The 57671-nt window shown below is 36.5% G+C and carries 52 protein-coding genes and 2 other annotated features (2 of these 54 only partly in view); of the genes, 47 read left to right on the forward strand and 5 right to left on the reverse strand.

Annotation, left to right across the window (positions count from 1 at the left end; translation table 11 throughout):
- The 4 genes from rexB to rpsU form a co-directional block, all read left to right on the forward strand.
- A protein-coding gene (gene rexB / locus B6D67_RS03410) for an ATP-dependent nuclease subunit B (protein WP_010922126.1) crosses the window boundary here: on the forward strand, positions 1 to 2793 show its 3' portion. 423 nt of this gene lie to the left of the window's left edge; the window shows 2793 of its 3216 coding nt (coding positions 424–3216); the start codon falls outside the window, past its left edge; it ends in the stop codon at positions 2791 to 2793.
- Positions 2790 to 6422: a helicase-exonuclease AddAB subunit AddA gene (addA, locus tag B6D67_RS03415; RefSeq protein WP_032459868.1), complete on the forward strand. Its 3633-nt coding sequence runs from the start codon at positions 2790 to 2792 to the stop codon at positions 6420 to 6422. Before rexB ends, addA begins: the two co-directional genes overlap by 4 nt.
- 139 nt (positions 6423 to 6561) lie before the next feature.
- Entirely contained in the window at positions 6562 to 7374 is an 813-nt protein-coding gene (locus B6D67_RS03420; RefSeq protein WP_002990394.1) for a transporter substrate-binding domain-containing protein, read from the forward strand.
- Between the two features lie 140 nt (positions 7375 to 7514).
- Positions 7515 to 7691, forward strand: a complete 177-nt coding sequence (rpsU, locus tag B6D67_RS03425) for a 30S ribosomal protein S21 (protein WP_000048058.1) — start codon at positions 7515 to 7517, stop codon at positions 7689 to 7691.
- A 127-nt stretch (positions 7692 to 7818) separates the two neighbouring features.
- Here rpsU and mscL read toward each other — a convergent pair whose 3' ends face one another.
- On the reverse strand, positions 7819 to 8181 hold the full coding sequence (gene mscL / locus B6D67_RS03430; RefSeq protein ID WP_002990299.1) for a large conductance mechanosensitive channel protein MscL: 363 nt from the start codon (positions 8179 to 8181) through the stop codon (positions 7819 to 7821).
- Between the two features lie 130 nt (positions 8182 to 8311).
- Between mscL and dnaG the strand changes: the two genes are divergently transcribed.
- The 17 genes from dnaG to B6D67_RS03515 all read left to right on the forward strand — a co-directional run bounded on the left by dnaG (position 8312) and on the right by B6D67_RS03515 (position 28080).
- Complete coding sequence (gene dnaG / locus B6D67_RS03435; RefSeq protein WP_010922128.1) at positions 8312 to 10126, forward strand: DNA primase; 1815 nt, start codon at positions 8312 to 8314, stop codon at positions 10124 to 10126.
- Between the two features lie 8 nt (positions 10127 to 10134).
- The gene (gene rpoD / locus B6D67_RS03440; protein ID WP_002985187.1) at positions 10135 to 11244 is read left to right on the forward strand and encodes an RNA polymerase sigma factor RpoD; all 1110 of its coding nucleotides are present in this window, start codon (positions 10135 to 10137) and stop codon (positions 11242 to 11244) included.
- 235 nt (positions 11245 to 11479) lie between these two features.
- Positions 11480 to 11818, forward strand: a complete 339-nt coding sequence (locus B6D67_RS03445; protein WP_002990295.1) for a metal-sulfur cluster assembly factor — start codon at positions 11480 to 11482, stop codon at positions 11816 to 11818.
- A gap of 137 nt (positions 11819 to 11955) precedes the next feature.
- Positions 11956 to 12810 carry a dTDP-4-dehydrorhamnose reductase gene (gene rfbD / locus B6D67_RS03450; protein ID WP_010922129.1) on the forward strand — a complete coding sequence of 285 codons (855 nt, stop codon included), beginning with the start codon at positions 11956 to 11958 and terminating at the stop codon, positions 12808 to 12810.
- Positions 12811 to 12928: 118 nt separating this feature from the next.
- Entirely contained in the window at positions 12929 to 14083 is a 1155-nt protein-coding gene (gene cps2T / locus B6D67_RS03455; protein ID WP_010922130.1) for a beta 1-4 rhamnosyltransferase Cps2T, read from the forward strand.
- Complete coding sequence (locus B6D67_RS03460) at positions 14073 to 15005, forward strand: glycosyltransferase family 2 protein (protein ID WP_010922131.1); 933 nt, start codon at positions 14073 to 14075, stop codon at positions 15003 to 15005. Before cps2T ends, B6D67_RS03460 begins: the two co-directional genes overlap by 11 nt.
- A gap of 2 nt (positions 15006 to 15007) precedes the next feature.
- Positions 15008 to 15811, forward strand: a complete 804-nt coding sequence (locus B6D67_RS03465; RefSeq protein ID WP_002985178.1) for an ABC transporter permease — start codon at positions 15008 to 15010, stop codon at positions 15809 to 15811.
- A complete protein-coding gene (locus tag B6D67_RS03470; protein ID WP_002985176.1) occupies positions 15811 to 17016 on the forward strand; it encodes an ABC transporter ATP-binding protein in 1206 nt (401 codons plus the stop codon). Before B6D67_RS03465 ends, B6D67_RS03470 begins: the two co-directional genes overlap by 1 nt.
- Positions 17017 to 17040: 24 nt before the next feature.
- A complete protein-coding gene (locus B6D67_RS03475; protein WP_010922133.1) occupies positions 17041 to 18048 on the forward strand; it encodes a glycosyltransferase family 2 protein in 1008 nt (335 codons plus the stop codon).
- Positions 18045 to 19790, forward strand: a complete 1746-nt coding sequence (locus B6D67_RS03480; RefSeq protein WP_010922134.1) for a rhamnan synthesis F family protein — start codon at positions 18045 to 18047, stop codon at positions 19788 to 19790. The genes B6D67_RS03475 and B6D67_RS03480 overlap by 4 nt, the downstream gene beginning before the upstream one ends.
- On the forward strand, positions 19787 to 22261 hold the full coding sequence (locus tag B6D67_RS03485) for an LTA synthase family protein (RefSeq protein WP_011285478.1): 2475 nt from the start codon (positions 19787 to 19789) through the stop codon (positions 22259 to 22261). The genes B6D67_RS03480 and B6D67_RS03485 overlap by 4 nt, the downstream gene beginning before the upstream one ends.
- A gap of 178 nt (positions 22262 to 22439) precedes the next feature.
- Positions 22440 to 23135, forward strand: coding sequence for a glycosyltransferase family 2 protein (locus tag B6D67_RS03490; RefSeq protein WP_002985169.1), 696 nt, complete (start codon positions 22440 to 22442; stop codon positions 23133 to 23135).
- Between the two features lies 1 nt (position 23136).
- Positions 23137 to 23478, forward strand: coding sequence for a DUF2304 domain-containing protein (locus tag B6D67_RS03495; RefSeq protein ID WP_002985167.1), 342 nt, complete (start codon positions 23137 to 23139; stop codon positions 23476 to 23478).
- Positions 23471 to 24757, forward strand: coding sequence for a lipopolysaccharide biosynthesis protein (locus B6D67_RS03500; RefSeq protein ID WP_010922136.1), 1287 nt, complete (start codon positions 23471 to 23473; stop codon positions 24755 to 24757). Before B6D67_RS03495 ends, B6D67_RS03500 begins: the two co-directional genes overlap by 8 nt.
- The gene (locus tag B6D67_RS03505) at positions 24738 to 26234 is read left to right on the forward strand and encodes a DUF2142 domain-containing protein (RefSeq protein ID WP_002990274.1); all 1497 of its coding nucleotides are present in this window, start codon (positions 24738 to 24740) and stop codon (positions 26232 to 26234) included. Before B6D67_RS03500 ends, B6D67_RS03505 begins: the two co-directional genes overlap by 20 nt.
- 93 nt (positions 26235 to 26327) lie before the next feature.
- Positions 26328 to 27551, forward strand: coding sequence for a peptidase T (gene pepT / locus B6D67_RS03510; protein WP_010922137.1), 1224 nt, complete (start codon positions 26328 to 26330; stop codon positions 27549 to 27551).
- 40 nt (positions 27552 to 27591) lie between these two features.
- Positions 27592 to 28080, forward strand: a complete 489-nt coding sequence (locus tag B6D67_RS03515) for an EbsA family protein (RefSeq protein ID WP_002990272.1) — start codon at positions 27592 to 27594, stop codon at positions 28078 to 28080.
- Here B6D67_RS03515 and B6D67_RS03520 read toward each other — a convergent pair.
- Entirely contained in the window at positions 28067 to 28264 is a 198-nt protein-coding gene (locus tag B6D67_RS03520; protein WP_002985158.1) for a ferredoxin, read from the reverse strand. The two genes, B6D67_RS03515 and B6D67_RS03520, sit on opposite strands and share 14 nt — an antisense overlap.
- A gap of 48 nt (positions 28265 to 28312) precedes the next feature.
- On the opposite strand from B6D67_RS03520, the gene B6D67_RS03525 reads away from it, so the two are divergent.
- The 5 genes from B6D67_RS03525 to rplT all read left to right on the forward strand — a co-directional run bounded on the left by B6D67_RS03525 (position 28313) and on the right by rplT (position 30833).
- The gene (locus B6D67_RS03525) at positions 28313 to 28789 is read left to right on the forward strand and encodes an SAG1386/EF1546 family surface-associated protein (RefSeq protein WP_002990270.1); all 477 of its coding nucleotides are present in this window, start codon (positions 28313 to 28315) and stop codon (positions 28787 to 28789) included.
- A 14-nt stretch (positions 28790 to 28803) separates the two neighbouring features.
- Positions 28804 to 29484 carry a (d)CMP kinase gene (gene cmk / locus B6D67_RS03530; RefSeq protein WP_002990268.1) on the forward strand — a complete coding sequence of 227 codons (681 nt, stop codon included), beginning with the start codon at positions 28804 to 28806 and terminating at the stop codon, positions 29482 to 29484.
- A gap of 23 nt (positions 29485 to 29507) precedes the next feature.
- Positions 29508 to 29631, forward strand: a sequence feature (ribosomal protein L20 leader region).
- A gap of 14 nt (positions 29632 to 29645) precedes the next feature.
- Positions 29646 to 30176: a translation initiation factor IF-3 gene (infC, locus tag B6D67_RS03535; protein ID WP_002985152.1), complete on the forward strand. Its 531-nt coding sequence runs from the start codon at positions 29646 to 29648 to the stop codon at positions 30174 to 30176.
- A gap of 41 nt (positions 30177 to 30217) precedes the next feature.
- Positions 30218 to 30415: a 50S ribosomal protein L35 gene (gene rpmI / locus B6D67_RS03540; RefSeq protein WP_002985151.1), complete on the forward strand. Its 198-nt coding sequence runs from the start codon at positions 30218 to 30220 to the stop codon at positions 30413 to 30415.
- Positions 30416 to 30473: 58 nt separating this feature from the next.
- Positions 30474 to 30833, forward strand: coding sequence for a 50S ribosomal protein L20 (gene rplT / locus B6D67_RS03545; protein WP_002985149.1), 360 nt, complete (start codon positions 30474 to 30476; stop codon positions 30831 to 30833).
- 290 nt (positions 30834 to 31123) lie between these two features.
- Here rplT and B6D67_RS03550 read toward each other — a convergent pair whose 3' ends face one another.
- Positions 31124 to 33295 carry an LTA synthase family protein gene (locus tag B6D67_RS03550; protein ID WP_278100870.1) on the reverse strand — a complete coding sequence of 724 codons (2172 nt, stop codon included), beginning with the start codon at positions 33293 to 33295 and terminating at the stop codon, positions 31124 to 31126.
- A 146-nt stretch (positions 33296 to 33441) separates the two neighbouring features.
- On the opposite strand from B6D67_RS03550, the gene B6D67_RS03555 reads away from it, so the two are divergent.
- The 5 genes from B6D67_RS03555 (at position 33442) to gorA (ending at position 38523) form a co-directional block, all read left to right on the forward strand.
- Positions 33442 to 34605 (forward strand): class I SAM-dependent rRNA methyltransferase, encoded by a 1164-nt coding sequence (locus tag B6D67_RS03555; protein ID WP_002985142.1) that lies wholly within the window; start codon positions 33442 to 33444, stop codon positions 34603 to 34605.
- Positions 34602 to 35288 carry a type I 3-dehydroquinate dehydratase gene (aroD, locus tag B6D67_RS03560; protein ID WP_002985140.1) on the forward strand — a complete coding sequence of 229 codons (687 nt, stop codon included), beginning with the start codon at positions 34602 to 34604 and terminating at the stop codon, positions 35286 to 35288. The genes B6D67_RS03555 and aroD overlap by 4 nt, the downstream gene beginning before the upstream one ends.
- Positions 35289 to 35381: 93 nt before the next feature.
- On the forward strand, positions 35382 to 36548 hold the full coding sequence (aroC, locus tag B6D67_RS03565) for a chorismate synthase (protein ID WP_010922139.1): 1167 nt from the start codon (positions 35382 to 35384) through the stop codon (positions 36546 to 36548).
- A gap of 60 nt (positions 36549 to 36608) precedes the next feature.
- Positions 36609 to 36950, forward strand: coding sequence for a YlbF/YmcA family competence regulator (locus B6D67_RS03570; RefSeq protein ID WP_010922140.1), 342 nt, complete (start codon positions 36609 to 36611; stop codon positions 36948 to 36950).
- A 220-nt stretch (positions 36951 to 37170) separates the two neighbouring features.
- Complete coding sequence (gorA, locus tag B6D67_RS03575) at positions 37171 to 38523, forward strand: glutathione-disulfide reductase (RefSeq protein ID WP_010922141.1); 1353 nt, start codon at positions 37171 to 37173, stop codon at positions 38521 to 38523.
- A gap of 87 nt (positions 38524 to 38610) precedes the next feature.
- Here the strand turns inward: gorA and B6D67_RS03580 are convergent, their stop codons facing one another.
- Positions 38611 to 39879 carry a folylpolyglutamate synthase/dihydrofolate synthase family protein gene (locus B6D67_RS03580; protein ID WP_002990257.1) on the reverse strand — a complete coding sequence of 423 codons (1269 nt, stop codon included), beginning with the start codon at positions 39877 to 39879 and terminating at the stop codon, positions 38611 to 38613.
- A gap of 29 nt (positions 39880 to 39908) precedes the next feature.
- Positions 39909 to 40349 carry a DUF6556 family protein gene (locus B6D67_RS03585; RefSeq protein ID WP_010922142.1) on the reverse strand — a complete coding sequence of 147 codons (441 nt, stop codon included), beginning with the start codon at positions 40347 to 40349 and terminating at the stop codon, positions 39909 to 39911.
- 234 nt (positions 40350 to 40583) lie between these two features.
- On the opposite strand from B6D67_RS03585, the gene B6D67_RS03590 reads away from it, so the two are divergent.
- The 16 genes from B6D67_RS03590 to B6D67_RS03670 all read left to right on the forward strand — a co-directional run.
- Complete coding sequence (locus B6D67_RS03590) at positions 40584 to 41726, forward strand: cysteine desulfurase family protein (protein WP_011285480.1); 1143 nt, start codon at positions 40584 to 40586, stop codon at positions 41724 to 41726.
- 11 nt (positions 41727 to 41737) lie between these two features.
- Positions 41738 to 42952, forward strand: coding sequence for a tRNA uracil 4-sulfurtransferase ThiI (thiI, locus tag B6D67_RS03595; protein WP_011106827.1), 1215 nt, complete (start codon positions 41738 to 41740; stop codon positions 42950 to 42952).
- A 136-nt stretch (positions 42953 to 43088) separates the two neighbouring features.
- Complete coding sequence (locus tag B6D67_RS03600; RefSeq protein WP_015446137.1) at positions 43089 to 44282, forward strand: CapA family protein; 1194 nt, start codon at positions 43089 to 43091, stop codon at positions 44280 to 44282.
- 104 nt (positions 44283 to 44386) lie between these two features.
- Positions 44387 to 44461 (forward strand) — a sequence feature (ribosomal protein L21 leader region).
- A gap of 34 nt (positions 44462 to 44495) precedes the next feature.
- A complete protein-coding gene (gene rplU, locus B6D67_RS03605) occupies positions 44496 to 44810 on the forward strand; it encodes a 50S ribosomal protein L21 (protein ID WP_002985116.1) in 315 nt (104 codons plus the stop codon).
- An 11-nt stretch (positions 44811 to 44821) separates the two neighbouring features.
- On the forward strand, positions 44822 to 45148 hold the full coding sequence (locus B6D67_RS03610; protein ID WP_002985112.1) for a ribosomal-processing cysteine protease Prp: 327 nt from the start codon (positions 44822 to 44824) through the stop codon (positions 45146 to 45148).
- Positions 45149 to 45175: 27 nt separating this feature from the next.
- A complete protein-coding gene (gene rpmA / locus B6D67_RS03615) occupies positions 45176 to 45469 on the forward strand; it encodes a 50S ribosomal protein L27 (protein ID WP_002985110.1) in 294 nt (97 codons plus the stop codon).
- 347 nt (positions 45470 to 45816) lie between these two features.
- On the forward strand, positions 45817 to 46731 hold the full coding sequence (locus B6D67_RS03625; protein ID WP_002990246.1) for a LysR family transcriptional regulator: 915 nt from the start codon (positions 45817 to 45819) through the stop codon (positions 46729 to 46731).
- A complete protein-coding gene (gene lspA, locus B6D67_RS03630) occupies positions 46728 to 47186 on the forward strand; it encodes a signal peptidase II (protein WP_010922145.1) in 459 nt (152 codons plus the stop codon). Before B6D67_RS03625 ends, lspA begins: the two co-directional genes overlap by 4 nt.
- Positions 47176 to 48066, forward strand: coding sequence for an RluA family pseudouridine synthase (locus B6D67_RS03635; protein WP_002985094.1), 891 nt, complete (start codon positions 47176 to 47178; stop codon positions 48064 to 48066). The genes lspA and B6D67_RS03635 overlap by 11 nt, the downstream gene beginning before the upstream one ends.
- A 395-nt stretch (positions 48067 to 48461) precedes the next feature.
- On the forward strand, positions 48462 to 48983 hold the full coding sequence (gene pyrR, locus B6D67_RS03640) for a bifunctional pyr operon transcriptional regulator/uracil phosphoribosyltransferase PyrR (protein ID WP_002985093.1): 522 nt from the start codon (positions 48462 to 48464) through the stop codon (positions 48981 to 48983).
- A gap of 15 nt (positions 48984 to 48998) precedes the next feature.
- Complete coding sequence (locus B6D67_RS03645) at positions 48999 to 50258, forward strand: uracil-xanthine permease family protein (protein WP_002990245.1); 1260 nt, start codon at positions 48999 to 49001, stop codon at positions 50256 to 50258.
- A gap of 60 nt (positions 50259 to 50318) precedes the next feature.
- Entirely contained in the window at positions 50319 to 51254 is a 936-nt protein-coding gene (locus B6D67_RS03650) for an aspartate carbamoyltransferase catalytic subunit (RefSeq protein ID WP_004218947.1), read from the forward strand.
- A 43-nt stretch (positions 51255 to 51297) separates the two neighbouring features.
- Positions 51298 to 52380: a carbamoyl phosphate synthase small subunit gene (locus tag B6D67_RS03655; RefSeq protein ID WP_002985087.1), complete on the forward strand. Its 1083-nt coding sequence runs from the start codon at positions 51298 to 51300 to the stop codon at positions 52378 to 52380.
- Positions 52381 to 52605: 225 nt separating this feature from the next.
- Positions 52606 to 55782: a carbamoyl-phosphate synthase large subunit gene (gene carB / locus B6D67_RS03660; protein ID WP_010922147.1), complete on the forward strand. Its 3177-nt coding sequence runs from the start codon at positions 52606 to 52608 to the stop codon at positions 55780 to 55782.
- A gap of 206 nt (positions 55783 to 55988) precedes the next feature.
- Positions 55989 to 57260 carry an efflux RND transporter periplasmic adaptor subunit gene (locus B6D67_RS03665; protein ID WP_010922148.1) on the forward strand — a complete coding sequence of 424 codons (1272 nt, stop codon included), beginning with the start codon at positions 55989 to 55991 and terminating at the stop codon, positions 57258 to 57260.
- On the forward strand, positions 57260 to 57671 hold the 5' portion of the coding sequence (locus tag B6D67_RS03670) for an ABC transporter ATP-binding protein (protein WP_002990237.1). Its footprint extends 299 nt past the window's final position; only the first 412 of its 711 coding nucleotides appear in the window; the start codon lies at positions 57260 to 57262; the stop codon falls past the right edge of the window. Before B6D67_RS03665 ends, B6D67_RS03670 begins: the two co-directional genes overlap by 1 nt.

Genomic DNA, 57671 nt, shown 5'->3' on the forward strand with positions numbered 1-57671 from the left:
CAAAAACAAGAAGATCTTATTAAAATTATTGAGCTTGCAGAGACGATCATGATTCAGCAAGATTATAATCAAGATAGTCCTCTACAATCTTTTGCAAGAGCAATTAAGTTAGGACTTTTAAATAACCAACTATCAAAAACAGTTGTTGTTATTGATGGTTTTTCACGTTTTTCAGCTGAAGAGGATTATTTATTATCACTTTTAAATAACAACTGTCAAGAGGTCATCATTGGCAGTTATGTGAGTCAAAAAGCTTATCAAAAATCTTTTATTAAGGGAAATATCTATGAGGCTAGCCTTCATTTTTTGCAAGATTTGGCTCAAAAATACCATATCAAGCCGGTATTTGCGACCTCTAATCAAGTGTTTAAACCAGCCTTTTCACGGCTAACACAATTATTTGAAGCAACTCATGATTTTTCACAAGTAGACTGGCAACTCCAAAAGAGTGATCTTGATCACTTTAGCCTTTGGCAATGTCATCATCAAAAAGAGGAAATTGAACATGTAGCAAAATCCATTCGGCAAAAGCTATATGAAGGTTACCGTTATAAGGATATCTTAGTGTTGCTAGGAGATATGGATGCTTATCAATTACAAATTGGGCCTATCTTTGATAAGTTTGAAATCCCCTACTATTTAGGAAAAGCAGAGCCTATGGCTGCCCATCCATTAGTCCAATTTATAGAATCGCTCGAACGAAGTCAGCGCTATAATTGGCGTCGTGAAGACATTTTAAACATGTTAAAATCAGGACTTTTTGGTTGTTTTGATGATAGTGATATTGATCGCTTTGAGGAATATACTCAGTTTGCAGATATTAAAGGATTTACTAAATTTTCAAAGCCTTTTACCATTAACTCTTCTAGGCAGTATCCTCTTGACTTTTTAAATGAAATGAGACAAGACATCGTTTTACCTTTGCAAGAATTGTTTAAGAGTCAAAAACAACTTGGTGCTTCACTTGTTGACAAATTAATACTTTTTTTAAAAAAGATTAGATTAGCTGAGAATATGCAAGGTTTAGCACAGTCCCAATTAGAGGTGGAAAAAAACGAAGAAGTTTGGAAAAGGTTTACAGATATTTTGACTTCTTTTCATCATATCTTTGGCCAAGAAAAATTACGGCTATCAGATTGCCTTGCTTTAATTAAAACGGGAATGAAATCAGCTCAGTATCGTGTTGTTCCAGCGACATTAGATGTTGTCACTATTAAATCTTATGACCTTGTTCAACCACATTCAAAACCTTTCGTTTATGCAATTGGTCTAACTCAATCACATTTTCCTAAGCAAATTCACCATTCAGGACTACTTTCTGATCAAGAGCGTGCTAGAATTAATGAAATAAGAAATTATCGTCATTTTGATATTGCTAGTGCCGAAAATAGTAAAAAAAACCATCAAACTGCGTTATCTCTGTTTAATGCTGCTACTAAGGAGTTAGTTCTTAGTGTTTCAACGGTAATCAACGAGACATTCGATGATCTATCTCCTTATCTTAAAGAATTAATAAACTTTGGGTTACCTCTTTTGGATAAAGGCAAAAACTATCTATCTTATGATAATAGCGATATTGGTAACTATAAAGCTCTCTTGTCACAAATTATTGCTATTAACCGACAAGATCTTATAGAAATGTCAGATCAAGATAAGATGTTTTGGACTGTTGTCTTACGTTATCTCAGGAAACAGTTAAGAAAGCAACAGCTAGAGCTACCTACTTCAGATTATCGTTTATCAACAAAGCCTTTGTCTAAAGAAGTTATCGAGGTATGTTTTCCAAAGGGAATCCCTTTAAAGCTATCTGCAACTGCTTTAACCGTTTTTTATAATAATCAGTACAACTATTTTTTGAAATATGTTTTGAATTTAAACAAAACAGAATCCATTCATCCAGATTCCAGAATTCATGGTCAATACTTGCATCGTGTCTTTGAGCGGTTAATGAAAGATCACACGCAAGAACCGTTTGATAATAAGTTAAAACAAGCAATCTACCATACCAATCAAGAAAGTTTTTTTCAGCAGGTTTACCAAGATAATGCCGAGGCTGAGTACAGTTTAGCTATACTAGAAGATATTGTTAGATCAACAGCACCTATCTTGCAACTTAACCAAAACATACAGGTCATTGATCAAGAAAAGAACTTTCAGCTGGATATGGGAAATGAGATATTAGTCCACGGGATCATTGATCGTATTGACCAGCTGAGCGACGGTAGCTTGGGCATTGTTGACTATAAATCAAGCGCGAATCAATTTGATATTGGGACCTTTTATAATGGGTTGAGTCCACAACTAATGACTTACCTCGCAGCCTTAAAACAGATTGCACCGCACGATATAAACCAATTATTTGGGGCTATGTACCTTCATTTGCAAGATCCTAAATTGGATCTAGTAACATTTAAACAAATTGATAACACATTAGTGGAGAGTATCTATAAAGCGTTGACCTATAAAGGTATTTTTTCAGAAGTCGAAAAAGAGCATCTATCTACTGGTGCTTACCAAACCAAAAATGCTCTTTATTCCAATGACGAATTGGAAACACTTTTAAATTATAACAAGTACCTCTATCTTAAAGCTGCTAAACACATTAAAAAGGGACATTTTTTGATTAATCCTTATACAAGCGATGGTAAGACAGTTCAAGGAGATCAATTAAAAGCCATTACCCGTTTTGAAGCAGATCTTGACATGGGACAGGCAAGGCGACTAGTGACTCTCCCTGCTAAGGAGAAAAAAGAGTGCTTTTTAACATTAATGAGAAAGGAGAGCCACTTGTGATTTCTTTTGCCCCATTTTTAAGCCCCGAAGCTATTAAACATTTGCAAGAAAACGAAAGGTGCAGAGATCAGTCTCAAAAACGCACAGCTCAACAAATTGAAGCAATTTATACTAGTGGCCAAAATATACTTGTATCAGCTTCTGCTGGTTCAGGAAAAACCTTTGTAATGGTCGAACGCATACTTGATAAAATTTTGAGAGGTGTTTCAATTGATCGGCTTTTTATCTCAACCTTTACTGTTAAAGCAGCTACAGAACTGCGTGAGCGGATTGAAAACAAATTATACTCACAAATTGCTCAAACTACAGATTTTCAAATGAAAGTTTATTTAACAGAACAATTGCAATCTCTTTGTCAAGCTGATATTGGTACTATGGATGCTTTTGCACAGAAAGTAGTAAGTCGCTATGGTTATAGCATTGGCATTTCATCCCAATTTCGTATCATGCAGGATAAAGCAGAACAAGATGTTTTAAAGCAAGAGGTGTTTAGCAAACTCTTTAATGAGTTTATGAATCAAAAAGAGGCACCGGTGTTTAGGGCTCTTGTGAAAAATTTTTCTGGTAACTGTAAAGACACTTCAGCTTTTAGAGAGTTAGTTTATACTTGTTATTCTTTTAGCCAATCGACAGAAAACCCAAAAATATGGTTGCAAGAAAATTTTCTAAGCGCTGCTAAAACTTACCAAAGACTTGAAGATATCCCGGATCATGATATTGAACTCTTACTTTTGGCAATGCAAGACACTGCAAATCAGCTAAGAGATGTGACTGATATGGAAGATTATGGGCAGCTGACTAAGGCAGGTAGCCGATCTGCTAAATACACTAAACACTTAACGATCATAGAAAAGTTGTCTGATTGGGTGCGTGATTTTAAATGTTTGTATGGAAAAGCCGGATTGGATCGGTTGATCAGAGATGTGACAGGCCTTATACCATCTGGGAATGATGTTACAGTCTCGAAGGTAAAATACCCTGTTTTTAAGACCTTGCATCAAAAATTAAAACAATTTAGGCATTTAGAAACAATTTTAATGTATCAGAAAGACTGTTTTTCCTTATTGGAACAGTTACAAGATTTTGTGCTTGCGTTTTCAGAAGCTTATTTAGCTGTCAAAATACAAGAAAGTGCTTTTGAATTTTCAGATATTGCACACTTTGCAATCAAAATTTTAGAGGAAAATACGGATATTCGCCAATCCTATCAGCAACACTATCATGAGGTGATGGTTGATGAATATCAAGATAACAATCATATGCAAGAGCGACTCCTGACCTTACTATCGAACGGTCATAATCGCTTTATGGTAGGAGATATCAAACAATCGATCTATCGATTTCGGCAAGCCGATCCTCAGATTTTTAATCAAAAGTTTAGAGACTATCAAAAAAAACCTGAGCAGGGGAAAGTGATTTTACTCAAAGAAAACTTTCGTAGCCAATCAGAGGTGTTAAATGTCAGCAATGCTGTTTTTAGTCACTTAATGGACGAATCAGTAGGAGACGTCTTATACGATGAGCAACATCAGTTAATAGCAGGTAGTCATGCTCAAACAGTCCCCTATCTAGACCGTCGTGCTCAGTTATTGCTATATAATAGCGATAAAGATGATGGCAACGCCCCTTCAGATAGTGAGGGTATTTCATTTAGTGAGGTTACAATTGTTGCCAAAGAAATTATTAAGCTTCACAATGATAAGGGTGTCCCTTTTGAAGACATTACGTTACTCGTTTCTTCAAGAACAAGAAATGATATCATTTCTCATACATTCAATCAATATGGTATTCCTATAGTAACAGATGGTGGGCAGCAAAACTATCTTAAATCTGTTGAAGTGATGGTTATGTTAGATACATTACGCACCATTAATAACCCAAGAAATGATTATGCCCTTGTGGCTTTACTGCGCTCACCGATGTTTGCCTTTGATGAGGATGATTTAGCAAGAATAGCACTTCAAAAAGACAATGAGCTAGATAAAGATTGCCTATATGACAAGATACAAAGGGCTGTGATTGGAAGAGGTGCTCATCCTGAATTGATTCACGATACCTTGCTTGGCAAGTTAAATGTTTTTTTAAAGACGTTGAAAAGCTGGCGTCGATACGCTAAGCTAGGGTCGTTGTATGACTTGATTTGGAAAATTTTTAATGATCGTTTTTATTTTGATTTTGTAGCTAGTCAAGCAAAAGCAGAACAAGCACAAGCTAATCTATACGCATTAGCTCTACGTGCTAATCAGTTTGAAAAATCGGGCTATAAAGGGCTATACCGTTTTATTAAAATGATTGATAAGGTACTTGAGACGCAAAATGACTTAGCTGATGTGGAAGTGGCTACTCCTAAACAAGCTGTTAATTTAATGACCATTCACAAGTCTAAAGGTTTACAATTTCCGTATGTATTTATCCTTAATTGTGACAAGCGCTTCTCAATGACAGATATTCATAAATCATTTATTCTGAATCGGCAGCACGGTATCGGTATCAAGTACCTTGCAGATATCAAAGGTTTACTTGGTGAAACAACACTCAATTCTGTTAAAGTAAGCATGGAAACCTTACCTTATCAATTGAACAAACAAGAGTTGCGCTTAGCAACTTTATCAGAAGAAATGCGCTTACTGTATGTTGCTATGACACGAGCTGAAAAAAAAGTTTATTTTATTGGTAAAGCTAGTAAGAGCAAAAGTCAAGAAATCACAGATCCTAAAAAGTTAGGCAAACTTTTGCCGCTGGCTTTACGAGAACAGTTATTGACATTCCAAGATTGGCTATTAGCAATAGCAGATATATTTTCAACTGAAGATCTTTATTTTGATGTTCGCTTTATTGAAGATAGTGATTTGACACAAGAGTCAGTCGGACGACTTCAAACACCACAGTTATTAAATCCAGATGATCTTAAAGATAATCGTCAATCAGAAACAATTGCACGGGCTTTAGATATGTTAGAAGCAGTGTCTCAATTGAATGCCAATTATGAAGCAGCTATTCATTTGCCAACAGTTCGAACGCCTAGCCAACTTAAGGCAACTTACGAGCCTTTATTAGAACCCATTGGTGTAGATATTATAGAGAAATCTTCTCGATCGCTATCTGATTTTACTTTGCCACATTTTTCAAAAAAAGCAAAAGTTGAAGCAAGTCATATTGGATCAGCTCTTCATCAGTTGATGCAGGTGCTCCCTTTGTCAAAACCGATAAATCAACAAACGCTTTTAGACGCTTTAAGAGGAATTGATAGTAACGAAGAGGTAAAAACAGCTCTTGATCTCAAAAAAATAGAGTCGTTCTTTTGTGATACAAGCCTAGGCCAATTTTTTCAGACTTACCAAAAACACTTGTATCGAGAAGCGCCATTTGCTATTTTAAAACTTGACCCTATCAGTCAAGAAGAGTATGTCCTACGTGGTATTATAGATGCCTACTTTTTGTTTGATGATCATATTGTATTAGTGGACTATAAAACAGATAAATACAAGCAGCCCATTGAGTTAAAAAAGCGTTACCAACAACAGTTGGAGTTATATGCAGAAGCTCTCACTCAAACGTATAAACTTCCTGTGACTAAGCGCTATCTTGTTTTAATGGGAGGTGGAAAGCCAGAAATTGTCGAAGTTTAAGGTTGTTGTGACACAAGGGTATTTTGCAAATGATAATAGTATAGTTGAGGATTTTACGAAATGCTTGAAAAGCTATTGACCTTTGAATAATAATACAATATAATAAGTTTTATTAGCGACAAAAAGGAATAAATATACTATGAATTTTAAAAAAATAAGATTTGGTTTTTTGCTTTGCCTCCTACTTTATCCTTTAGCAGCTTGTAACAAGTCTGAACAACTTAATCACTACGAAAGAATTAAAAAAACAAGAAAATTAGTCGTTGCTGTAAGCCCTGATTATGCTCCTTTTGAATTTAAAGCTTTAGTTAATGGAAAAGATACTATTGTTGGAGCAGATGTTCAATTAGCTCAGGCTATTGCTGATGAATTAGACGTTGATCTTGAGCTTTCACCAATGAGTTTTGATAATGTTTTGTCTAGTTTACAGACTGGTAAAGCTGATCTTGCTATTTCAGGAATCTCACATACTAAAGAAAGAGCTAAAGTATATGATTTTTCAATTCCTTACTATCAGGCAGAAAACGCTATAGTGATGAGAGCATCTGATGCTAAAGTGACCAAAAATATTAGTGACCTAAACGGTAAGAAAGTAGCCGCTCAAAAAGGTAGTATCGAGGAAGGTTTAGTTAAAATACAATTACCAAAGGCCAATCTGATTTCTTTGACTGCTATGGGAGAAGCCATTAATGAACTAAAAGCAGGACAAGTCTATGCAGTTACCTTAGAAGCACCTGTAGCTGCTGGTTTTTTAGCCCAACATAAGGATCTGGCTTTAGCACCCTTTAGCTTAAAAACCAGTGATGGAGATGCCAAAGCAGTGGCCCTTCCTAAAAATAGTGGAGACTTAACCAAAGCCGTTAATAAGGTTATTGCTAAGTTAGATGAGCAAGAACGGTACAAGTCATTTATTGCAGAGACAATAGCACTAACGAAAAATACTATGAAGTAATAAGGTTAATAAAAACTTTATTAGTATCCGTTGGAAAAGTGTTTGGAATAAACAATAAAAGAGGTTTGACTTTTTTAAAAAAATAATGTAATATAATTGGGAACGTGAAAATGTTACAATATCTTGAGGAGGTGAAACACATGTCAAAAACAGTAGTACGTAAGAATGAATCTCTTGACGATGCTCTTCGTCGCTTCAAACGTTCTGTTACTAAAGCTGGTACTCTTCAAGAATCACGTAAACGTGAATTCTACGAAAAACCTTCTGTAAAACGTAAACGTAAATCAGAAGCAGCTCGCAAACGTAAAAAATTCTAATGGATAAAAAATAAAACAGTTCTCACAATTAGAACTGTTTTTATTTTTTATCCAGAAGAAGCAAGGGAGCTTTTTTGATATCAAAAAAAGTAGTTAGACATGCCTAACTACTTTATCAAAAATCGCTTTATTTTTGAGCCAACAAATCACGGATTTCTGTCAATAATTCTTCTTGAGTAGGAGCTGCAGCTTCTTTTTCCTTTTTAGGCATAGCTTTTTCAGCGGCTTTTACAACAAAGAAAAGACTGGTACCGATGATAAGAAAATTAATAACGGCTCCTAAAAAGCTACCATATTTAACACCATTCCATGACAATTGAGTGATGTTTTCAACATTTGCAGCTTTCAAAGCTGGGTTTAAAATAAGCGGTGTGATAATATCGTTCACAAAAGAAGTGACAATAGCACCAAAAGCTCCCCCGATGATAACTGCTACAGCAAGTTCAATAATGTTTCCTCTAAACAAAAATGCTTTTAATTCTTTAACCATTAAACATTCCCCCTTTTTAATATCTCTAAGTTAAGCATAGCATAATTAGTAAACAAAATCCAATGGAATCACTTCAGTTTTTAAATTTACAAAAAAGAGTTTCGGTGGTATAATAAAACGTAAAACTAAAATGGGATTTTTATGGGGAGGTGACGATTTGGCAATTGACAAAGAAATGATTTCCCAAGTAAAAAATAGCGTTAATATTGTCGATGTCATTGGAGAAGTGGTCAAACTTTCCCGATCAGGGCGGCATTATCTCGGGCTTTGCCCATTTCATAAGGAAAAGACACCCTCTTTTAATGTTGTTGAAGACAGACAATTTTTTCACTGCTTTGGCTGTGGAAAATCAGGGGATGTTTTTAAATTTATTGAGGAATACCGCCAAGTCCCCTTCTTAGAAAGTGTTCAGATTATTGCCGATAAGACTGGTATGTCGCTTAATATACCGCCAAGTCAGGCAGTACTTGCTAGCCAACACAAGCACCCTAATCACGCTTTGATGACACTTCATGAGGATGCTGCTAAATTTTACCATGCAGTTTTGATGACCACTACCATTGGTCAAGAAGCTAGGAAGTACCTTTACCAGAGAGGCTTGGATGACCAATTAATTGAGCATTTCAATATTGGTTTAGCCCCAGATGAGTCAGATTATCTTTATCAAGCTCTTTCTAAAAAATACGAGGAAGGTCAATTGGTTGCTTCAGGATTGTTTCACTTGTCCGATCAATCCAATACCATTTACGACGCCTTTCGAAATCGTATCATGTTTCCCTTATCAGATGACCGAGGGCATATTATTGCCTTTTCAGGACGTATCTGGACGGCAGCTGATATGGAAAAGAGACAGGCAAAGTATAAAAATTCAAGAGGAACAGTTCTTTTTAACAAATCTTATGAATTGTATCATCTGGACAAGGCAAGGCCTGTTATTGCCAAAACCCATGAAGTGTTTCTAATGGAAGGGTTTATGGACGTGATTGCCGCTTACCGTTCCGGCTATGAAAATGCTGTTGCTTCAATGGGGACGGCATTGACTCAAGAACATGTCAATCACCTTAAGCAAGTCACTAAAAAAGTTGTTTTGATTTATGATGGTGACGATGCTGGACAACATGCTATTGCAAAATCACTAGAATTGCTTAAAGATTTTGTTGTCGAAATTGTCAGAATCCCCAATAAAATGGATCCTGACGAATTTGTACAACGGCATTCCCCAGAAGCATTTGCAGATTTGCTTAAGCAGTCACGGATCAGTAGTGTTGAATTTTTTATTGATTACCTAAAACCTACTAATGTAGACAATTTGCAATCACAAATTGTTTATGTGGAGAAAATGGCACCATTGATTGCTCAATCACCATCCATCACAGCTCAACATTCGTATATTAACAAGATTGCTGATTTGTTGCCAAACTTTGACTATTTTCAAGTAGAACAATCAGTAAATGCATTAAGGATTCAAGATAGGCAAAAACATCAAGGTCAAATAGCTCAAGCCGTCAGCAATCTTGTGACCTTACCAATGCCAAAAAGTTTGACAGCTATTGCTAAGACAGAAAGTCATCTCATGCATCGGCTCTTACATCATGACTATTTATTAAATGAATTTCGACATCGTGATGATTTTTATTTTGATACCTCTACCTTAGAATTACTTTATCAACGGCTGAAGCAACAAGGACACATTACATCTTATGATTTGTCAGAGATGTCAGAGGAAGTTAACCGTGCTTATTACAATGTTTTAGAAGAAAACCTTCCCAAAGAAGTAGCTCTTGGTGAGATTGATGATATTTTATCCAAACGTGCCAAACTTTTAGCAGAGCGCGATCTTCACAAACAAGGGAAAAAAGTTAGAGAATCTAGTAACAAAGGCGATCATCAAGCGGCTCTAGAAGTACTAGAACATTTTATTGCGCAGAAACGAAAAATGGAATAGAGGAAATTATGACAAAACAAAAAGAAATAACAACTTTTAACGTTCAAGTTGCGGAGTTTATTCGCCATCACAAAAAAGAAGGAACAGCGATTGATGATGACGTGACCGAAAAACTTGTCATTCCATTTGCTTTGGATGCTGATCAGATTGATGACTTACTTGAGCGGTTAACAGATGGTGGTATCTCGATTACGGATAAAGAAGGTAACCCATCATCAAAATACATTGTTGAAGAACCAAAACCAGAAGAATTAACTGATGAAGAATTAATTGGTAGTAATTCAGCTAAAGTAAACGACCCTGTCCGCATGTACCTCAAAGAAATTGGTGTGGTACCGCTTTTAACAAGTGAAGAGGAAAAAGAATTGGCTGTTGCGGTTGCCAAGGGAGATTTAATGGCTAAACAACGTTTAGCGGAAGCAAACCTTCGTCTTGTTGTCTCAATTGCAAAACGTTATGTTGGACGTGGAATGCAATTTCTTGATTTAATTCAAGAAGGTAACATGGGACTCATGAAAGCTGTTGATAAATTTGATTATTCAAAAGGATTCAAATTCTCAACTTATGCAACATGGTGGATTCGTCAAGCTATAACACGCGCAATTGCAGATCAAGCACGTACGATTCGTATCCCTGTTCATATGGTTGAAACCATTAATAAATTGGTTCGTGAACAACGTAACCTTCTTCAAGAACTTGGTCAAGATCCAACGCCAGAACAAATCGCAGAACGTATGGAAATGACTCCAGACAAGGTTCGTGAAATTCTAAAAATTGCTCAAGAACCTGTTTCTTTAGAAACACCAATTGGGGAAGAAGATGATAGTCACTTAGGTGATTTTATCGAAGATGAAGTTATTGAAAATCCAGTAGATTATACGACGCGTGTTGTTCTTCGTGAGCAATTGGATGAAGTTTTAGATACGCTTACTGACCGTGAAGAGAACGTTCTTCGCCTACGCTTTGGCCTTGACGATGGTAAAATGCGTACGTTAGAGGACGTAGGTAAAGTCTTTAATGTTACTCGTGAGCGCATTCGACAGATTGAAGCTAAAGCCCTTAGAAAACTTCGCCATCCTAGTCGTAGTAAACAATTAAGAGACTTTATAGAGGACTAAAATCGTCCAGTGGACGATTTTAGGTCGTTCCTTTGAAATAAGAAAGGAGCGAAAATCCTAAGTGGCACTTATCAGCGGTACACCTACAAATTAGAAATCGGACCGAATGTGGTGGGTATTTTTAAGGGTAGACTTGATATCTTAAACAAGCCCAGAAGGCAATTCCTCTAAATAGGCAAAGCTTTAGTGGTTTTTTTACTTATCTACGACATATTCAAAAAATGAAAGGAAAGCCATGTCTGATACACCAAAATATACACAAGATCAGGTGATAGCTATCAAGAATAGAATTCTTGAAGCTTTAGAAACTGTTATTGATCCCGAGCTAGGTATTGATGTTGTTAATCTAGGCTTGATTTATGAAATTCGGTTTAATGATAACGGTTATACAGAGATTGATATGACACTCACAACAATGGGTTGTCCTTTGGCAGACTTGTTGACAGATTACATCCATGATGCCCTGCAAGATGTGCCAGAAGTCACTAAGACTGAGGTCAAATTAGTCTGGTACCCTGCTTGGACGGTTGATAAAATGAGCCGCTATGCTAGGATTGCGCTGGGTATTCGCTAATCATTGATAGTAAAGGGATGAAATATTCCCTTTTTTGATGTAGAATAAAAGGAAATACAGGTGAAAGCCTTTGGTTAATGTTAGAGAACACTAAGATACTGAGAAAAGTGTTCTACCTATGGCAAAAAGGAGAACTGATGATTTTAATTACAGGAAGCAATGGTCAATTAGGGACAGAACTTCGATACTTATTAGATGAACGAGGTGTTGATTATGTAGCCGTTGATGTCGCAGAAATGGACATCACAAATGAAGACAAAGTCGAAGCTGTTTTTGCGCAGGTCAAGCCAACATTGGTCTATCATTGTGCTGCTTATACGGCAGTTGATGCAGCAGAAGACGAAGGAAAAGCCTTGAATGAGGCTATTAATGTAACAGGCTCAGAAAATATTGCCAAGGCTTGTGGAAAATATGGGGCTACCCTTGTTTACATTTCAACAGACTACGTATTTGATGGCAATAAACCAGTCGGTCAAGAATGGGTAGAAACAGATCATCCAGACCCTAAGACAGAATATGGCCGTACAAAACGTTTAGGAGAACTAGCTGTTGAACGATACGCAGAGCATTTTTATATTATCCGTACTGCTTGGGTATTTGGAAATTATGGTAAAAACTTTGTCTTTACCATGGAGCAGTTAGCAGAAAATCACTCCCGTTTGACTGTTGTCAATGACCAACACGGTCGGCCAACGTGGACAAGGACCTTGGCAGAATTCATGTGTTATTTGACAGAGAATCAAAAAGCCTTTGGTTACTATCACTTGTCAAATGATGCTAAGGAAGACACCACTTGGTATGATTTTGCCAAAGAAATCTTAAAAGACAAGGCTGTTGAAGTGGTGCCAGTTGATTCATCAGCTTTCCCAGCAAAAGCCAAACGTCCTTTAAATTCAACCATGAATCTTGATAAGGCAAAAGCAACAGGGTTTGTTATTCCAACATGGCAAGAAGCCTTGAAGGCATTTTACCAACAAGGACTGAAAAAGTAAGTATTCTAAAAAGAGTTGGCTTTCTAAGGCCAACTCTTTTTCATGGGTTTAAGGTCGCATTAGCCTTCTAATTGTGGTATAATATCACTGATTATATTTTAGAATGGGGTAGTATGCAATGCAGGATGTTTTTATCATTGGTAGCAGAGGGTTACCAGCGAAATACGGTGGCTTTGAAACCTTTGTCGAAGAGTTGATTAGTCATCAATCATCTAAAAACATTCGTTATCATGTTGCTTGTTTAAGCGATACGAAGCATAAGGTTCATTTTGATTATAAGGGGGCAGATTGCTTTTACCTTAATCCCCCAAAACTTGGTCCTGCTAGAGTTATTGCTTATGATATGATGGCAATTACCTATGCCCTGTCTTATAGCGACCAACACCAGATTCAGAACCCTATTTTTTATGTGTTGGGCAATACTGTAGGCGCTTTTATTGCGCCATTTGTGAAGCAGATTCACAATCGAGGTGGACGCTTTTTTATCAATCCAGACGGGTTAGAGTGGAAACGGTCTAAATGGTCAAGACCAGTGCAGGCCTACCTGAAGTTTTCCGAAAAGCAAATGACTAGACAGGCTGATTTGGTCATTTCAGATAATATTGGCATTGACCGCTACCTTAAACAAGTTTATCCTTGGTCTAAAACATGTTTTATTGCTTATGGAACGCAGACACAACCTTCACGTTTGGCAACAGCAGATAGCAAGGTCAGAGCTTATTTTCAAACCTTTGATATTAGAGAAAAGGATTACTATCTCATTTTAGGACGCTTTGTTCCTGAAAATAATTACGAAACCGCTATTAAAGAATTTATGGCTTCCTCAACTAAGCGTGATTTAGTGATTATTTGTAATCATGAAGGCAATGCTTACTTTAAGCAATTACTTGCTGAGACAGAGTGTGATAAAGACCCACGCATTAAATTTGTTGGTACCCTTTATGACAAAGAACTATTAGCCTACATTCGAGAACAGGCTTATGCCTATATCCATGGTCATGAGGTAGGAGGGACTAATCCAGGCCTTCTAGAAGCACTAGCCCATACCAATCTTAATTTGGTTTTAGGAGTTGATTTTAACCAGTCGGTGGCTAAGTCTGCTGCGCTTTATTGGACCAAGCAAAAAGGGCAATTAGCAGAGCTGATTAACCAAGTTGATGCAGGTTTTGATAGTGATCATCTGGGCAAAGAAGCCAAAGCTATTATTCAAGAACATTACACTTGGGAAAAAATTGTAGGGGAGTACGAGGCTTTATTTTTAAATGAACATTAATATTTTACTATCCACCTACAATGGAGAACGCTTCTTAGCAGAACAAATTCAAAGTATCCAAAGGCAAACAGTTAACGACTGGACCTTATTGATTAGAGATGATGGTTCAACTGATGGCACCCAGGATATTATTCGCACATTTGTCAAGGAAGACAAACGAATTCAGTGGATCAATGAGGGGCAGACAGAAAATCTGGGAGTTATTAAGAATTTTTACACCCTCTTAAAGCACCAAAAAGCAGATGTCTATTTTTTCAGTGACCAAGATGATATATGGTTAGACAATAAACTGGAAGTGACCTTATTGGAGGCTCAAAAACATGAAATGACAGCTCCTTTATTGGTTTATACAGACCTCAAAGTGGTAACCCAACATTTAGCTGTTTGCCATGACAGTATGATTAAGACCCAATCTGGTCATGCAAACACAAGCCTACTTCAAGAATTAACCGAAAATACCGTAACAGGCGGCACAATGATGATTACTCATGCTCTGGCTGAGGAATGGACCACTTGTGACGGTTTATTGATGCATGACTGGTATTTAGCTTTACTAGCTTCTGCTATTGGGAAATTAGTTTACCTTGATATTCCAACAGAATTATACCGTCAGCACGATGCTAACGTGTTGGGAGCTAGAACTTGGTCTAAACGCATGAAAAATTGGTTAACCCCCCATCATTTAGTCAACAAATATTGGTGGTTGATTACTTCAAGCCAAAAACAGGCTCAATTACTATTAGATTTACCATTAAAACCAAATGACCATGAATTGGTAACGGCCTATGTTTCTTTATTGGATATGCCTTTTACCAAACGCTTAGCTACCTTGAAAAGGTACGGTTTTAGAAAAAATCGCATCTTTCACACCTTTATTTTTCGTAGTTTAGTTGTTACCTTATTTGGTTACAGGAGAAAGTAAGAATGAATTTTTTAACAAAGAAAAACCGTATTTTACTGAGAGAAATGGTAAAAACGGATTTTAAATTACGCTATCAAGGGAGCGCAATTGGCTATCTATGGTCTATCTTAAAACCGCTTATGATGTTTACGATTATGTACTTGGTATTTATTCGTTTTCTTCGCCTGGGTGGAAATGTACCTCATTTTCCAGTAGCGCTTTTATTGGCAAATGTCATCTGGTCTTTTTTTTCAGAAGCAACTAGCATGGGAATGGTATCTATTGTATCTCGGGGAGACTTGTTGCGAAAATTGAACTTTTCTAAGCACATCATTGTTTTTTCGGCAGTGTTAGGAGCTTTAATTAATTTTCTTATTAATTTGGTTGTTGTTTTAATTTTTGCGTTGATAAATGGTGTGACTATATCAGGGTATGCTTATCTCTCTCTTTTTCTTTTTATAGAATTAGTTGTTTTAGTGCTTGGAATTGCATTGTTATTGTCGAATGTCTTTGTTTATTATCGTGACTTAGCTCAAGTCTGGGAAGTACTATTACAAGCAGGTATGTATGCCACTCCAATCATTTATCCGATCACTTTTGTTTTAGATAGCCACCCTTTGGCGGCAAAGTTGTTGATGCTAAATCCAGTAGCACAAATGATTCAAGATTTTCGTTATTTATTGATTGACAGGGCCAACGTAACGATTTGGCAGATGTCAACCAATTGGTTTTACATTGTTATTCCATATTTAGTACCATTTGTTATATTATTTATTGGCATCTTTGTCTTTAAGAAAAATGCCGATAGATTTGCGGAGATTATTTAATGATTAATAGAGAAATTGCAGTAAAAGTACAGCATGTTAGTAAAACGTTTAAACTGCCTACAGAAGCAACTAAAAGTTTTCGCACGACTCTGGTTAATCGCCTAAGAGGGATTAAAGGATTTACTGAACAACATGTGCTAAAAGATATTAACTTTGATGTTTATAAAGGCGATTTTTTTGGAATTGTTGGGCGTAACGGCTCAGGAAAATCAACGCTCCTTAAAATTATTTCCCAGATCTATGTTCCAGAAAAAGGGCAGGTTACAGTAGATGGGAAGATGGTTTCTTTTATAGAGCTTGGAGTGGGATTCAATCCAGAATTAACAGGACGAGAAAACGTCTATATGAACGGCGCCATGCTGGGATTTACCAAAGACGAAGTTGATGATATGTACAATGATATTGTTGATTTTGCAGAGTTGCATCATTTTATGAATCAAAAATTAAAAAATTATTCTTCTGGCATGCAGGTACGTTTAGCATTTTCAGTGGCTATTAAAGCCCAAGGTGACGTTCTTATTTTAGATGAGGTGCTTGCTGTAGGAGATGAAGCTTTTCAGCGAAAATGTAATGATTATTTTATGGAAAGAAAAGACAGTGGTAAGACGACTATTTTAGTGACACATGATATGGGAGCTGTTAAGAAGTATTGTAACCGTGCAGTTCTTATTGAAGATGGTCTTGTTAAAGCATATGGAGAACCATTTGATGTTGCTAATCAGTATAGTGTAGATAATACAGAGACAGCTGAGGATGCAATGAATGCTGAAAAAATATCTGTATCTGATATTGCCAAAGATTTGAAAGTGTCATTAATCTCAAATCCAAGAATAACACCAAATGACACAATCACATTTGAAGTTTCTTATGAAGTTTTAAAAGATGATTTTACCTACATTGCCTTTTCTTTAACGGATATTGATAGAAACATTTGGGTTTACAACGACAATTCTTTAGATTATCCAACACAAGGTATAGGTAGAAAATGCATTTCCTACCAATGTCAACTATCTCAACTTAATGATATAAAACTAAAATTAGAAGTAACTGTCCGAGATAAGAACGGTCAGATGCTACTCTTTTCAACAGCAGAACAATCACCCCAGATAGTGATTCAAAGAAACGATATTGATCAAGATGATCTGTCAGCTCTAGATTCAGCAAGTGGCTTGTATCAACGTAATGGGAAGTGGGTTTTTCATTAATGAGTAATAGCTAGAAGGGAATTTATGTATAAAGTTTCAATTATTTGCACCAATTATAACAAAGCTCCTTGGATATCTGATGCACTTGACAGTTTTTTAAGCCAAGTGACAGATTTTGAGGTTGAAATTATTGTTATTGATGATGCTTCTACAGATGACTCACGAGAGATTTTAAAGAGTTATCAAAAAAAGTCTTCAGGAAAAATTAAATTACTCTTTAACGAAACTAATATTGGAATAACAAAGACTTGGATAAAAGCATGCCTTTATGCAAAAGGCAAATATATTGCTAGATGTGATGGTGATGATTACTGGACGGATAGTTTTAAACTCCAAAAACAAGTTGATGTCTTAGAAGCTTCCAAACGGTCACGATGGTGTAATACTGATTTTGACTTTGTAAATAGTCAAGGCGACTTATTATATGCTAATGCTTTTTCATCTGGTCATACACCTTTGACAGATACTTACGAAAAAGTTTTAGCCTTAAAAGGGATGACGATGGCATCGACATGGTTAGTTGATGCTGATTTAATGAGACAAGTAAACCAAAAAATCAATGTAGATACACCAGACGATACTTTTGATATTCAACTAGAGTTATTTCAACTGACTCAACTGACCTATATTAAAGACTCAACGACGATTTATCGCATGACAACCGATTCTGATTCAAGACCTACTGATACACCAAAAATGATTTATCGTATTCAAAAACTACTTGATACTCAGTTAAATTACTTAAAAAAGTATAATCAGGTAGATACAAAAGAAGTGTCTGAACTATTATTACAACAAGATGCTAAGCAAGAAATACGAATTCATGAGTTGAGTTGCTTTATTCAAGAATTACAACAAACTATCGTAGATAAAACAAAGCAGCAAGAAACACGTGAAGTGGAGTTGCAAAATGTCATAGAAGAACAAAAAAATCAACTATCTGAATTAAGACAACAATACCATGCCATTATTAATTCACGTCAATGGAAATACACGTCTAAGCTCATTGCTTTTATTAGGAGAAAAAAATGAATCGTATTTTATTATATGTTCACTTCAACAAATACAATAAAATAAGTGCACATGTTTACTATCAATTGGAACAAATGAGATCACTGTTTTCTAAGATTGTTTTTATCTCAAATAGTAAAGTGAGTCACGAAGATTTAAAACGTCTCAAAAACCACTGTCTTATTGATGAGTTTTTGCAACGCAAAAATAAAGGTTTTGATTTTTCTGCATGGCACGATGGCTTGATTATTATGGGATTTGACAAGTTGGAAGAGTTTGACTCATTGACGATTATGAACGATACTTGTTTTGGTCCTATTTGGGAGATGGCTCCTTATTTTGAAAATTTTGAAGAAAAAGAGACAGTTGACTTTTGGGGAATTACTAATAATAGAGGTACAAAAGCTTTTAAAGAACATGTCCAAAGTTATTTTATGACGTTTAAAAATCAAGTCATTCAAAACAAAGTTTTTCAACAATTTTGGCAATCGATAATAGAATATGAAAACGTTCAAGAAGTGATTCAGCATTATGAAACGCAATTAACATCCATTCTCTTAAATGAAGGCTTTAGTTATCAGACGGTCTTTGATACTAGAAAAGCTGAGTCGTCATTCATGCCACATCCGGATTTTTCATATTATAATCCAACAGCAATTTTAAAACACCATGTGCCTTTTATAAAAGTAAAAGCTATTGATGCTAACCAGCATATCGCTCCTTACTTATTGAATCTGATACGAGAAACAACCAATTATCCTATAGATCTTATTGTTTCACATATGTCGCAAATCTCTTTGCCAGATACTAAGTACCTTTTATCTCAAAAATACCTAAACTGCCAACGGTTAGCAAAACAAACTTGTCAAAAGGTAGCTGTTCATTTACATGTTTTTTACGTTGATTTGCTAGATGAATTTTTAACAGCTTTCGAAAACTGGAACTTCCATTATGATCTTTTTATTACAACAGATAGTGATATCAAAAGAAAAGAGATCAAAGAAATACTTCAAAGAAAAGGTAAAACTGCTGATATACGCGTTACGGGAAATAGAGGAAGAGATATTTATCCAATGTTATTACTAAAAGATAAACTTTCTCAATATGATTATATTGGTCATTTCCATACGAAAAAATCAAAAGAAGCTGATTTTTGGGCAGGAGAATCTTGGCGAAAAGAATTGATTGATATGCTCGTGAAACCAGCAGATAGTATTCTTAGCGCTTTTGAGACAGATGATATTGGTATTATAATCGCAGATATTCCAAGTTTTTTTAGATTTAATAAGATTGTCAATGCTTGGAATGAGCATTTAATCGCTCAAGAAATGATGTCTTTGTGGAGAAAAATGGATGTTAAAAAACAAATTGATTTTCAAGCTATGGATACATTTGTTATGAGTTATGGAACATTTGTATGGTTTAAATACGATGCTCTAAAATCACTTTTTGATTTAGAATTAACTCAAAATGATATTCCAAGTGAACCTTTACCACAAAACTCTATATTACATGCGATTGAGCGGTTACTTGTCTATATAGCGTGGGGGGATTCTTATGATTTTAGGATTGTTAAAAATCCCTATGAGTTAACACCTTTTATTGACAATAAACTGTTAAATTTACGTGAAGATGAAGGAGCTCATACCTACGTTAACTTTAATCAAATGGGCGGTATCAAAGGAGCATTGAAATATATTATCGTTGGTCCCGCTAAAGCAATGAAGTATATATTCTTGCGTTTAATGGAGAAACTTAAATGATTAAAGACACATTTTTAAAAACCAATTGGTTAAATATTAGTCACCATATTATCCTTCTTGTTTTCGGTTTTTATTTCAGTTTTTACAGTTTGGCGAAAGAACTAGTAAGCTCCACGGCACAACCGGTAAACTATTATGCTCATTTACTAAATGTTTCTTTTGTGGGATATATTATATCACTGATTGGATTATCTTATTATTTGAGTCGCCAAGTTAGTCGACAGTTGTTTTTGAAAACTAGTTTTATTGTGATATCTTATCTAATTGTCAGCTATTGGGTACAAATAACACAGCACCTGAATGATAAACGGTTTGATATCTGGTCATTAACTAAAAATCAATTTTATCAATTTCAAGCTCTACCTTCTTTACTCATTATTTTAGTGATGGCCACTTTAATAAAAATATTGGTAGCATATTTTGCAATAGAAAAAGATAGATTTGGGCTATTAGGCTATCAAGGTAATACTTTTTCTGTAGCTCTGATTTTAGCAGTTGTGCCAATTAATGACATACATCTGTTAAAACTAATAAGTTCTCGATTTTCTGAATTAGTAACAGCAGGTAATAGCCAAATTGCACTGTTAAAAATAAGTGGACTGTTGATAGTTTTACTTGTCATATTTGCAACAATCATATACGTGGTTTTAAATGCTCTAAAACACCTTAAGTCAAATAAACCTTCATTTTCAGTAGCAGCTACTACTAGTTTGTTTTTAGCATTAGTTTTTAACTATACGTTCCAGTATGGAGTAAAAGGTGATGAAGCATTGCTAGGATATTATGTTTTCCCTGGAGCTACTCTTTTTCAGATAGTAGCTATTACACTAGTTGCTCTTTTAGCATACGTGATAACGAATAGATATTGGCCAACTACCTTCTTTTTGCTTATTCTGGGAACAATTATTTCTGTTGTTAATGATTTAAAAGAATCAATGAGAAGCGAGCCGTTATTAGTAACTGATTTTGTTTGGTTACAAGAATTAGGTTTAGTGACAAGCTTTGTTAAAAAATCGGTGATTGTAGAAATGGTTGTAGGACTTGCTATTTGTATTGTGGTAGCTTGGTATCTACATGGCCGAGTTTTAGCAGGGAAATTATTTATGAGCCCTGTCAAACGGGCAAGTGCTGTATTAGGTTTATTTATTGTATCTTGTAGTATGTTAATACCATTTTCTTATGAAAAAGAAGGTAAAATATTATCTGGTCTTCCGATTATTTCGGCTTTAAATAATGATAATGACATAAACTGGTTAGGTTTTTCAACAAATGCTAGGTACAAATCTTTAGCATATGTTTGGACAAGACAGGTGACCAAGAAAATAATGGAAAAACCGACAAATTATAGCCAAGAAACAATAGCGAGTATCGCTCAGAAGTACCAAAAATTAGCAGAAGATATTAATAAAGACAGAAAAAATAATATTGCTGACCAAACGGTTATTTATCTTTTAAGTGAAAGCTTGTCAGATCCTGATAGAGTATCAAATGTTACTGTTAGCCACGATGTTTTACCTAATATCAAGGCAATCAAAAATAGCACAACTGCGGGACTCATGCAGTCAGACTCCTACGGGGGTGGAACGGCTAACATGGAGTTTCAAACGTTAACAAGCTTACCTTTTTATAATTTTTCTTCTTCAGTATCTGTTCTTTATTCAGAAGTCTTTCCTAAAATGGCCAAACCTCATACGATTAGTGAGTTTTACCAAGGAAAAAATCGTATTGCGATGCATCCTGCTAGTGCTAACAATTTTAATAGAAAAACAGTTTATAGTAATTTAGGTTTTTCCAAATTCTTAGCTCTATCGGGTTCTAAGGATAAGTTTAAGAACATTGAAAATGTCGGTTTATTGACTAGCGATAAAACTGTCTATAATAATATTTTATCTTTAATTAATCCTAGTGAAAGCCAATTTTTCTCAGTTATTACAATGCAAAATCATATTCCTTGGTCATCCGATTATCCTGAAGAAATTGTTGCTGAAGGAAAAAATTTCACGGAAGAAGAAAATCACAACCTAACAAGTTATGCTCGGTTATTATCGTTTACTGATAAGGAAACAAGAGCATTTTTAGAAAAATTAACACAAATTAACAAGCCTATCACAGTGGTGTTTTACGGAGATCATTTACCCGGTTTATATCCTGATAGTGCTTTTAACAAGCATATTGAAAATAAATACCTTACTGATTATTTTATTTGGAGTAATGGTACTAACGAGAAAAAAAATCATCCGCTTATCAACTCAAGTGATTTTACTGCAGCTTTATTTGAGCATACTGATTCAAAAGTATCACCTTACTATGCTTTGTTAACAGAGGTACTGAATAAAGCTAGTGTCGATAAATCACCAGATAGTCCTGAAGTTAAAGCTATTCAGAATGATTTAAAAAATATCCAATACGATGTGACTATAGGAAAAGGTTACCTTTTGAAACACAAAACTTTTTTTAAGATATCACGTTAAGAAAAATGCTAGGCTGTCCGAGTATAGGCAAGCATCAAGGTTTGGTAATTTGCTCAAATGATTGTCAACAGAGTGTCTAGGACCAGGTTTAAAAGATTATAATTCTTAAGGTCTTATTCGTTTATAAAAAATGAATACTCTTTTAAAATCTTAATTGAAATGAATAGGAGAAGTTTTCGTGAAAAAGTTAATCATTATTCCTGCTTACAATGAAAGCAGTAATATTGTCAATACTATACGTACTATTGAATCAGATGCCCCGGATTTTGACTATATCATTATTGATGATTGCTCAACGGATAATACGTTAGCAATATGTCAAAAACAGGGGTTCAATGTTATTTCTTTGCCCATTAACCTGGGAATTGGCGGTGCGGTGCAAACTGGCTATCGTTATGCACAAAGATGTGGATATGACGTTGCAGTTCAAGTAGATGGAGATGGTCAGCACAATCCATGCTATTTGGAAAAAATGGTTGAGGTATTAGTTCAATCTTCAGTAAATATGGTAATTGGATCACGATTTATCACAAAAGAAGGGTTTCAGTCATCATTTGCTCGACGTATCGGCATAAAGTATTTTACTTGGCTTATTGCGCTACTAACAGGAAAAAAAATAACAGATGCAACGTCAGGTCTAAGGTTAATTGACCGTTCATTGATTGAACGTTTTGCTAATCATTATCCAGATGATTATCCTGAACCTGAAACAGTTGTTGATGTATTGGTTAGTCATTTTAAAGTGAAAGAAATTCCTGTTGTAATGAATGAGCGACAAGGCGGTGTGTCATCTATCTCGTTGACGAAATCGGTCTATTATATGATTAAAGTGACTTTAGCTATTTTAGTTGTTAGATTGAAAGGAAATCGTTAAAATGACGGTAACAGCCAGTTTATTTATAAGTTTTATTGTATTAACCTTTGTTTTCTTTTTGATTAACTTAATCAAAAAAGATAAACTAGCGATTAAGTACTCTTTATTGTGGTTTATTTTAGCTTTATTAATTTTACTATTTACGTGGTTACCTAACATATTAAATAAAATGTCTCACTTCCTGGGTATTCATTCACCAACCAATATGTTATTCTTTTTAGGTTTTTGTTTGAGTTTAGCTATTATTTTTTCACTGACTAATAATATTTCACTTCAAAATGATAAAGTAAAACGTCTGACCCAAGAAGTGGCCCTTATGAAAAAAGAGAAAACCAATGATTAATCCTTCAAAACAAAACCAAACGATTTTTTTATGGAATATGTTAGGAAGTTTATCAACAGCTGTAATATCAGTTATATTACTTATGGTGGTTACTAGGTTACTAACTTCGGCTGATTCAGATATTTACGCCTTTGCCTATTCTTTTGCTAATATGATGGTAGTTGTTGGACTTTTTCAGGTTCGTAATTATCAAGCAACAGATATTAATGAAAAATATTCCTTTAGTCAGTACTTAGTGGCAAGACTGATGACTTGTTTATTAATGTTAGCCATAACAGTAATTTATTTAACGTTAACTAAGACAGATAGCTACAAGAGTACAATTGTCTTTCTAGTCTGTTTCTATAGATCGACAGATGCTTTTTCGGATTTATATCAGGGAATGTTCCAACAACATGAACGGCTGGATATTGCAGGTAAATCGCTAGCCTACAGAAATACTCTTATTTTTATGGTGTACACAGCAATAATATTATATTCCAAAAATCTTACTTTAGCATTAGTAGCTGTCTGTATAGTTTCATTAGTTTTTATAATGTATTATGACATTGGTCATTCGAAAAAATTTCAAAAGTTGATGTTTAGTGAATTATTAAGTAATATTTCATTTCAAAACAGTTTAAAGTTATTAAAAGAAAGTTTTCCACTTTTTCTAAACGGTTTTTTGATTATCTATATTTATACTCAACCAAAATACGCTATTGAACTAATGACGACTTTAGGTGAAGTTGCTTTGGGCTCTCAAACAATTTTTAATATTTTATTTATGCCAGCCTTTGTTATGAATTTGCTAATTTTATTTTTTAGACCTCATATTACACAGATGGCTATTGCTTTAATCAGAGGTCAAATAAAAGAGTTTAATAAGATACAAGTTCAATTGTTTGCTTATTTAGGAGTTTTTTCACTGATAGCGTTAGTTGGAAGTGGTTTGTTTGGTATTCCCTTTTTATCAATACTATATGGTACTAACCTTACGGATTATTGGGTAGATTTTATGTTGATTATGCTAGGAGGCTCGATTGGTAGTTTTGCGACAGTTATCGATAATATCTTAACCGCTATGAGAAAACAGCAACTTCTTCTTATTCCATATACAGGAGGATTTTTGATTTCGTTATTAATTACCAATCTTTTTGTTATGAAATATCATATTTTAGGAGCTGCTTTGAGCTTTTTAATAACAATGTTGGTTTGGTTGGGATTATCCATTATGATTTATCTATTTATTATGAATAGATTTAAGAAGGGAAGAGTTAATGCAACAATCTATGACTAAAGTTAAATATCTTTGGAAAGAAAATAATAACTATATTTATTCGACTTTTTTGACATTACTTCTGACAGTTATTTTATATGCCAATAGTTTAAATCTACCTTTAAAATTTATTAGTCTTCTTTTTGTGGTGAGCACTTTACTGATAGTGTTTTTACCAAAAAAGTTAGAGGTTGCTACGATCATTTTTATTTTAGTATTTGGAACGATATCTGCTATCATATCACCTATAAATGATATTCCTGATGAATATGTTCATTATTCAAGGACAGTTTATATCTCAGAAGGTGATATTAATCTTACCAACAATAACAAAAAGTTAAGAATATCCAAAGATGTTGATAAGCTTATTAAACAGTCAGGAAAAACATTTATAACATCAAACTTGAAAGCAACTAAACACAGCACAAGAGAGTATAGCTATCCTTACATCAAAGGAACTAATGCATATTATAGTTTTTCTTATATACCACAAGCTTTGGGTATTTTAGTAGGAAATGCGCTGGATTTACCTATACTTTTAACATATTATTTCGGAAGATTGTGCAACCTTATTAGCTACGCTATGCTTGCTTTTATAGCTATCAAGTTGTCTGGTTCTTTTAAACAAGTGATAGCTGTTGTTACTTTACTACCTATGAACATTTATTTAGCAGCATCTTTTAATCAAGACGGCTTTGCTATCGGTTTAGTTTTAGTAACAATTGGATTGTTTATTAACTTGCTCTCATCAAAAGATAAATCTAACTATAATACCAAATTCTTCCTTTATTTAGTTCTATGTGGGTTACTAGTTCTTTCAAAATTCACATACTTTTTATTAGTATGCCTTCCATTATTTATTCCTAATGAAAAATTCGGAAAAAATACCAAGTTAGTCATCTTGAAAAAATTGGGAGGACTATTACTCATTTTTCTTTTTGCTGCAATGTGGTTTAGACTTTATGGACAGGTTAAAACCCCATATGTCGCGGATTTTCTAAAAGAAGTAAACGTTAGCCAGCAAGTTAAAAATATGCTAGAATCCCCTATAGTCTATAGCAGTATTATTATTAGACATATGGTAATTAATCTGATTAATATGAATAATATTTTTCAGTTTGGCGCATTAAGCTATGGTATAACGAACCTTTTCCCGCTTTATGTGTGTTTCTTCTTTTTTGTTTATATTAGTAATGCTAGTAAAATAACTATTAATATTGTAGAAAAAATGGGTATAATCTTTGTTATTTCAGCGATTATAGGTGCAACTGTATTAGCTATGTACCTGACTTGGACACCAGTAGGGTCCTCAACTGTCTTAGGTGTTCAAAGTCGTTATCTGATAGGAATTATCCCATTAGTGTTGCTTCTTTTTAGTAGTCAACAGCAAAAGTTCAAACAAATAGAGGATATCCTTTCTGACAAACTGGCTATTCATGTTTCGCTTTTGTTTATTCTTGCAATGTTAATGAGTACTATTTTTAGATATTATCATTAAACTCTTAATTAGAGGCTTTAAAAAACTTAGCTTGAATAAGTATTTTAAAGCCTTTTATGCTATAATTAAATTGAGAAATTATTGAGGTGGCCTATGAAGTACGATAACTTGTTAGATCGATTTATAAAATATGTCAAAGTGAATACAAGAAGCGTTCCAGACAGTGAGACTACTCCTAGTACGGAGAGTCAAGAAGCATTTGCCTTAACGATTTTAAAGCCTGAAATGGAGGCAATTGGTTTGCAAGATGTTCATTATAATCCAGTTAATGGCTATCTTATTGGAACTCTGCCTGCCAATAATCCAACCTTGACGCGTAAAATTGGTTTTATAGCCCATATGGATACGGCTGATTTCAATGCTGAAAATGTTAATCCGCAGATTATTGACAATTATCAAGGAGGGGACATTACACTTGGCAGTTCTAATTATAAGTTGGATCCAAAAGCATTTCCAAATCTTAATAATTATATCGGTCAAACATTGATTACCACTGATGGGACTACACTTTTAGGGGCAGATGATAAATCTGGTATTGCTGAAATCATGACAGCAATAGAATTCTTGACATCACAACCACAAATAGAGCACTGTGACATTAAAGTGGCTTTTGGCCCTGATGAAGAGATTGGGGTCGGAGCTGATAAGTTTGAGGTGGCTGATTTTGAGGTGGATTTTGCTTATACTATGGATGGCGGTCCTTTAGGCGAATTGCAATATGAAACTTTCAGCGCTGCAGCTCTAGAAGTGACTTTTTTAGGCAGAAATGTTCATCCTGGTACGGCTAAGGATCAAATGATTAATGCCCTTGAGTTAGCAATAGATTTTCATGAGAAGCTACCTGCTAAAGATCGGCCTGAATACACAGATGGTTATCAAGGTTTCTATCACTTAACGGGACTAACTGGAACAGTTGAAGAGGCACGCGCATCTTACATTATTCGTGATTTTGAAGAAGCATCATTTGAAGCTAGAAAAGTGAAAGTTGAAAATATAGCTCAATCGATGAATGCTCAGCTAGGAACAAAACGTGTCTTGGTAGAGCTTAATGACCAATACTACAATATGAAAAAAGTTATCGAAAAAGATATGACCGCTATTGAGTTAGCTAAAGAAGTAATGGAAGAGCTTGCTATCAAGCCTGTAATCGAACCCATACGTGGAGGAACAGATGGCTCTAAAATTTCATTTATGGGTATTCCCACTCCTAATATTTTTGCAGGGGGTGAGAATATGCACGGGCGTTTTGAGTTTGTTAGCTTACAAACGATGGAGAGAGCTGTCGATGTCATTATTGGACTTGTTTGCAAAGCCTAATTATCATGGAATTGATATTTAGTGGAAGGGGCTTATAAAAATGATTAAACTATTTGGTAAAATAAGGTATCACTGGCAGCCAGAGTTGTCTTGGTCTATTATTTATTGGTCTATTGCGTTTGCACCTATTTTTGTAGGTTTATCTTTGTTGTATGAGCGCACTGAAATACCTAGTCGGGTTTTTATTCTATTTGCTATTTTTGCTGTCCTAGTTGGCATTGGATTACATCGTTATTTCATTATTGAAAATAATGGTATTTTAAGAATCGTATCTTTTAAATTGTTTGGTCCACGTAAGCTACTTATTTCCACTATTACTAAGATTGAGGTGACCAAATCAACACTTTGTCTGCACGTTGAAGATAAAAGTTATCTCTTTTATATGCGCAAATGGCCTAAAAAATATTTTCTTGATGCCTTAGCGGTTAATCCATACTTCCAAGGAGAAGTTATATTAAGTGATAACTTTATTAAATTAGACTATTTTGAAGTTTATCAGCATGATAAAAAAGCCCTTACTCGAGGGTAAGAGCTTTAGTTGGGCAAGATTTGACAGCTAAAATAGCGTCCTTATCTGAAGGACAAATTGACTGACTTGTTTCAGATGAGCTTGAAAATGTGACGATACCATTGTCATGATAATCAAAAAGTGATGAATAGGTTTGGCATAGACCACAAGCGATGCATTTTTCTGGAATGATAGATACTTTCATAACTATTATTCTAATATGATTTTGTTAAATTAACAAGGGGGGACGATCATGGCTAAAGAACCATGGGAAGAAAAAATTGTTGATGATACTATAGGGACACGAACACGTAAATCAAGAAATGCTTTCATTAGCACGCCTTGGTTGACTGCTTTATTAAGTGTATTCTTTGTCATCATTGTTGCTATACTTTTTATTTTCTTCTATACATCAAATAGCGGTAGTAATAGACAAGCTGAAACAAATGGTTTTTATGGAGCATCCACTCATAAAAAAACAAGGAAAGCTTCTAACGCTAAAAAAACATCAAGTAGTTCAACAACTACAGACACAACACCTTCTAGCGAAGAAACACTTGCTTCTAGTGAAGGAACTGGCGAAACCCTTACTGTATTGGCAGGTGAGGGGGCAGCTTCTATTGCAGCTCGTGCAGGTATTTCTGTGGAGCAGTTACAAGCACTTAATCCAGAGCACATGACTCAAGGATATTGGTATGCCAATCCAGGAGATCAAGTCACTATTAAATAATTGAAGAGGAAAAAATGAAAGCAATTAAAATTGCGATTGATGGGCCAGCTTCAAGTGGAAAAAGTACAGTAGCCAAGATTATTGCAAAAAATCTTGGCTATACTTATCTAGATACTGGTGCTATGTATCGCTCAGCAACTTATATCGCACTGACACATGGCTATACGGGTAAAGAAGTAGCCCTTATCTTAGAGGAACTTGAGAAAAATCCTATTTTCTTTAAAAAAGCAAAAGATGGCTCCCAATTAGTTTTTCTTGGGGATGAGGACGTGACCTTAGCCATTAGGCAAAATGATGTGACTAACAATGTTTCTTGGATCTCAGCTTTGCCAGAAATTAGAGAAGAGCTGGTTCATCAACAAAGACGCATTGCACAAGCTGGTGGCATTATCATGGATGGTCGTGACATTGGAACGGTTGTTCTCCCAGATGCGGAACTAAAAATCTTTTTAGTGGCTTCTGTCGAAGAGCGGGCAGAGCGCCGCTATAAAGAAAACCTAGAAAAAGGAATTGAATCAGATTTTGAGACGCTAAAAGAAGAGATTGCAGCTCGTGATTACAAGGATAGTCATCGTAAGGTTTCACCTCTAAAAGCAGCTGAAGATGCCCTTATTTTTGATACCACAGGTGTTTCTATTGATGGCGTGGTGCAATTTATCCAAGAAAAAGCAGAAAAAATAGTTGACATGTCCTAGAGCCTATGTTAGAATAGTAACAATGAGAAAAGTAGAAGTGAGAGCTTCTCGCCTTGCGACTTAGGTTGTCTGGCCCTAACATGTCAAATTCCTATGGAATATTATGTGTGCGGGCTTGATTTATCAAGTCCGCTTTCGTTTTTCTCTAAAAAAATAAAGAGGTGAAGATCATAGCTAAAAAGGATCTATTCATTAATGATGAAATTCGCGTTCGCGAAGTTCGTCTCGTTGGTCTTGAAGGTGAACAATTAGGTATTAAACCATTGTCTGAAGCGCAATCATTGGCTGATGCTTCAAATGTTGATTTGGTTTTAATCCAGCCACAAGCTGTTCCTCCTGTTGCCAAACTTATGGACTATGGAAAGTTCAAATTTGAGTATCAAAAGAAACAGAAAGAACAACGTAAAAAACAAAGCGTTGTGACTGTGAAAGAAGTTCGTCTCAGTCCAGTTATCGATAAAGGTGACTTTGAAACAAAACTTCGTAACGGTCGTAAATTCCTTGAAAAAGGAAATAAAGTTAAGGTTTCTATTCGTTTCAAAGGACGTATGATTACTCATAAAGAGATTGGTGCCAAGGTACTAGCTGACTTTGCTGAAGCGACTCAAGATATTGCTATCATTGAGCAACGAGCAAAAATGGATGGACGCCAAATGTTTATGCAACTTGCACCAATTTCAGACAAGAAGTAATTGTCACAGTTTCATTATATCTTTAAGAGGAGAATACTAAAATGCCAAAACAAAAAACACACCGCGCATCAGCTAAACGTTTTAAACGTACAGGTTCAGGCGGTTTGAAACGCTTCCGCGCCTTTACATCACACCGTTTCCACGGAAAAACTAAAAAACAACGTCGTCATCTTCGTAAAGCTGGTTTGGTTAGCTCAGGAGATTTCAAACGTATCAAAGCAATGGTTACTGGTCTTTAATTTTAAAGGCAGTAGACATTTACGAGTATTATAAGAATTATTTGAAGGAGAACTATTAATGGCACGTGTTAAAGGTGGCGTTGTTTCACGCAAACGTCGTAAACGTATTTTAAAATTAGCTAAAGGTTACTATGGAGCAAAACACATCTTGTTCCGTACTGCAAAAGAGCAAGTGATGAACTCTTACTACTATGCATACCGTGATCGCCGTCAGAAAAAACGTGATTTCCGTAAACTATGGATCACTCGTATCAATGCGGCTGCTCGTATGAACGGTTTGTCATACTCACAATTGATGCACGGTTTGAAACTTGCTGAAATCGAAGTAAACCGTAAAATGCTTGCTGATTTAGCAGTAGCTGATGCAGCAGCTTTCACAGCTCTTGCTGATGCAGCCAAAGCAAAACTTGGCAAATAAGAAACGCTATACCTAAAAAATAACTTTCTATTACCTATAGAAAGTTATAAAGAAACAAAAATGAAGGAGACGATGGACGTCTTCTTTTTATTATACTCAATATAATAAAAAGCAGTTTCCCATGTTTTATTACCAGTAATGTGGGATATTTAGATGGTAGCAAGGAGTTTTATAGCTGATTTGTTTTCTTTAGGTCTAATTAGCATATTTTGATTACTGATAAACTTGAATATCGCCAATAAAAAAGAAGCAAAATTATTATTTTGCTTCTAGTCAGATCATTAAATTGATTATTCTTTATTTTTGGGGTTATCCTCTTTTAGTTCAGAAGTTGCCGCGTCAGCTTCTACGGGATTTAGTTCTAAGTAAGATGGTGCTTTAAAAAGTTTCTGAGTTGATTTATGACCATTTTTACTGTATAAACTTGTTGACTCTGATCCGAGTTTTGCTGAAATATCTTTCAGTTGTTTTAACTGCTTAGTGTAGATAAACTGGTTAGGATCAATAGCTTTTAGACCATTTTGAGTATCAAAGCGCAGGAGATCACCCGTTTGAATAGCGTCGCTAGCTGCTAGTTGTTGAGCAACAGCAGAGCGAATTTCCTTAGTTTTGGCTATAGTCATTTCATCGGGATTAGTGATTTCTAAACCTGTTTGCGTGTTGTACAGACGTCCACTATAGTTAGTGTATTCAGGAGTCATATAAGTCCCAGATGTTCGTTGTGCCACAATCTGGCTATTTTGAGGTGATAATAAATCTTGTCCTAATTGAACAAACTGACTAGTGTCAATACCAAGTATGTGGAGTAAAGTAGGAAGAGCATCGATTTCACCGCCAAAGGTTTCTTTGATACTACCATTCGTATAACCTGGAATATGGATCATATACGGGACTCGTTGTAGCATAGCATTATCATATTCAGACCAAGTTTCAGAATCTTTACCAAGAAGTGGAGCAAGACTAGAATTACGAGAATTTGAAATACCATAATGATCACCATATAAAACAAAAATAGAATTGTCGTACAAACCAGTGGCTTTCAAGTAATCAAAAAAAGATTTAAGGGCAGCGTCTAAATAATTGGCAGTAGCAAAGTAACCATTGATCGTTTCATCGTCTGTTTTGGCTAAAGGAAAACCTTCTTCACTACTTTCGCCTTTTAGACTAGTATAAGGATAGTGATTACTCACAGTGATAAACTTGGTATAAAAAGGTTGTTGCATCTGTTCAAGATATTTTATGGAATCCTTAAACATGTACTTATCATTTAACCCATATTGAAAAGAGTTCTTACTATTTTGTTTAGAGAAGTAGCTAGAATCAAAAAAATAATTATAGCCCCATTGTTTATAAGCATTATTGCGATTCCAGAAAGTTCCAACGTTACCATGAAAGACAGCGCTGGTATAGCCACCTTTTTGGGCTAAAATACTTGGAGTAGCAAATTGTGTATTTTCACCACCGTAGTTCACCATAAAAGAACCACTATTTAAACCAAATAAGGAATTCTCCATCATGGTTTCAGCATCAGAAGTTTTACCTGCTTTAACCTGATGAAAAAAGTTAGGGAATGCTAAGGTAGCATTTGAGTGATAAAGTGAGTTGATAAAAGGCGTTACCTCATATTCTTTATCTCCTTCTTTTAGTTTATAATCTATTAAGAATTGTTGAAAGCTTTCTAAATGAAGAACAATAATATTTTTGCCTTTTCCAATTCCAAAATACTGAGGATCAGGTGCTGCATAATGTCCTTTGACATAAGTTTTAACATCAATTAATTCTTCTGCAGTAGCTCCATTTCGTTCTTTTTGAGCTTGATAGGTTTGATTGCCGCTATAGAGGGTAAACGCTGGTAGTCCTAAAGCTCTCACAATATAAGTATTTGAAAAGCCACGTGTTAATAGTTCCGGACGATCAATTTCTGCTAAAAAAAGATTAATAGAAAGCAATAGACTAGATAAAGCGGTGATGGCAAATGCTGCGCGCTTGTTAAAAGGACGTTGATCATTTTTGATTTTTTTAGCGATAGATAAACTAATTAGAATAATAAAATCAAGAATATAGATAATATCCCAGATGCGTAAAAGGTTTAAAGCAGAGTCCCCTAATCCAGCGGAGACTTTACTACTAGCTAGCATGGCACTCACTGTAATAAAGTCTGAAAATTCTCGGTAATATATAGAATTTGATATCAAGAGAATGTTAAGGATAATATAAACCACCCAAGAACAGATATAAAAGGCTCGGGTATTCCTAACGTAAAGAGCAACCCCCAAAAGTAAAAAAGCTAGTGGGATTGGATTGATAATAGTTAGAAAGACTTGGTATATATTTCCCAAATCTAGTGAAAAGTCTGTATGATATGCCCACAGGGTCTTTATCCAGTAACAAAAGAGTAGAGTAATTATAAAACCCAATCTTGTGTTGATAAAACCTGTGATAAGTGTTTTAAATTTCTTCACAGTAGCAACTTCCTTATCGTTTTTTCCTAAAGATGTCATCTCCAAATAAAATCTCAGATTAAATTATACCAAAAATGTGAAGCTAATGCTTGTTGTAAGTTCAAATTTAGTAGGATTTTTTATCAGATTTTGTTATAATAAAAACTATGAATAAACTCTATATTGATTCTTTTGTCGAAAAGAAGCTGACAGCAGGGGTACAATTATTAGATGAAAAAGATTTTTCTAATATAAAGGAAAAAAATCAGTTGGTTCAACTGGTGACCAAGTCCAATCGTCCCATTGGAACAGCATATATCTCTAAGCAAAATAAAGGAATTGGTTGGTATCTAGGACCAGAAAAAATCGACTTGTCTATCTCTTATTTTGTTAGTCTATTTTCAGTTGCTAAGGCCAAAAGACAAGATTTTGCTCAATCGGACGAGACCAATGCTTATCGCCTTTTTAATCAAGAAGGAGACGGTTTTGGTGGAGTAACAATTGATCTTTATAAAGATTTTGCAGTCTTTTCATGGTACAATGCCTTTGTCTATGACAAAAAAGAAATGATTATGGAGGCTTTTCAACAGGTTTTTCCTGAAGTCAAAGGAGCTTATGAAAAGTGTCGCTTTAAAGGTCCAGATACTGAAACTGCTCATCTGTATGGTGAGCTGGCACAAGAAACCTTTTCGATTTTAGAAAATGGCATAGCCTATCAAGTCTTCTTGAATGAGGGCTTAATGACAGGTATTTTTCTAGACCAGCATGATGTTAGAAGAGCACTAGTAGATGGTTTAGCTATGGGCAAGTCCCTTCTTAACCTATTTTCCTATACAGCTGCCTTTTCTGTAGCAGCTGCTATGGGTGGTGCTATCGAGACCACTTCTGTGGACTTGGCTAAACGATCGAGAGAATTATCACTAGCTCATTTTGAGCATAACCAGTTAAACTTAGCCTCACATCATTTTGTGGTGATGGATGTTTTTGAATACTTCAAATATGCCAAACGGAAAAAATTAATCTTTGATGTGATTGTGATTGACCCACCAAGCTTTGCTAGAAATAAAAAACAAACTTTCTCTGTGAGCAGGGACTACCACAAATTAATCACAGAGGCCTTGGACATATTGAGTCCTAAGGGAACTATTATAGCTTCAACAAATGCTGCTAATATGACTGTTAGCCAGTTCAAAAAGCAAATTATCAAAGGATTTGGAAGTCGTCGTCCTGAGTCTATGACTCTCCAGCAGCTTCCGAGTGACTTTACTATCAATAAAGCAGATGAAAGAAGTAACTATTTAAAGGTATTTACTATAAAGGTACGAGAATGAGAATTGTAGCACCAGTCATGCCAAGACATTTTGACGAGGCTCAAGCCATTGATATTTCTAAATATGAAGATGTTAATTTAATTGAATGGCGAGCAGACTTTCTTCCCAAGGATGAGATTGTCGCAGTAGCACCAGCTATTTTTGAAAAATTTGCCGGAAAAGAAATTATCTTTACCCTTCGGACCGTTCAAGAAGGGGGGAATATTACCCTTTCAAGTCAGGAGTATGTTGATATTATCAAAGAAATCAATGCTATTTATAATCCAGACTATATTGACTTTGAGTATTTTACGCACAAGTCAGTATTTCAAGAAATGCTTGATTTTCCAAATCTTATTTTGTCTTATCACAACTTTGAAGAGACTCCTGAAAATTTAATGGAAGCTTTTTCAGAAATGACCAAGTTGGCACCGCGTGTGGTTAAAATTGCTGTGATGCCCCAGAGTGAACAAGATGTTCTAGATTTGATGAACTATACCAGAGGCTTTAAGACGCTCAATCCTGAGCAAGAATTTGCAACTATATCTATGGGGAAATTAGGAAGATTGTCTCGTTTTGCGGGAGATGTCATTGGCTCTTCCTGGACATACGTTTCATTAGATCATGTTAGCGGTCCAGGTCAAGTGACTCTCAATGATATGAAACGTATTATTGAGGTCTTAGAAATGGATATCTCTAACTAGTGAATGGTCTAAAAATATTATTTCTACAATAGTTAAGAAATGATGTTTTTAGATTAATGTTTTTAAAATAAGTGGAACCAAAAAGGAGAAAAATTGCGTTATTTAACAGCAGGAGAATCTCATGGGCCATCCTTAACAGCTATTATTGAAGGTATACCAGCAGGATTAACTCTTCATCCAGCGGATATTGATCACGAATTACAGCGACGTCAAGGAGGTTATGGCCGTGGTGCCAGAATGTCTATTGAGACTGATCGGGTTCAAATATCCTCAGGAGTTCGTCATGGTAAAACAACAGGGGCCCCCATTACCTTAACGGTAATTAATAAGGACCACCAAAAATGGCTAGATGTCATGGCTGTAGGAGACATTGAAGAGACTCTCAAGTTAAAGCGTCGTGTTAAGCATCCTAGACCAGGACATGCGGATTTGGTAGGAGGTATTAAATATCATTTTAACGATTTAAGAGATGCTTTAGAGCGTTCCTCGGCTAGAGAAACAACGATGAGAGTGGCTGTAGGCGCTGTTGCTAAACGTATCTTAGCTGAACTTGGAATTGATATGTTACATCATATCTTAATATTTGGTGGTATAACGATCACAATACCTTCTAAGCTCTCTTTTAGAGAGCTGCAAGAAAGGGCTCTCCATTCAGAATTATCTATTGTTAATCCAAAGCAAGAAGAAGAAATTAAAACGTATATTGATAAGATAAAAAAAGAAGGGGATACCATTGGTGGTATTATCGAAACGATAGTTCAAGGGGTGCCAGCAGGTCTTGGATCTTATGTCCAATGGGATAAAAAATTAGATGCCAAGCTGGCTCAAGCAGTTCTTTCCATTAATGCTTTTAAAGGGGTGGAATTTGGAGCTGGGTTTGATATGGGATTCCAAAAGGGCTCTCAGGTAATGGATGAAATCACCTGGACACCTACCCAGGGCTATGGTCGTCAAACAAACCACTTAGGTGGCTTTGAAGGTGGCATGACCACAGGACAACCTCTTGTTGTTAAAGGGGTTATGAAGCCCATTCCTACTTTGTATAAACCACTCATGTCGGTAGATATTGATAGTCATGAACCTTATAAAGCAACGGTGGAACGCTCTGATCCGACGGCCTTACCAGCTGCAGGGGTTATCATGGAAAATGTGGTGGCGACGGTGCTTGCCAAAGAGATTTTAGAGACTTTTTCTTCTACTACCATGTCTGAATTGCAAAAAGCTTTTTCGGACTATCGTGCCTACGTCAAGCAATTTTAGATAGCGAGATACTGGCTTTTATGGTATCATACAGGTATTAATGAACAAAAGGAGACTGTCATGTCACAAGAAATTTATGACTATGCTAATCAACTTGAAAGAGCAGTTCGTGCTCTGCCAGAATACCAAAAAGTGTTAGAAGTAAAAGAGGCCATTCAAGCAGACGTTAGTGCTAGCGAACTGTTTGATGAGTTTGTCGCTATGCAAGAAAAAATCCAAGGGATGATGCAATCAGGCCAAATGCCAACGGCTGAAGAACAAACAAGCATTCAAGAACTTAGCCAAAAGATTGAAGCTAATGACCAGCTAAAAGCTTATTTTGAAGCGCAGCAGGCCTTATCTGTTTACATGAGTGATATTGAGCGTATTGTATTTGCTCCGTTGAAAGATTTAGTCAAGTAAGCCAATTAAGATAGGAAAAAAACAGATTGCTGGCAGCTCGTCAGGATCTGTTTTTTAGTGTTTATTTTCTTTGTATCAGAAAGTTGAGCCTCTTTCTTATTTGTGATATAGTCAAATAAAGTGACCAAAATAGCAGGCCAGTAGTGGCTTTAATGAAGGCAAGTTGTCTGCTAACTGGCTGTGCTAAAACATCAGTATTAGAAAGTAAAAGGTGATAAAAATGGTTATTCCTTATGATTATATTGTTATTGGTGGAGGGAGTGCAGGTATTGCTTCTGCGAACAGGGCAGCCATGCATGGGGCCAAAGTATTGTTAGCTGAAGGTAAAGAGATTGGGGGAACCTGTGTTAACCTAGGCTGCGTTCCTAAAAAAGTCATGTGGTATGGCGCTCAAGTAGCAGATATTTTAGGGACTTACGCTAAGGATTATGGATTTGACTTTAAAGAGAAAGCATTTGATTTTAAACAATTGAAAGCAAATCGTCAAGCTTATATTGATCGGATTCATGCTTCTTATGAGCGAGGCTTTGAGCAGAATGGTGTTGACCGTATTTATGATTATGCTGTTTTCAAAGATGCTCATACGGTAGAAATTGCAGGGCAGCTTTATACCGCACCGCATATTTTGATTGCCACAGGAGGACATCCTGTTTTTCCAGATATTGAGGGGGCACAATACGGTATCAGCTCGGACGGCTTTTTTGCCTTAGATGAGGTACCAAAACGTACGGCTGTGGTTGGGGCAGGCTATATTGCTGTGGAACTTGCTGGTGTTTTGCATGCTTTGGGATCGAAGACGGATTTGTTTATCCGTCACGATCGACCTTTAAGAAGTTTTGACAAAACCATTGTTGATGTCTTAGTTGATGAAATGGCAGTTAATGGGCCGCGTTTACACACTCATGCAGAAGTGGCAAAGGTTGTCAAAAATACTGATGAGTCCTTGACCCTTTACCTCAAAGATGGCCAAGAAGTTGAGGTTGACCAGCTCATTTGGGCTATCGGTCGCAAGCCTAATCTAGAAGGTTTTAGTCTTGACAAAACTGGAGTGACGTTAAATGATAAAGGTTATATTGAGACAGATGCCTATGAAAACACGTCTGTCAAAGGTATTTATGCCGTGGGAGATGTTAATGGGAAACTGGCTTTAACTCCAGTTGCTGTGGCAGCTGGACGTCGCCTATCAGAGCGTCTTTTCAATGGCAAAACAGACGAGAAATTGGACTACCAAAACGTTGCTACTGTGATTTTTAGTCACCCTGTTATTGGCTCTGTTGGCTTGTCAGAAGAAGCAGCAGTCAAACAGTATGGGCAAGAAGCAGTTAAAACATATCAATCACGTTTTACGTCTATGTTTACTGCTATCACTAACCATCGCCAACCTTGTCTGATGAAGTTGGTAACAGTCGGAGATACCGAAAAAATAGTTGGTCTTCACGGAATCGGATACGGGGTTGACGAAATGATTCAGGGCTTTGCAGTAGCCATCAAAATGGGAGCAACCAAGGCGGATTTTGATAACACCGTTGCTATTCACCCAACTGGCTCAGAAGAATTTGTCACCATGCGCTAAAAAATGTAGCCTAAGGCAATAAAAAATGATGTTAACAGTTTTTGAGGAAAGTCTTCTAAACTGCTAGCATCGTTTTTTGTTAGGTGATTAGGGGAATATGTTTTTAAAGATATTTGCGTTGCTCAGACAATATTGCCTTACCTCGGAGATAAAATAAAGTGACCCTGTAACAACAAAGAGTTCATCAGATGTTACGGAACCTTGTAACCAGTCTCTGTAATCTTTTACCTGTGGGTATTTATCAGGATAATCCTCTAAAAGATTTGCTTCAGGGAAATCAAAAGTCGTGACAGATACTTCAAAAGTATCTAGTTGAGCCAGCAAGTCGGCTAAAGGCTTACGTTTGAGACCTGCAAAGAGAATATGAATAGGACGTTTGGGAAATTCTTCTTGCAGTAGAGACTTTAATTTAGCAATGGAATCTGGATTGTGAGCGCCGTCTAATAGAAGATTAGGTTGAATAAATTCGGACCGGCCAGGCCAAGTTGTTGCCTCAATTCCTTTTTGAATCGTTTTTGGAGATATTTTAGGAAAGGATTTTCTAAGTAATTGAGCTGTCATAATGGCTAAACAGGCATTCGCTTTTTGATGTTGACCTAATAGTTTGAGACGGAGTTTGGTTAAATTCAAGTTATCGTGTTGAAAGGAAAACGTCTTTTCTGAAGGATTGAGCAAAAAATCTTTTCCTAATTGATATAAGCGTGAACCGGCTTTTTGGGTAACTTGTTGAAAGACTTGACTAGCCTCCTGCTCAAGTTGACCGATAATAACGGGTTCTTTAGCTTTGATAACTTCTGCTTTTTGGTGAGCAATTTCTGCTAGGCTATAACCTAAACGTTCTTGGTGATCAAAACTAATAGAAGGGCATACGACGGCCAGAGCATGAAAAACATTGGTTGCGTCGGTTTTCCCACCAATCCCTGCCTCAATAATGGCAATATCAACAGGTTTAAGATTGGCAAAGTAGCAAAACATTATGAGCGTCACTAACTCAAACTCGGTAGGTCTATCCCAATTTGTTTCAAGAGACATTTTAGTGAGAATGGGTCTAATCACGCTCACACATTGCGCCAATTCTAGGTCTGAAATGGGCTGGCCATTAAGGCAAATCCGATCGTGAAAAGAGATAATAAAAGGAGATGTAAAGGTTCCGACCTGATAACCAGAAGTTGACAGGATATGCTGTAAGTAGGCTGTCACAGAGCCCTTGCCGTTAGTTCCAACAACGTGAATAGCAGGGAATTTGTCTTGTGGCCGGCCTAGTGCCTCAAGTAACCAAGCCATTCTGGCCAAATCGGTCTTGCGACCATTAGCCTTAAAGGTATGAATCCAGGAAATGCTATCATAGGTAGTCATTACTATTTCTTGTCCTTCTAACAATGCTTTTAAGGGTTCGTAGGAAGACCAGTATTAGCATCTTCAGCTCCAGTTGCATTAGGAATTTGCGTCCCTTCAGTGGCTGATGGTGTCTCAGGAGCTGTAGGAGTTGTCTCGTTGTGAGAAGGTGTGGTAGAAGATGACGGAAGAGTTGTCTTATTATCATCTGTGGTTTCTGAAGTACCTGTATGGTTTTGATTACCCTGAGAAGACTCTTTTTCAATAATCTTGACAATGGTATTACTCGATTCTTTGGGTGTATCATTAGAGGTCTTATCTGGTACAGGCTGCAGTGCTCTTGAAATGGTAATGGTTGCCACGATGATACTCAAAATACTACCAATAAGTGCAATGGATTTTTGGAAAGCTGTAAAACCTGTTTTAATATGCTCGGTAGGGACACCTCCTGATTTACGAGGTTTTTGTTGACGGGAATAACGTGATGACATATTTTTCTCCTTTAAAATCATCGTAATGCCAAGATTAAGGAGGAGGAAACAGAAGTCCTAGCTCCTCTTTAACACTTCATCTATCAGTATAATCTAGAAAAAAAGTGAAGTCAACGGTTTACCTTATGTCTAGGACAAGGAAGTCCTTTGGGCTTATTGTAATACGAATATTCTTGATTTCATTTTAGCTATTTTGTGATAGAATAAAGTATTGAGTAAAAATGAAGGTGACACATGATTTATTTTGATAATGCAGCCACAACCATACCTTATGGAGAGGCTCTTAAAACTTACCAAGAAGTAGCAACAAAAATATATGGCAATCCCTCAAGTCTGCACCAATTAGGGACAAATGCGTCTCGCATTTTAGAAGCTTCCCGTAAACAGATTGCTGGTTTGTTGGGTGTTAAGTCAGAAGAAATCTTTTTTACGTCTGGTGGGACTGAAAGTGCTAATTGGGCTATTAAGGGAATTGCTTTTGAAAAAAACGCTTTTGGCAAACATATTATTATCTCAGCCATTGAACACCCTGCCGTGAGTGAAAGTGTCAAATGGCTTCTCACACAAGGATTCGAAGTTTCTTATGCTCCAGTGACAACACAGGGAGTTGTTGATGTGAATGCTTTAGCTGAGCTGATTAGACCAGACACCATCTTAATCTCGATTATGGCTGTTAATAATGAAATGGGAGCTATCCAACCGATTAGAGCCATTTCAAACCTATTGGCTAACCAACCAACGATCACCTTTCACGTTGATGCTGTTCAAGCCATTGGTAAAATACCACTCTGTGATTATATGACTAATCGTGTGGATTTGGCTTCTTTTTCAGGGCACAAATTTCATAGTGTTCGTGGTGTTGGCTTCCTTTATAAAAAAGCAGGCAAGCGACTCAATCCTCTCTTGTCAGGCGGCGGCCAAGAGCAGGAGTTACGTTCAACCACTGAAAATGTTGCAGGAATTGCTAGCATGGCCAAAGCATTAAGAATAGTCACTGAAAAACAAGTGAGCGTCTTACCTAAACTAACAGCGATGCGAGATGTGATTTACAAATCTTTGTCCGCTTACCCAGATGTGACAGTATTTTCAGCTCAAGAAGGCTTTGCGCCCAATATTTTGACCTTTGGGATTAGAGGGGTTCGAGGAGAAGTTATTGTCCACGCCTTTGAAAAATATGAGATTTATATTTCGACCACAAGTGCATGTTCGTCCAAAGCAGGTAAGCCAGCAGGAAGCCTAGTGGCTATGGGGATTCCTGTAAAAACTGCCCAGACAGCCGTTCGTATTAGTCTAGACGATGACAACGATATGGGACAAGTAGAGCAGTTTTTGACCATATTCAAACAGATTTATGATAAAACACAGAAAGTTAGGTAAGATTAGGTAAGATGGACTATTCAGAAATTATGGTTCGCCATGGTGAACTATCAACTAAAGGGAAGAATCGCATGCGATTCATTAACAAACTTAAAAACAATATTCAAGACGTACTGGCTCCTTTCCCAGCCATTACTGTCCGTTCAGATCGTGATAGGACCCATGTGTCTCTAAATGGCACAGATTATCAGCCTATTGTAGAAGCTTTAAAGCTGGTGTTTGGTGTTCAAGCTCTATCTCCTGTTTATAAACTTGAAAAAAGTGTCCCTCTTTTGGTAACAGCTGTTCAAGATATCATGACTTCTCTTTATCGTGATGGACTGACGTTTAAGATTGCCACTAAGCGTAGTGATCACGCGTTTGAATTGGATAGTCGTGAGCTTAACAGTCTTCTTGGTGGAGCTGTTTTTGAGGTTTTACCAAATATCCAAGCCCAGATGAAACATCCCGATGTGACTCTCAAAGTCGAAATTCGTGATGAAGCAGCTTACATTTCTTATGAAGAGATTAAGGGAGCAGGCGGGTTACCGGTAGGAACGTCAGGGAAAGGGATGCTGATGTTATCGGGCGGTATTGATTCACCAGTAGCTGGGTATTTAGCCCTTAAACGTGGCCTTGATATTGAAGTTGTTCATTTTGCTAGCCCTCCGTACACCAGTCCAGGTGCCTTGGCTAAAGCCCAAGACCTTACTCGTCGATTAACTCGTTTTGGTGGAAATATCCAATTTATCGAGGTTCCTTTTACAGAAATTCAAGAAGAAATTAAAAATAAGGCACCAGAGGCTTACCTTATGACATTAACCCGCCGCTTTATGATGCGCATCACAGATGCCATTCGTGAGCAACGTAAGGGTCTTGTTATTGTTAACGGTGAGAGCCTAGGTCAGGTTGCTAGTCAAACCCTTGAAAGCATGCAGGCCATTAATGCGGTAACATCAACTCCAATTATTAGACCAGTCGTGACAATGGATAAACTTGAAATTATCGAGATGGCTCAGGCGATTGATACTTTTGACATTTCTATTCAACCGTTCGAAGATTGCTGTACTATTTTTGCACCAGACCGTCCTAAAACCAACCCTAAACTAGGTAATGCTGAAAAATATGAAGAACGCTTTGATATTGATGGTCTTGTCCAGCGTGCTGTGTCAGGAATTGTTGTCACAGAAATCACACCTGAAATCGTCAATGATGAGGTTGAAAATCTCATTGATGCTTTACTTTAAAAGAAAAGATCAAGTGTAAATCTTTTAGTAGTCAGTAATGATACTATTGAAAAGCCTCTATAAGGGCTTTTTTGCTGCAATGAAGGAGGAAAATTTTGAGGCAAGATGTTATAATAGAGAAAAAGGAGGGTGTGTCTTGATTAAAACTATGCAATACAAAAAAACGATGGCAACAGTTGTTGCTCTTATCGTCGCACTTTTGCTATTTGGCTTGATTTATGATTTACTTGGGGTTCAAAAAAATGAGCTAGCAGCTCAAAAATCTGCTCAGCCAAAGGTCAAAACAGCGCGTGTTGTAGCTAATGGCGACATTTTAATTCATGATATTCTCTACATGAGTGCTAGAAAAGCTGACGATACCTATGATTTCACTCCTTATTTTGAATATGTTAAGGACTGGATTAGCGGTGCTGACTTAGCTATTGGAGATTATGAAGGGACCATTAGCCCAGATTATCCCTTAGCAGGCTATCCCTTATTCAATGCTCCAGAAGAGATTGCAGGTGCTCTGAAAAATACTGGCTATGATGTAGTCGATTTAGCCCATAATCATATCTTAGATTCCCAATTAGACGGTGCCCTTAACACTAAAAAGGTTTTTCATCAATTAGGTATAGACAGTATTGGCATCTATGACAAGGATCGTTCAAAAGAATCCTTCTTAATTAAAAATGTCAATGGTATCAAAATTGCAATTTTAGGTTATTCTTATGGTTATAACGGCATGGAGGCCACACTTAGCCAAGAAGACTATGAGAAACACATGTCTGATTTAGATGAAGCTAAGATAAAAAAAGAACTTCAGCTAGCTGAAAAAAAGGCTGACGTGACCATTGTTATGCCACAAATGGGAACAGAATATGCCTTAGAACCGACAGCAGAACAAAAAGAACTTTACCACAAAATGATTGATTGGGGAGCTGACGTCGTCCTAGGAGGCCATCCGCATGTTATTGAACCTTCAGAGACAGTTATAAAAGGTAGGCAAAAGAAATTCATTATTTACTCTATGGGAAATTTTATTTCAAATCAGCGGCTTGAAACCGTAGATGATATCTGGACTGAGCGTGGCCTATTGATGGACCTTACTTTTGAGAAAAAAGATAACAAAACAAAAATTAAAACAGTTGAGGCCCATCCAACCATGGTTTTAGCCAAAGGTAAAGGCATTGTGGGTAAAGAAGGTTTTGAACTATACAATTATCGAACAATGGTTTTAGAAGATTTTATCAAAGGTGGAAAATACCACGACAAGATTGATGAGGAAACCAAAGCAAAAGTAGCACTTGCCTATCAGGAAATTAATGATTTAGTTAACCTGAAATGGTAACGTTTGGTGGTTTAGCATCTAACGATAAAAAATAGAGATTAAACTTAATTTTTCCTTGATAAAAAGCAGTTATGGTGCTAAAATAGTAACGTTGACTAAATGCACATCCTGTGCAACCGCGCGAAAATCGTTGTCAAGTAGACCAAGTCTCACGATTCCAGGCGAGTCTTCACAGAGGGAAACCTCAAACAAAAATTTTATAGGAGGTGCATCATGAGCACATACGCAATCATCAAAACTGGTGGAAAACAAGTTAAAGTTGAAGTAGGTCAAGCAATCTACGTTGAGAAAATTGACGCTGAAGCTGGCGCAGAAGTCACTTTTAACGAAGTTGTTCTTGTAGGTGGTGACAAAACTGTAGTTGGTACTCCAGTTGTTGAAGGAGCTACTGTCGTTGGAACTGTTGAAAAACAAGGAAAACAAAAGAAAGTTGTAACTTTCAAATACAAACCTAAAAAAGGTAGCCACCGTAAACAAGGTCATCGTCAACCTTACACTAAAGTTGTCATCAACGCAATCAACGCTTAATTTACTAGCTTATGATTAAAGCAATTTTTACTCGCCAAAAAAATGGTCAACTGAGCAGTGTTACACTGACAGGTCATGCTGGTAGTGGTAAACATGGCTTTGATATTGTTTGTGCCTCTGTTAGTACTCTAGCCATTAACTTTGTTAATTCTCTTGAGGTGTTAGCAGATTGCCAAGCATTAGTAGATCTTAATGATGTTGAAGGTGGGTATATGGCTATTACAATACCACCACATGACAACAAGGAGGAAGTTCAATTATTATTTGAATCTTTTCTTCTAGGAATGACTAGTTTGGCGAAGGATTCTTCGAAATTTGTCAACACTCAGGTCATCTAAATTTAATTTAAGAGAGGAAACAACATTATGTTAAAAATGAATCTTGCTAACTTGCAACTTTTCGCCCACAAAAAAGGTGGAGGTTCTACATCAAACGGACGTGACTCACAAGCTAAACGCCTTGGTGCTAAAGCTGCTGACGGTCAAACTGTTTCAGGTGGATCAATCCTTTACCGTCAACGTGGAACTCATATCTACCCAGGTGTAAACGTAGGCCGTGGTGGAGATGACACACTTTTTGCTAAAGTTGAAGGTGTTGTACGTTTCGAACGTAAAGGACGCGATAAAAAACAAGTTTCTGTTTACCCAGTAGCTAAATAATTGTTTAACATCGCATTATATAAGGCTTTCCAGGTGTCTGGAAAGCCGATTTTTTTATTTTGCTACTCATTTGCTACCCATATTCTAAAAGCCGATGTAGGAAGAGAGCTTGTCAGCAGTTTTATCTTTTGAGGATTTAGTAACATGAGCGTAGATATTCATGGTAGTTTGGATAGTTTCACGACCAAGTGTATTGGATTTTCTTCTATCCTACTAAAGATTGTAGTTGCTTATTTAGAGCAATAGTTCTAATTGTAAAAAGTCAGCATAATAAAACAATGTCATAAGATGTTGTTATAACGGGCTTTATGGTATAATTAAGGATACTCATTTTAGGAAGGAAAGCAATGAATATTCAACAATTACGCTATGTGGTAGCCATCGCTAATAATGGAACTTTTCGAGAAGCTGCCTCTAAATTGTTTGTCAGTCAGCCTAGCTTATCAGTTTCTATCAAAGATTTAGAGGCGGAATTAGGGTTTCAAATTTTTAATCGGACTACTTCAGGAACAGTCTTGACAAGTCAAGGACTAGTTTTTTATGAGAAAGCTTTAGAAGTAGTCAAGTCTTTTGATTCTTTTGAAAAAACCTTTTCTCAAGCTGATCTGGATCAAAATGAATTTTCTATTGCTAGCCAACATTATGACTTTTTGCCACCTCTTATTACAGCTTTTTCGCAACAATACGATGGTCATCGTGTCTTTCGTATCTTTGAATCAACAACTATTCAAATTTTAGATGAAGTTGCTCAAGGAAACAGTGAAATTGGTATTATTTACTTGAATGTAGACAATCAAAAAGGTCTCTTTCAGCGGATGGATAAGCTGGGCTTAGAATATGTTTCTCTAATTCCTTTTACTACTCATATTTATCTTTCAAAAACGCATCCATTGGCTAATCGCGAAGCGCTTTATTTGAACGATATTCAAGGATTACCTGCGGTAAGGTTTACCCAAGAAAGGGACGAGTATTTGTATTATTCTGAAAATTTTGTGGATACTAGTGAATGCCCTCGTATTTATAATGTGTCAGATAGGGCAACCTTGAACGGTATTTTAGAGAGAACCAATGCCTTTGCGACAGGATCAGGTTTTCTCGATCATCGGAGTGTTAATGGGATTAAAGTGATACCTCTAGCTGATCATATTGACAATCAAATGATTTATGTCAAACGAAAAGATAAAAACCTTTCTGTTGCTGGGGCCACTTTTGTGACTATTTTAAAAGACTATTTTGATAAAAGAAGGAAGGCCTTAACATGAAAAAACGATTGTTTGTGCTTAGCTTGATCCTCCTTGTAGCTTTGGATCAACTTAGTAAATTTTGGATTGTTTCTCATATAGCGCTTGGAGAAGTGAAACCCTTTATCCCAGGTATCGTCAGCTTGACTTACTTGCAAAACAATGGGGCTGCCTTTTCCATATTGCAGGACCAGCAATGGTTCTTTGTTGTCATAACGGTTTTAGTTATCGGTTATGCTATTTATTACCTTGCTACTCATCCCCATTTAAATATCTGGAAACAATTAGCTCTCTTGCTTATTATTTCTGGTGGAATCGGGAATTTTATTGATCGTTTGCGTTTAGCTTACGTGATTGATATGATTCATTTAGACTTTGTGGATTTTGCCATTTTTAATGTGGCAGATTCATACCTTACCGTTGGTGTCATATTATTATTGATATGTTTATGGAAAGAAGAGGATTATGGAAATTAATGTGATAACATCGGGGCAACGCTTGGATAAGGCACTAGCTGATTTAAGTCCCCTGTCACGTGGTCAAGCCAATGACCAAATTAAGCAAGGCCTTGTTTTAGTTAATGGTCAGCAAAAAAAGGCTAAATATACGGTTCAAGCAGGAGATGTGATTTGTTTTGAACTCCCTAAAGAAGAAGTCTTAGAGTACCAAGCTCAGAATATTCCCTTGGACATTATCTATGAAGATGATGCTCTCGCCATTATTAACAAGCCACAGGGAATGGTAGTTCACCCTTCGGCGGGACACCCTTCAGGAACAATGGTTAATGCCTTGATGTATCATATCAAGGATTTGTCCTCAATCAATGGTGTGGTTCGTCCAGGAATTGTTCATCGGATTGATAAGGACACCTCCGGTCTCTTAATGGTAGCTAAAACAGATGCGGCTCATCAAGCCTTAGCAGAAGAATTGAAGGCTAAAAAATCTCTCAGAAAATACCTCGCCATTGTCCATGGAAACCTACCGAATGATCGCGGGATGATTGAAGCTCCTATAGGTCGTAGCGAAAAGGACCGTAAAAAACAGGCTGTTACTGCAAAAGGCAAAGAAGCAGTGACACGTTTTACAGTGCTAGAACGTTTTGGCGATTACAGTCTAGTGGAATTACAACTGGAAACTGGTCGAACGCACCAAATTCGTGTTCATATGGCCTATATTGGTCATCCTGTTGCTGGGGACCCTTTATATGGACCACGTAAGACACTATCAGGTCATGGCCAATTTCTTCATGCAAAAACATTGGGATTAACGCATCCTATGACAGGAAAAGAAATGATATTTACTGTTGAAGCTCCCGAAATTTTTCAAAAGGTGTTAAAGCTGCTAAGAAAAAAATAAACAGCGAGGAGTAGCCATTATTTTTAGTCTTATATCTTTGTGTAAAGTTTTTAACATTATAAAAAATACTAAAAAGCATTTACGATAAGCCAGGAAATATGAGAAGTCTTTTATGTTATTGGGATATGCAACATATCTGTTAGAGATCTTTATTTAAACTCCTTAAAGAAAAGAGATATTCCAAATAGATGCTAGGTATTGTCTTTTTTACTTGTTTTTCTTTTCTTTTTTTGCTATACTGATTGAAATAAAATATTCCTTTAAAACAGTCCTGTGAGGCTGTCAAGGAGACGGATTAAAAACATGCATCATGATACTTAATTGTGCTATATTTTGCTGAATCTCCTTGTTTCCAAGGAGATCTTTTTATTTGAATTTTTAGAGGAGGTTTCAACATGAAAACTAAGGAAATTGTTGATGACGTGACCATGAAACGCGCCATTACCCGTATTACTTATGAAATTATTGAACGTAATAAACAATTAGACAATGTGGTTTTGGCAGGCATCAAAACGAGAGGTGTTTTTCTAGCTCGTCGCATTCAAGAAAGACTGCATCAATTAGAAGGGTTGGATTTACCAATTGGTGAGTTAGACATCAAGCCTTTTAGAGATGACATGAGAGTTGAGGAAGACACAACTCTGATGTCAGTAGATATTACAGGCAAGGATGTGATTTTGATTGATGATGTGCTTTATACTGGTCGTACCATCCGCGCAGCCATCGATAACTTAGTGAGTTTAGGTCGACCAGCCCGTGTTAGTCTAGCTGTTTTGGTGGATCGTGGCCATCGGGAATTACCGATTCGCGCGGATTACGTTGGGAAAAATATTCCAACAAGCAGTGTAGAAGAAATTGTTGTTGAGGTTGTCGAAGTCGATGGCCGTGATCGTGTTAGCATTATTGACCCAACATAAGAAAGAGGTTTTACTGTGAAAGATGTCATTTATGATGTGGAAGAAGTGCCAAAGGCAGGTATGTTAGTTGGTTTGTCCTTTCAGCACTTATTTGCTATGTTTGGTGCGACTGTTCTGGTTCCCATTCTAGTTGGAATTGACCCATCAGTTGCTTTGTTATCTAGTGGTTTAGGAACCCTTGCCCACTTATCAGTGACCAAATTTAAAATTCCAGCCTACATGGGCTCAAGTTTTGCTTATATAGCAGCTATGCAGTTACTGATGAAGACAAATGGTATTGGTGCTGTAGCTCAAGGGGCTATGACAGGAGGTCTCGTTTACCTGATTGTAGCTTTGATTGTTAAAGCTATTGGCAATGATTGGATTGATAACATCTTACCACCGATTGTGGTTGGTCCGATTGTTATGGTCATTGGTCTAAGCCTAGCTTCTACAGCTGTTAATGATGTCATGCTAAAAAATGGGAACTATAATCTGACTTATCTTGTTATTGGGTTAGTCACCTTATTATCAGTTATTTTTTTCAATATTTATGGTAAGGGAATTGTTGCTATTGTACCGCTTTTATTAGGGCTATTAGTTGGTTATGTTGTAGCCCTTTTAGTGGGTGTTCTCACCGGTCAAGAAATTGTTGATTTTACCAATGTGGCTCAGGCCAAATGGTTTAGTATCCCATCAGTGGAAATTCCTTTCTTAACCTACGGGGTTAAATTCTACCCAAGTGCCATTTTAACTATGGCACCCATTGCCTTTGTTACAATGACAGAACATTTTGGACACATTATGGTCTTAAATAGTTTGACAAAAAGAGATTATTTCAAGGATCCAGGACTTGAAAAGACTTTAACTGGTGATGGTTTTGCGCAAATCATTGCCGGCTTCTTAGGGGCACCTCCGGTCACTTCTTATGGTGAAAACATCGGTGTAATGGCTTTGAATAAAATATTCTCGGTCTATGTTATTGCAGGTGCCGCAGTGATTGCCGCTCTCCTCAGTTTTATCGGTAAGGTATCAGCCTTAATTCAATCTATTCCAACACCAGTTATTGGAGGTATATCAGTTGCCTTGTTTGGTGTGATAGCTTCTAGCGGTTTGAAAATCTTGATTGAATCCAAAGTTGATATGGATAATAAGAAAAACTTATTGATTGCTAGTGTTATTTTGGTCTCTGGGATTGGAGGATTGATGCTTCAAGTAAATGGTCTTCAAATTTCAGGTGTCGCTTTCTCAACACTCCTTGGCATCATCTTATATCAGGTACTTCCTGAAAAATAGGAAGAATTGTTGTTAGACCACTTACATAGTCATCAGTCGTTAGTGATAAAGGGGATAATCATGTCAGTTGTAAATAATCGCGTTGCACTTACCAATTTAGTTTCAATGGAAGCATTAACCACCGAAGAAGTTTTAGGTCTTATCAACCGTGGTTCAGAATATAAGGCTGGTAAAGTTGTTATTTCGGATCATCAAAAGGATCTTGTTGCCAATTTATTCTTTGAAAACTCCACCCGAACCCATAAGTCTTTTGAAGTGGCTGAGAAGAAACTCGGCTTGACAGTTCTTGATTTCAATGCTGATGCAAGTGCGGTTAACAAGGGAGAAAGTTTGTATGATACTGTGTTAACCATGAGTGCACTTGGAACAGACATCTGTGTGATTCGTCACCCAGAAGATGATTATTACAAGGAATTAGTAGAAAGTCCAACTATTACAGCTTCCATTGTCAATGGAGGAGATGGTTCTGGACAACACCCGAGTCAATGTTTACTTGACTTATTAACCATCTATGAAGAATTTGGACGCTTTGAAGGCTTAAAGATTGCGATCGCTGGTGACTTAACTCACTCTAGGGTGGCAAAGTCCAACATGCAAATCCTCAAAAGATTAGGAGCAGAGCTTTATTTCTATGGACCTGAAGAATGGTATTCAGAAGCCTTTAATGCTTACGGCACTTATATTGCTATTGACCAGATTATTAAGGAATTGGATGTTCTTATGTTGCTGCGTGTACAGCACGAACGTCATGACGGCCATCAGAGTTTTTCAAAAGAAGGTTACCATCAAGCGTTTGGATTGACACAGGAACGTTACCAACAATTAAAAGATTCTGCTATTATTATGCATCCAGCTCCAGTTAATCGGGATGTGGAAATTGCAGATAGTTTGGTGGAAGCTCCTAAAGCGAGAATTGTATCTCAGATGGCTAATGGTGTCTTTGTTCGCATGGCTATTATTGAAGCCATTTTGAATGGTAGAAATAAAAACTCATGATGAAAGATTAAAGCATGTTTAGAAGGTAGGAAAAGGTAGGAAAATGACAAAACGATTACTTATTTTAGAAGACGGCACTATTTTTGAAGGAGAACCCTTTGGTGCTGATATTGATGTGACTGGTGAAATTGTCTTTAATACAGGAATGACAGGCTACCAAGAATCCATCACTGACCAATCCTACAATGGGCAAATTTTAACCTTTACCTATCCTTTGATTGGAAATTATGGGATTAATCGAGATGACTATGAGTCCATTTCACCCACCTGTAAAGGGGTTGTTGTGTCTGAAGTCAGTCGGTTGGCAAGTAATTGGCGCAAGCAAATGACGCTAGATGCGTTCTTGAAAATAAAAGGGATTCCAGGGATTTCGGGAATTGATACGAGAGCTTTGACCAAAATTATTCGGCAACACGGTACCATGAAAGCTACGATGGCAGATGATGGAGATAGTATCCAGCATTTAAAAGATCAACTGCGTGCAACAGTCTTACCGACTAACACCATTGAACAAGTGTCAACTAAAACAGCTTATCCTGCACCAGGGATCGGGAAAAATATTGTATTGGTTGATTTTGGTTTAAAACATTCTATTTTAAGAGAATTTTCTAAAAGACAATGTAATATCACCGTTGTCCCTTTCAACATCACTGCAGAAGAAGTGCTCCAACTAAATCCGGATGGCTTGATGCTATCTAATGGCCCAGGAAACCCAGAAGATTTGCCAGAGGCTTTAGACATGATTCGTGGGGTACAAGGTAAGATTCCTATTTTTGGTATTTGTATGGGACATCAACTCTTTAGTCTAGCAAATGGTGCTAAGACTTGTAAAATGACCTTTGGTCATCGTGGCTTTAACCATGCCGTTAGAGAAATTGCAACGGGAAGAATTGATTTTACCAGTCAAAACCATGGTTATGCCGTTGAACGTAGTAGTCTACCTGATACTTTAATGGTTACGCATGAAGACATTAACGATAAGACGGTCGAAGGAGTGAAACATAGAGATTTTCCAGCTTTTTCAGTCCAATTTCACCCTGATGCGGCTCCAGGACCTCATGATGCCAGCTACTTATTTGACGAATTTTTGGAAATGATTGATTCTTGGAGATGTACGAGTAAATAGTAAATCAGTTGCAATTTCACGACTATATCACCTCTTGTTACTCTATTTATTAACATTTACAGTAATATTATTTAATGTTGCTCTGTGAGGCAACAAATAGAGAAAGGAAGGCAAGGAGAACACAAGTAAATAATTTAGTAAAAAGTTAGGTTTTCAAAGAGATAAAGCTCTTATTGAGAAGTGCTGACTTTACCGCTTCTTGTGGTATTCTTGGTATCATTAATTATGCCAAAACGAAAAGATATTCAAAAAATCATGGTTATCGGGTCTGGCCCGATTATTATTGGACAAGCTGCTGAATTTGATTATGCAGGGACTCAGGCCTGTTTGGCTCTAAAAGAAGAAGGCTACAAAGTCATACTTGTTAATTCAAATCCTGCAACGATTATGACAGATAAAGAAATCGCTGATAAGGTATATATTGAGCCTTTGACTCTTGAATTTGTTAATCGTATCATTCGAAAAGAAAGGCCAGATGCCATACTGCCAACCTTAGGTGGCCAAACGGGCCTCAATATGGCAATGGCGTTATCTAAAGCTGGTATTCTTGATGATTTAGAGATTGAATTGTTAGGTACTAAGTTATCTGCGATTGATCAGGCAGAAGACAGAGACCTTTTCAAACAATTAATGCAAGAACTAGACCAACCCATTCCAGAATCTACAATTGTTAAAACAGTTGATGAAGCTGTTACATTTGCTAGAGATATCGGTTATCCAGTCATTGTGCGCCCAGCTTTTACTCTTGGTGGAACTGGTGGAGGAATATGTAGTAGTGAAGAAGAACTTTGTGAAATTACTGAAAACGGCCTAAAGTTATCACCAGTCACACAGTGTTTGATTGAACGCTCAATTGCTGGCTTCAAAGAAATTGAATACGAAGTAATGCGAGATAGTGCTGATAACGCGCTGGTTGTTTGTAATATGGAAAACTTTGATCCCGTAGGGATTCACACAGGAGATTCTATTGTATTTGCACCAACACAGACCCTTTCTGATATTGAAAATCAAATGTTACGTGATGCTAGTTTAAAAATAATTCGAGCTCTGAAAATTGAAGGTGGCTGTAACGTCCAGTTAGCACTAGATCCTTATAGTTTCAAATATTATGTTATTGAAGTAAATCCTAGAGTGTCTCGTTCCTCTGCCCTTGCTTCAAAAGCAACAGGTTATCCCATTGCCAAATTGGCTGCAAAGATTGCTGTTGGCCTAACACTTGATGAAATGATTAACCCTATCACAGGCACTACTTACGCTATGTTTGAACCTGCCCTTGATTACGTTGTTGCTAAAATTCCGCGTTTTCCGTTTGATAAATTTGAACATGGTGAACGCCAACTGGGAACTCAAATGAAAGCAACAGGTGAAGTCATGGCTATTGGCCGTAATTTGGAAGAGTCCTTACTAAAAGCCTGTCGTTCTTTAGAAATTGGTGTTTGCCATAATGAGATGACAAGTTTAAGTAACATTAGTGATGAAGAGTTAGTGACTAAAGTGATTAAAGCTCAAGATGATCGACTTTTTTACTTGTCAGAAGCAATACGACGAGGTTATAGTATCGAAGAACTTGAGAGCTTGACCAAGATTGATTTATTTTTCTTGGATAAATTACTTCATATTGTTGAAATAGAGCAAGAATTACAAATGCATGTTGACCATTTGGAAAGCCTCAAAAAAGCAAAGCGTTATGGATTTTCAGATCAAAAAATTGCAGAAATTTGGCAAAAGGATGAAAGTGATATCAGAGCGATGAGACATTCTCATAGCCTGTATCCTGTCTATAAAATGGTAGATACTTGTGCAGCTGAATTTGATGCTAAAACCCCTTATTTTTATTCAACATATGAGTTGGAAAATGAATCTGTTCAGTCGAATAAAGAATCAATTTTAGTTTTAGGTTCAGGCCCTATTCGTATTGGTCAAGGGGTTGAATTTGACTACGCAACGGTTCATTCTGTTAAAGCCATCCAAAAAGCTGGCTATGAAGCCATTATCATGAATTCAAATCCGGAGACTGTATCTACAGATTTTTCGGTATCAGATAAATTATATTTTGAACCGTTAACCTTTGAAGACGTCATGAATGTGATAGATTTAGAGCAGCCTAAGGGAGTAATAGTTCAGTTTGGAGGACAAACTGCTATTAACTTAGCACAAGCACTTTCTGAGGCGGGTGTTACAATATTAGGAACACAAGTAGAGGATTTGGATAGGGCTGAAGACAGAGATTTATTTGAAAAGGCGTTGAAAGAGCTTGGAATCCCACAACCACAAGGTCAAACGGCAACTAATGAAGAAGAAGCTTTAGAGGCAGCTAAAAAAATTGGTTTTCCAGTCTTAGTTAGACCTTCTTACGTACTTGGTGGCCGGGCTATGGAAATTGTTGAAAACAAAGAAGATCTTAGAGAATATATAAGAACAGCGGTTAAAGCAAGTCCTGAACATCCTATCTTAGTGGACTCTTATATTTTCGGTAAGGAGTGTGAAGTGGATGCCATTTCAGATGGAAAATCAGTCTTAATTCCTGGTATTATGGAGCACATCGAAAGAGCAGGTGTTCATTCAGGAGATTCAATGGCAGTTTATCCGCCACAGCAATTATCTAAGCAAATTCAAGAAACAATAGCTGAGTATACTAAACGTTTAGCCATTGGGTTAAATTGTATTGGTATGATGAATGTTCAATTTGTTATTAAAAATGAACAAGTTTATGTTATTGAAGTGAATCCACGCGCTAGTCGTACCGTACCTTTCTTATCAAAAGTAACAGGTATTCCGATGGCTCAGATTGCTACTAAGTTGATTTTAGGTCAAACATTAAAGGATCTAGGATATGAAGATGGTCTTTATCCCCAAAGTCCACTGGTGCATATCAAAGCGCCTGTGTTTTCATTTACAAAGTTGGCACAGGTTGATAGTCTTTTAGGTCCTGAAATGAAATCAACTGGAGAAGTAATGGGTTCGGATACTAGTCTTGAAAAAGCACTTTATAAAGCGTTTGAAGCCAATAATTCTCATTTATCAGAATTTGGTCAAATTGTCTTTACTATAGCAGATGATAGTAAGGCAGAAGCTCTAAGTCTAGCAAGACGATTTAAGGCGATTGGCTATCAAATTATGGCTACTCAAGGTACAGCAGCTTACTTTGCTGAGCAAGGCTTAAGCGCGTGTTTAGTTGGAAAAATTGGTGATGCTGCCAATGACATCCCGACACTCGTGCGACATGGTCACGTTCAGGCAATTGTTAATACAGTTGGAATTAAACGCACAGCTGATAAAGACGGACAGATGATTAGAAGTTCAGCTATTGAACAAGGAGTTCCTTTATTTACAGCTTTAGATACCGCAAAAGCTATGTTAACGGTTTTAGAAAGCAGATGCTTTAACATCGAAGCGATATAAAAATTAAAAAAATCATTTTTAAGAAAACTTAAAAATGATTTTTTTAGATTATAATGACAAAAGTTTCAGTAAGCTATTAATTTGTCATAGCATATAAGTCATTATCTTGTGGCTTGTTTTCGACTAAGGGCTAAGAATTTCTTGACAACAATATAAAAAGGTCATATACTTGTCTTATACAAATAGTACAAAAGAGGAGGATAGAAATGTCTAAAAGAGGAAAAATTAAAATAACAACGAAAACAAAGCTTATTACAGCTAGTGTTATAACGCTAGTATTAATTATAACTGGAATAGTCTTGTGGAAACAACAACGAAATACGCTAACAGCTGATATCGCTAAAGAACCTTACTCTACTGTTAGTGTAACTGAAGGGAGTATTGCTTCTTCGACTTTACTATCAGGTACTGTAAAGGCTTTATCAGAGGAATATATTTATTTTGATGCTAATAAAGGAAATGATGCAACTGTTACAGTTAAAGTAGGTGATCAGGTAACGCAGGGCCAGCAATTAGTTCAATATAATACAACAACAGCTCAGTCAGCTTATGATACTGCTGTTAGGAGTCTTAACAAGATTGGCCGACAAATTAATCATCTTAAAACATACGGAGTTCCTGCTGTTAGTACAGAAACTAATAGAGATGAAGCTACCGGTGAAGAGACGACAACAACAGTTCAACCATCAGCTCAGCAAAATGCTAATTATAAACAGCAGCTGCAAGATTTAAATGATGCTTATGCAGATGCACAAGCAGAAGTAAATAAAGCGCAGATAGCGTTAAATGATACAGTAGTTATCAGTAGTGTCTCTGGAACTGTTGTGGAAGTAAATAATGATATTGATCCTTCTTCAAAGAACAGTCAAACACTTGTTCACGTAGCAACCGAAGGACAGCTTCAGGTGAAAGGAACATTGACAGAGTATGATTTAGCAAACGTTAAGGTTGGTCAATCTGTAAAAATTAAGTCTAAAGTTTATTCTAATCAAGAATGGACTGGAAAAATATCATATGTTTCAAACTATCCAACTGAGTCTAATGCAGGTTCAACAACGCCAGCAGGTAGCACTGGAGCGGGAAGTTCTACAGGAGCTACCTATGATTACAAGATTGATATTATAAGTCCTCTCAACCAGCTTAAACAAGGCTTCACTGTTTCTGTTGAGGTTGTTAATGAAGCAAAACAGGCCTTAGTTCCTTTAACGGCTGTTATTAAGAAAGATAAAAAACACTATGTTTGGACTTATGATGATGCTACTGGCAAAGCCAAAAAAGTAGAGGTGACACTTGGAAACGCAGATGCACAACAACAAGAAATTCATAAAGGAGTAGCTGTTGGTGACATTGTTATTGCCAATCCAGATAAAAATATCAAACCGGATAAAAAACTAGAAGGGGTTATTTCAATAGGTACCAACACAAAACCGGAAAAAGATTCTCAATCAAAGAATAAAAAATCAGGGGTGGATAAATAGTGTCGCATGAAAAAAAACAATTAATGCAATTATCAAATATTGTGAAGAGCTATCAAAATGGGGATCAAGTTCTTAAAGTTTTGAAAGGTATTAATTTAACAGTATATGAGGGTGAATTTTTAGCTATTATGGGTCCGTCTGGTTCGGGAAAATCAACACTAATGAATATTATTGGTTTATTAGATCGTCCAACATCCGGAGATTACACATTACATAATACTAAAATAGAAATCCTTAATGATCGTGAATTAGCAAAAGTACGAAATGATGAAATCGGCTTTGTCTTTCAACAATTCTTTCTGTTAGCTAAATTAACTGCATTACAAAATGTTGAATTGCCTCTTATTTATGCTGGTGTAAACGTCTCAAAAAGACGTGAACAGGCTAAGCAATTTCTTGAAAAAGTAGGAC

It is taken from the genome of Streptococcus pyogenes, assembly GCF_002055535.1.
Classification (GTDB): domain Bacteria; phylum Bacillota; class Bacilli; order Lactobacillales; family Streptococcaceae; genus Streptococcus; species Streptococcus pyogenes.

Excerpts from the sequence above, each read along its gene's own strand:
- B6D67_RS03625 (WP_002990246.1), top strand. The coding sequence starts at position 45,817 with ATGAATATTCAACAATTACGCTATGTGGTAGCCATCGCTAATAATGGA.
- B6D67_RS03505 (WP_002990274.1), top strand. The coding sequence starts at position 24,738 with ATGCAACAATCTATGACTAAAGTTAAATATCTTTGGAAAGAAAATAAT.
- rfbD (WP_010922129.1), top strand. The coding sequence starts at position 11,956 with ATGATTTTAATTACAGGAAGCAATGGTCAATTAGGGACAGAACTTCGA.
- B6D67_RS03520 (WP_002985158.1), bottom strand. The coding sequence starts at position 28,264 with ATGAAAGTATCTATCATTCCAGAAAAATGCATCGCTTGTGGTCTATGC.
- rpoD (WP_002985187.1), top strand. The coding sequence starts at position 10,135 with ATGACAAAACAAAAAGAAATAACAACTTTTAACGTTCAAGTTGCGGAG.
- B6D67_RS03635 (WP_002985094.1), top strand. The coding sequence starts at position 47,176 with ATGGAAATTAATGTGATAACATCGGGGCAACGCTTGGATAAGGCACTA.
- pepT (WP_010922137.1), top strand. The coding sequence starts at position 26,328 with ATGAAGTACGATAACTTGTTAGATCGATTTATAAAATATGTCAAAGTG.
- B6D67_RS03580 (WP_002990257.1), bottom strand. The coding sequence starts at position 39,879 with ATGACTACCTATGATAGCATTTCCTGGATTCATACCTTTAAGGCTAAT.
- gorA (WP_010922141.1), top strand. The coding sequence starts at position 37,171 with ATGGTTATTCCTTATGATTATATTGTTATTGGTGGAGGGAGTGCAGGT.
- B6D67_RS03420 (WP_002990394.1), top strand. The coding sequence starts at position 6,562 with ATGAATTTTAAAAAAATAAGATTTGGTTTTTTGCTTTGCCTCCTACTT.
- B6D67_RS03480 (WP_010922134.1), top strand. The coding sequence starts at position 18,045 with ATGAATCGTATTTTATTATATGTTCACTTCAACAAATACAATAAAATA.
- B6D67_RS03525 (WP_002990270.1), top strand. The coding sequence starts at position 28,313 with ATGGCTAAAGAACCATGGGAAGAAAAAATTGTTGATGATACTATAGGG.
- thiI (WP_011106827.1), top strand. The coding sequence starts at position 41,738 with ATGGACTATTCAGAAATTATGGTTCGCCATGGTGAACTATCAACTAAA.
- B6D67_RS03465 (WP_002985178.1), top strand. The coding sequence starts at position 15,008 with ATGAATTTTTTAACAAAGAAAAACCGTATTTTACTGAGAGAAATGGTA.
- B6D67_RS03555 (WP_002985142.1), top strand. The coding sequence starts at position 33,442 with ATGAATAAACTCTATATTGATTCTTTTGTCGAAAAGAAGCTGACAGCA.
- cps2T (WP_010922130.1), top strand. The coding sequence starts at position 12,929 with ATGCAGGATGTTTTTATCATTGGTAGCAGAGGGTTACCAGCGAAATAC.
- B6D67_RS03665 (WP_010922148.1), top strand. The coding sequence starts at position 55,989 with ATGTCTAAAAGAGGAAAAATTAAAATAACAACGAAAACAAAGCTTATT.
- rpmI (WP_002985151.1), top strand. The coding sequence starts at position 30,218 with ATGCCAAAACAAAAAACACACCGCGCATCAGCTAAACGTTTTAAACGT.
- B6D67_RS03500 (WP_010922136.1), top strand. The coding sequence starts at position 23,471 with ATGATTAATCCTTCAAAACAAAACCAAACGATTTTTTTATGGAATATG.
- mscL (WP_002990299.1), bottom strand. The coding sequence starts at position 8,181 with ATGGTTAAAGAATTAAAAGCATTTTTGTTTAGAGGAAACATTATTGAA.
- B6D67_RS03610 (WP_002985112.1), top strand. The coding sequence starts at position 44,822 with ATGATTAAAGCAATTTTTACTCGCCAAAAAAATGGTCAACTGAGCAGT.
- B6D67_RS03445 (WP_002990295.1), top strand. The coding sequence starts at position 11,480 with ATGTCTGATACACCAAAATATACACAAGATCAGGTGATAGCTATCAAG.
- B6D67_RS03475 (WP_010922133.1), top strand. The coding sequence starts at position 17,041 with ATGTATAAAGTTTCAATTATTTGCACCAATTATAACAAAGCTCCTTGG.
- rplU (WP_002985116.1), top strand. The coding sequence starts at position 44,496 with ATGAGCACATACGCAATCATCAAAACTGGTGGAAAACAAGTTAAAGTT.
- B6D67_RS03650 (WP_004218947.1), top strand. The coding sequence starts at position 50,319 with ATGTCAGTTGTAAATAATCGCGTTGCACTTACCAATTTAGTTTCAATG.
- B6D67_RS03655 (WP_002985087.1), top strand. The coding sequence starts at position 51,298 with ATGACAAAACGATTACTTATTTTAGAAGACGGCACTATTTTTGAAGGA.
- B6D67_RS03470 (WP_002985176.1), top strand. The coding sequence starts at position 15,811 with ATGATTAATAGAGAAATTGCAGTAAAAGTACAGCATGTTAGTAAAACG.
- rpmA (WP_002985110.1), top strand. The coding sequence starts at position 45,176 with ATGTTAAAAATGAATCTTGCTAACTTGCAACTTTTCGCCCACAAAAAA.
- lspA (WP_010922145.1), top strand. The coding sequence starts at position 46,728 with ATGAAAAAACGATTGTTTGTGCTTAGCTTGATCCTCCTTGTAGCTTTG.
- B6D67_RS03585 (WP_010922142.1), bottom strand. The coding sequence starts at position 40,349 with ATGTCATCACGTTATTCCCGTCAACAAAAACCTCGTAAATCAGGAGGT.
- pyrR (WP_002985093.1), top strand. The coding sequence starts at position 48,462 with ATGAAAACTAAGGAAATTGTTGATGACGTGACCATGAAACGCGCCATT.
- B6D67_RS03515 (WP_002990272.1), top strand. The coding sequence starts at position 27,592 with ATGATTAAACTATTTGGTAAAATAAGGTATCACTGGCAGCCAGAGTTG.
- rplT (WP_002985149.1), top strand. The coding sequence starts at position 30,474 with ATGGCACGTGTTAAAGGTGGCGTTGTTTCACGCAAACGTCGTAAACGT.
- carB (WP_010922147.1), top strand. The coding sequence starts at position 52,606 with ATGCCAAAACGAAAAGATATTCAAAAAATCATGGTTATCGGGTCTGGC.
- B6D67_RS03460 (WP_010922131.1), top strand. The coding sequence starts at position 14,073 with ATGAACATTAATATTTTACTATCCACCTACAATGGAGAACGCTTCTTA.
- cmk (WP_002990268.1), top strand. The coding sequence starts at position 28,804 with ATGAAAGCAATTAAAATTGCGATTGATGGGCCAGCTTCAAGTGGAAAA.
- rpsU (WP_000048058.1), top strand. The coding sequence starts at position 7,515 with ATGTCAAAAACAGTAGTACGTAAGAATGAATCTCTTGACGATGCTCTT.
- aroD (WP_002985140.1), top strand. The coding sequence starts at position 34,602 with ATGAGAATTGTAGCACCAGTCATGCCAAGACATTTTGACGAGGCTCAA.
- B6D67_RS03495 (WP_002985167.1), top strand. The coding sequence starts at position 23,137 with ATGACGGTAACAGCCAGTTTATTTATAAGTTTTATTGTATTAACCTTT.
- B6D67_RS03485 (WP_011285478.1), top strand. The coding sequence starts at position 19,787 with ATGATTAAAGACACATTTTTAAAAACCAATTGGTTAAATATTAGTCAC.
- B6D67_RS03590 (WP_011285480.1), top strand. The coding sequence starts at position 40,584 with ATGATTTATTTTGATAATGCAGCCACAACCATACCTTATGGAGAGGCT.
- B6D67_RS03570 (WP_010922140.1), top strand. The coding sequence starts at position 36,609 with ATGTCACAAGAAATTTATGACTATGCTAATCAACTTGAAAGAGCAGTT.
- dnaG (WP_010922128.1), top strand. The coding sequence starts at position 8,312 with ATGGGATTTTTATGGGGAGGTGACGATTTGGCAATTGACAAAGAAATG.